The 57,228-nt window shown below is 73.7% G+C and carries 48 protein-coding genes and 1 pseudogene (2 of these 49 cut by a window edge); 18 read left to right on the top strand and 31 right to left on the bottom strand.

Annotated features, from left to right (window positions below):
• The 3 genes and pseudogenes from ACLQ2V_RS13550 to ACLQ2V_RS13540 all read left to right on the top strand — a co-directional run.
• On the top strand, window positions 1-846 hold the 3' portion of the coding sequence (locus tag ACLQ2V_RS13550; RefSeq protein WP_425718781.1) for an FAD-binding protein. Its footprint begins 654 nt before the window's first position; 846 of the gene's 1,500 nt are visible here — the last part of the coding sequence; the start codon falls outside the window, past its left edge; its stop codon occupies window positions 844-846.
• Window positions 847-955: 109 nt separating this feature from the next.
• A pseudogene (locus ACLQ2V_RS13545) lies at window positions 956-1,470 on the top strand (DsbA family protein).
• Window positions 1,471-1,679: 209 nt separating this feature from the next.
• Entirely contained in the window at window positions 1,680-1,955 is a 276-nt protein-coding gene (locus ACLQ2V_RS13540; protein WP_425718780.1) for a hypothetical protein, read from the top strand.
• A 61-nt stretch (window positions 1,956-2,016) separates the two neighbouring features.
• Here ACLQ2V_RS13540 and ACLQ2V_RS13535 read toward each other — a convergent pair whose 3' ends face one another.
• The 4 genes from ACLQ2V_RS13535 to ACLQ2V_RS13520 all read right to left on the bottom strand — a co-directional run bounded on the left by ACLQ2V_RS13535 (window position 2,017) and on the right by ACLQ2V_RS13520 (window position 7,029).
• A complete protein-coding gene (locus ACLQ2V_RS13535) occupies window positions 2,017-2,409 on the bottom strand; it encodes a DUF3224 domain-containing protein (RefSeq protein WP_425718779.1) in 393 nt (130 codons plus the stop codon).
• Window positions 2,410-2,970: 561 nt separating this feature from the next.
• A complete protein-coding gene (locus ACLQ2V_RS13530; RefSeq protein ID WP_425718778.1) occupies window positions 2,971-3,681 on the bottom strand; it encodes an HAD family hydrolase in 711 nt (236 codons plus the stop codon).
• A 230-nt stretch (window positions 3,682-3,911) separates the two neighbouring features.
• On the bottom strand, window positions 3,912-4,271 hold the full coding sequence (locus ACLQ2V_RS13525) for an AAA family ATPase (RefSeq protein ID WP_425718777.1): 360 nt from the start codon (window positions 4,269-4,271) through the stop codon (window positions 3,912-3,914).
• A 61-nt stretch (window positions 4,272-4,332) separates the two neighbouring features.
• Window positions 4,333-7,029, bottom strand: coding sequence for an MGH1-like glycoside hydrolase domain-containing protein (locus ACLQ2V_RS13520; RefSeq protein ID WP_425718842.1), 2,697 nt, complete (start codon window positions 7,027-7,029; stop codon window positions 4,333-4,335).
• Between the two features lie 87 nt (window positions 7,030-7,116).
• Here ACLQ2V_RS13520 and ACLQ2V_RS13515 point away from each other — a divergent pair, with 87 nt between their 5' ends.
• From ACLQ2V_RS13515 to yicI, 4 genes are all read left to right on the top strand, one after another.
• A complete protein-coding gene (locus tag ACLQ2V_RS13515) occupies window positions 7,117-9,060 on the top strand; it encodes an amylo-alpha-1,6-glucosidase (RefSeq protein WP_425718776.1) in 1,944 nt (647 codons plus the stop codon).
• A 204-nt stretch (window positions 9,061-9,264) separates the two neighbouring features.
• A complete protein-coding gene (locus ACLQ2V_RS13510; protein WP_425718775.1) occupies window positions 9,265-10,599 on the top strand; it encodes a glycosyltransferase family 4 protein in 1,335 nt (444 codons plus the stop codon).
• A gap of 186 nt (window positions 10,600-10,785) precedes the next feature.
• Complete coding sequence (locus tag ACLQ2V_RS13505; protein ID WP_425718774.1) at window positions 10,786-11,595, top strand: metal-dependent hydrolase; 810 nt, start codon at window positions 10,786-10,788, stop codon at window positions 11,593-11,595.
• A gap of 309 nt (window positions 11,596-11,904) precedes the next feature.
• Window positions 11,905-14,142, top strand: a complete 2,238-nt coding sequence (yicI, locus tag ACLQ2V_RS13500; RefSeq protein ID WP_425718773.1) for an alpha-xylosidase — start codon at window positions 11,905-11,907, stop codon at window positions 14,140-14,142.
• A gap of 59 nt (window positions 14,143-14,201) precedes the next feature.
• Here the strand turns inward: yicI and ACLQ2V_RS13495 are convergent, their stop codons facing one another.
• The 8 genes from ACLQ2V_RS13495 to ACLQ2V_RS13460 form a co-directional block, all read right to left on the bottom strand.
• Window positions 14,202-15,962 (bottom strand): carbamoyltransferase family protein, encoded by a 1,761-nt coding sequence (locus tag ACLQ2V_RS13495; protein ID WP_425718772.1) that lies wholly within the window; start codon window positions 15,960-15,962, stop codon window positions 14,202-14,204.
• A 203-nt stretch (window positions 15,963-16,165) separates the two neighbouring features.
• On the bottom strand, window positions 16,166-16,759 hold the full coding sequence (locus tag ACLQ2V_RS13490) for a nucleotidyltransferase family protein (RefSeq protein WP_425718841.1): 594 nt from the start codon (window positions 16,757-16,759) through the stop codon (window positions 16,166-16,168).
• A gap of 112 nt (window positions 16,760-16,871) precedes the next feature.
• Window positions 16,872-18,554: a bifunctional 3'-5' exonuclease/DNA polymerase gene (locus tag ACLQ2V_RS13485; protein WP_425718771.1), complete on the bottom strand. Its 1,683-nt coding sequence runs from the start codon at window positions 18,552-18,554 to the stop codon at window positions 16,872-16,874.
• 118 nt (window positions 18,555-18,672) lie between these two features.
• Entirely contained in the window at window positions 18,673-19,593 is a 921-nt protein-coding gene (locus ACLQ2V_RS13480) for a carbohydrate ABC transporter permease (RefSeq protein WP_425718770.1), read from the bottom strand.
• Between the two features lie 2 nt (window positions 19,594-19,595).
• Window positions 19,596-20,504, bottom strand: a complete 909-nt coding sequence (locus ACLQ2V_RS13475; protein WP_425718769.1) for a carbohydrate ABC transporter permease — start codon at window positions 20,502-20,504, stop codon at window positions 19,596-19,598.
• A gap of 13 nt (window positions 20,505-20,517) precedes the next feature.
• Entirely contained in the window at window positions 20,518-21,954 is a 1,437-nt protein-coding gene (gene ngcE, locus ACLQ2V_RS13470) for an N-acetylglucosamine/diacetylchitobiose ABC transporter substrate-binding protein (RefSeq protein ID WP_425718768.1), read from the bottom strand.
• Window positions 21,955-21,979: 25 nt separating this feature from the next.
• Window positions 21,980-22,291 (bottom strand): hypothetical protein, encoded by a 312-nt coding sequence (locus ACLQ2V_RS13465; protein ID WP_425718767.1) that lies wholly within the window; start codon window positions 22,289-22,291, stop codon window positions 21,980-21,982.
• The gene (locus tag ACLQ2V_RS13460; RefSeq protein ID WP_425718766.1) at window positions 22,288-23,223 is read right to left on the bottom strand and encodes a MurR/RpiR family transcriptional regulator; all 936 of its coding nucleotides are present in this window, start codon (window positions 23,221-23,223) and stop codon (window positions 22,288-22,290) included. Before ACLQ2V_RS13460 ends, ACLQ2V_RS13465 begins: the two co-directional genes overlap by 4 nt.
• A gap of 198 nt (window positions 23,224-23,421) precedes the next feature.
• Here ACLQ2V_RS13460 and ACLQ2V_RS13455 point away from each other — a divergent pair, with 198 nt between their 5' ends.
• Window positions 23,422-24,429 (top strand): N-acetylglucosamine kinase, encoded by a 1,008-nt coding sequence (locus ACLQ2V_RS13455; protein WP_425718765.1) that lies wholly within the window; start codon window positions 23,422-23,424, stop codon window positions 24,427-24,429.
• Here ACLQ2V_RS13455 and ACLQ2V_RS13450 read toward each other — a convergent pair.
• From ACLQ2V_RS13450 to ngcE (ACLQ2V_RS13440), 3 genes are read right to left on the bottom strand one after another with little or no spacing between them, the layout of a single operon-like run.
• Window positions 24,422-25,318, bottom strand: coding sequence for a carbohydrate ABC transporter permease (locus tag ACLQ2V_RS13450; RefSeq protein ID WP_425718764.1), 897 nt, complete (start codon window positions 25,316-25,318; stop codon window positions 24,422-24,424). The genes ACLQ2V_RS13455 and ACLQ2V_RS13450 overlap by 8 nt on opposite strands.
• Window positions 25,315-26,223: a carbohydrate ABC transporter permease gene (locus tag ACLQ2V_RS13445; RefSeq protein ID WP_425718763.1), complete on the bottom strand. Its 909-nt coding sequence runs from the start codon at window positions 26,221-26,223 to the stop codon at window positions 25,315-25,317. The genes ACLQ2V_RS13450 and ACLQ2V_RS13445 overlap by 4 nt, the downstream gene beginning before the upstream one ends.
• Window positions 26,220-27,632, bottom strand: coding sequence for an N-acetylglucosamine/diacetylchitobiose ABC transporter substrate-binding protein (gene ngcE / locus ACLQ2V_RS13440; protein ID WP_425718762.1), 1,413 nt, complete (start codon window positions 27,630-27,632; stop codon window positions 26,220-26,222). The genes ACLQ2V_RS13445 and ngcE (ACLQ2V_RS13440) overlap by 4 nt, the downstream gene beginning before the upstream one ends.
• A gap of 230 nt (window positions 27,633-27,862) precedes the next feature.
• Between ngcE (ACLQ2V_RS13440) and ACLQ2V_RS13435 the strand changes: the two genes are divergently transcribed.
• Complete coding sequence (locus ACLQ2V_RS13435; RefSeq protein ID WP_425718761.1) at window positions 27,863-28,843, top strand: hypothetical protein; 981 nt, start codon at window positions 27,863-27,865, stop codon at window positions 28,841-28,843.
• Window positions 28,844-28,901: 58 nt separating this feature from the next.
• On the opposite strand, the gene ACLQ2V_RS13430 is transcribed toward ACLQ2V_RS13435, so the two are convergent.
• On the bottom strand, window positions 28,902-29,561 hold the full coding sequence (locus tag ACLQ2V_RS13430; RefSeq protein ID WP_425718760.1) for a Tat pathway signal sequence domain protein: 660 nt from the start codon (window positions 29,559-29,561) through the stop codon (window positions 28,902-28,904).
• 473 nt (window positions 29,562-30,034) lie between these two features.
• Here ACLQ2V_RS13430 and ACLQ2V_RS13425 point away from each other — a divergent pair, with 473 nt between their 5' ends.
• The 3 genes from ACLQ2V_RS13425 to ACLQ2V_RS13415 all read left to right on the top strand — a co-directional run bounded on the left by ACLQ2V_RS13425 (window position 30,035) and on the right by ACLQ2V_RS13415 (window position 32,471).
• Window positions 30,035-30,817 (top strand): TetR/AcrR family transcriptional regulator, encoded by a 783-nt coding sequence (locus ACLQ2V_RS13425; RefSeq protein WP_425718759.1) that lies wholly within the window; start codon window positions 30,035-30,037, stop codon window positions 30,815-30,817.
• Between the two features lie 222 nt (window positions 30,818-31,039).
• A complete protein-coding gene (locus tag ACLQ2V_RS13420) occupies window positions 31,040-31,669 on the top strand; it encodes a DUF6230 family protein (protein ID WP_425718758.1) in 630 nt (209 codons plus the stop codon).
• A gap of 1 nt (window position 31,670) precedes the next feature.
• A complete protein-coding gene (locus ACLQ2V_RS13415; RefSeq protein ID WP_425718757.1) occupies window positions 31,671-32,471 on the top strand; it encodes a DUF6114 domain-containing protein in 801 nt (266 codons plus the stop codon).
• Between the two features lie 76 nt (window positions 32,472-32,547).
• Here ACLQ2V_RS13415 and murD read toward each other — a convergent pair whose 3' ends face one another.
• On the bottom strand, window positions 32,548-33,894 hold the full coding sequence (gene murD, locus ACLQ2V_RS13410; protein ID WP_425718756.1) for a UDP-N-acetylmuramoyl-L-alanine--D-glutamate ligase: 1,347 nt from the start codon (window positions 33,892-33,894) through the stop codon (window positions 32,548-32,550).
• Between the two features lie 87 nt (window positions 33,895-33,981).
• On the opposite strand from murD, the gene ACLQ2V_RS13405 reads away from it, so the two are divergent.
• Window positions 33,982-35,331 carry a hypothetical protein gene (locus tag ACLQ2V_RS13405; RefSeq protein WP_425718755.1) on the top strand — a complete coding sequence of 450 codons (1,350 nt, stop codon included), beginning with the start codon at window positions 33,982-33,984 and terminating at the stop codon, window positions 35,329-35,331.
• Between the two features lie 12 nt (window positions 35,332-35,343).
• Here ACLQ2V_RS13405 and ACLQ2V_RS13400 read toward each other — a convergent pair whose 3' ends face one another.
• Window positions 35,344-37,164, bottom strand: coding sequence for a PucR family transcriptional regulator (locus ACLQ2V_RS13400; protein WP_425718754.1), 1,821 nt, complete (start codon window positions 37,162-37,164; stop codon window positions 35,344-35,346).
• Window positions 37,165-37,271: 107 nt separating this feature from the next.
• Window positions 37,272-38,186 (bottom strand): oxidoreductase, encoded by a 915-nt coding sequence (locus tag ACLQ2V_RS13395; RefSeq protein WP_425718753.1) that lies wholly within the window; start codon window positions 38,184-38,186, stop codon window positions 37,272-37,274.
• Between the two features lie 63 nt (window positions 38,187-38,249).
• Between ACLQ2V_RS13395 and ACLQ2V_RS13390 the strand changes: the two genes are divergently transcribed.
• Together ACLQ2V_RS13390 and helR are read left to right on the top strand one after the other, a co-directional pair.
• Window positions 38,250-38,831, top strand: a complete 582-nt coding sequence (locus ACLQ2V_RS13390) for a TetR/AcrR family transcriptional regulator (protein WP_425718752.1) — start codon at window positions 38,250-38,252, stop codon at window positions 38,829-38,831.
• A gap of 390 nt (window positions 38,832-39,221) precedes the next feature.
• Window positions 39,222-41,384: an RNA polymerase recycling motor ATPase HelR gene (gene helR, locus ACLQ2V_RS13385; protein ID WP_425718751.1), complete on the top strand. Its 2,163-nt coding sequence runs from the start codon at window positions 39,222-39,224 to the stop codon at window positions 41,382-41,384.
• A 36-nt stretch (window positions 41,385-41,420) separates the two neighbouring features.
• Here the strand turns inward: helR and ACLQ2V_RS13380 are convergent, their stop codons facing one another.
• Complete coding sequence (locus ACLQ2V_RS13380) at window positions 41,421-42,230, bottom strand: TrmH family RNA methyltransferase (protein WP_425718750.1); 810 nt, start codon at window positions 42,228-42,230, stop codon at window positions 41,421-41,423.
• A 50-nt stretch (window positions 42,231-42,280) separates the two neighbouring features.
• Between ACLQ2V_RS13380 and ACLQ2V_RS13375 the strand changes: the two genes are divergently transcribed.
• Complete coding sequence (locus ACLQ2V_RS13375) at window positions 42,281-42,931, top strand: dTMP kinase (RefSeq protein WP_425718749.1); 651 nt, start codon at window positions 42,281-42,283, stop codon at window positions 42,929-42,931.
• On the opposite strand, the gene ACLQ2V_RS13370 is transcribed toward ACLQ2V_RS13375, so the two are convergent.
• The 7 genes from ACLQ2V_RS13370 to ACLQ2V_RS13340 form a co-directional block, all read right to left on the bottom strand.
• Window positions 42,921-43,568, bottom strand: a complete 648-nt coding sequence (locus ACLQ2V_RS13370; protein ID WP_425718748.1) for a response regulator — start codon at window positions 43,566-43,568, stop codon at window positions 42,921-42,923. The two genes, ACLQ2V_RS13375 and ACLQ2V_RS13370, sit on opposite strands and share 11 nt — an antisense overlap.
• A gap of 5 nt (window positions 43,569-43,573) precedes the next feature.
• Complete coding sequence (locus ACLQ2V_RS13365) at window positions 43,574-45,658, bottom strand: histidine kinase (RefSeq protein WP_425718747.1); 2,085 nt, start codon at window positions 45,656-45,658, stop codon at window positions 43,574-43,576.
• On the bottom strand, window positions 45,655-46,113 hold the full coding sequence (locus ACLQ2V_RS13360) for a hypothetical protein (protein ID WP_425718746.1): 459 nt from the start codon (window positions 46,111-46,113) through the stop codon (window positions 45,655-45,657). The genes ACLQ2V_RS13365 and ACLQ2V_RS13360 overlap by 4 nt, the downstream gene beginning before the upstream one ends.
• A 133-nt stretch (window positions 46,114-46,246) precedes the next feature.
• Window positions 46,247-48,538, bottom strand: a complete 2,292-nt coding sequence (locus tag ACLQ2V_RS13355) for a transglycosylase domain-containing protein (RefSeq protein ID WP_425718745.1) — start codon at window positions 48,536-48,538, stop codon at window positions 46,247-46,249.
• 141 nt (window positions 48,539-48,679) lie between these two features.
• Window positions 48,680-49,498 (bottom strand): hypothetical protein, encoded by an 819-nt coding sequence (locus ACLQ2V_RS13350; protein WP_425718744.1) that lies wholly within the window; start codon window positions 49,496-49,498, stop codon window positions 48,680-48,682.
• A gap of 158 nt (window positions 49,499-49,656) precedes the next feature.
• Window positions 49,657-50,760, bottom strand: coding sequence for an SPFH domain-containing protein (locus ACLQ2V_RS13345; protein WP_425718743.1), 1,104 nt, complete (start codon window positions 50,758-50,760; stop codon window positions 49,657-49,659).
• 5 nt (window positions 50,761-50,765) lie between these two features.
• Window positions 50,766-51,236, bottom strand: coding sequence for an NfeD family protein (locus tag ACLQ2V_RS13340; RefSeq protein WP_425718742.1), 471 nt, complete (start codon window positions 51,234-51,236; stop codon window positions 50,766-50,768).
• Window positions 51,237-51,348: 112 nt separating this feature from the next.
• On the opposite strand from ACLQ2V_RS13340, the gene ACLQ2V_RS13335 reads away from it, so the two are divergent.
• Window positions 51,349-52,665, top strand: a complete 1,317-nt coding sequence (locus ACLQ2V_RS13335) for a serine hydrolase domain-containing protein (RefSeq protein ID WP_425718741.1) — start codon at window positions 51,349-51,351, stop codon at window positions 52,663-52,665.
• A 120-nt stretch (window positions 52,666-52,785) separates the two neighbouring features.
• Here the strand turns inward: ACLQ2V_RS13335 and ACLQ2V_RS13330 are convergent, their stop codons facing one another.
• The gene (locus ACLQ2V_RS13330) at window positions 52,786-53,601 is read right to left on the bottom strand and encodes a DUF3097 domain-containing protein (protein WP_425718740.1); all 816 of its coding nucleotides are present in this window, start codon (window positions 53,599-53,601) and stop codon (window positions 52,786-52,788) included.
• Between the two features lie 204 nt (window positions 53,602-53,805).
• Between ACLQ2V_RS13330 and ACLQ2V_RS13325 the strand changes: the two genes are divergently transcribed.
• Complete coding sequence (locus ACLQ2V_RS13325; RefSeq protein WP_425718739.1) at window positions 53,806-54,600, top strand: hypothetical protein; 795 nt, start codon at window positions 53,806-53,808, stop codon at window positions 54,598-54,600.
• A gap of 10 nt (window positions 54,601-54,610) precedes the next feature.
• On the opposite strand, the gene ACLQ2V_RS13320 is transcribed toward ACLQ2V_RS13325, so the two are convergent.
• From ACLQ2V_RS13320 to fabI, 3 genes are all read right to left on the bottom strand, one after another.
• Complete coding sequence (locus tag ACLQ2V_RS13320; RefSeq protein WP_425718738.1) at window positions 54,611-55,390, bottom strand: HAD-IIA family hydrolase; 780 nt, start codon at window positions 55,388-55,390, stop codon at window positions 54,611-54,613.
• Between the two features lie 81 nt (window positions 55,391-55,471).
• Window positions 55,472-56,500, bottom strand: coding sequence for a ferrochelatase (locus ACLQ2V_RS13315; RefSeq protein ID WP_425718737.1), 1,029 nt, complete (start codon window positions 56,498-56,500; stop codon window positions 55,472-55,474).
• A 170-nt stretch (window positions 56,501-56,670) separates the two neighbouring features.
• Window positions 56,671-57,228, bottom strand: partial view of an enoyl-ACP reductase FabI gene (fabI, locus tag ACLQ2V_RS13310; protein ID WP_425718736.1) — the 3' portion only. The gene runs 216 nt beyond the window's last position; 558 of the gene's 774 nt are visible here — the last part of the coding sequence; the start codon falls outside the window, past its right edge — the gene reads right to left on this strand; its stop codon occupies window positions 56,671-56,673.

Raw genomic sequence — 57,228 nt, 5'->3', positions numbered from 1 at the left:
CCCTGGAACCACGCCGACCTGCTCTGGGCGCTGCGGGGCGCCGGAAACGGCAACTTCGGGATCGTCACGTCGATGACCTTCCGGGCGGCCCCGCTGAGCGGCGTCGCCTACCTTCAGGCGACCTGGGACGGCCTCGACGACCTGCACACGATCTTCGACACCTGGCAGCGCACCGCGCCGTTCGCCGACTACCGCCTCGGCACCCAGGTCGAGATCCACCCGACCCAGATCCTGCTCTTCGCGGTGGTCGCGGAAGGCACCGAGGCGCAGGCGAGGGAGCTGCTGCACCCACTGCTGTCGATCGGCGACCCGGAGGTCACCGTGCAGACCGGAGGCTGGGGCGAGACCTACGCCGGCTTCCAGATCCCGACCGAGCAGGAGCCGGCCAACTGGAAGTTCTTCTCCCAGTTCACCAAGCGGCCGTTCCCTGACGAGGCGATCCGGGTGATCCGCGAGTTCATGGAGAACGCCCCCGCCGAGGACAGCAACTTCTTCACCCAGGCCTTCGGCACCGGAGCGCACGCGCACGAGCCCTTCGGCGGCACCGCGTTTCCGCACCGCGACGCGCTGTTCTACTCCGAGCCCGGCGTCGGCTGGGGCACCCGTGGCGAGCCGGGCAGCGGCGACGAGGTCACCCCGCTGGCCCAGACCTGGATCGCCGAGTTCAGCCAGGCGCTGCGCCCCTACGTCGACGGCGCGTACGTCAACGTGCCGAACATCGGGATGTCGGAGTGGGAGACCGCCTACTGGGGGCCCAACGTCGAGCAGCTGCGCCGGGTCAAGGCCACCTACGACCCCCGCAACGTCTTCCAGTACGAGCAGAGCATCCCGCCCGCGTCCTGCTGACCCGCGCCGGCTTCGCTGCGGTCGGGCCGGCCGCGTCGTACGCCCGCCGGACGTCACCTTCTTCTTCGACCCCGCCTGCCCGTGGACCTGGCGCACCTCGCGCTGGCTGGTGGCCGTCGCCGACGCCCATGGGCTGACCATCGAGTGGCGGTCGTTCAGCCTGGCGCTGCTCGACGAGGGCGAGACGCCGTCGCAGTTCAACGAGGTGCTGGCCGCCTCCAGCCGGGCGCTGCGGCTGGTGGAGGCGCTGCGGGCCGAGGGCCGGGGCGACGACGTCGCACGCTTCTACACCGAGCTGGGCGAGCGCACCCACGACAGCGACGGTCCGCTCTCCGGCGAGCTGGTGCAGGCGGCCGTCGAGGCGGTCGGCCTCGGTGACGCCGCGCCGGCCCTCGACGACGAGCGCTGGGACGACGCGGTACGCGAGTCGCACGCCCTGGCGTACGCCTCGGCGGCCCGGACATCGGCTCGCCGGTGCTGACGGTGCCCGGCGCGGAGCGCGGCATCCACGGCCCGATCCTGACCGAGGTCCCCGGCACCGACGACGCGCTGGTCCGCTGGGACTCGCTGCTGCCGCTGGTGCGGATGCCGGCCTTCCACGAGATCAAGCGCGGCCGCCGCTGACGGGGATCTCCGCATGCCCCGATCGGTGGGCGATCGCGCGAATCTCCGCTGTCGCGCCGCCGGTTGGGCAGAATCGTTGGCGGTGGGACGGTGCCGCCGCAGCAACCGGCGGGGACGTTCTCCCAGCTGTCACGGGTGGCCGCCACGCCGGCCGTGGTTTGGCCCCGGAGCACGACGGGGTACTGCGGACGCCGACGAAGGGAGTGTCGATGTCGGAGCCACATGTCACGCTGGACCCCAGCGGGCTGGACCCGGTGCAGCAGAAGCTCCGGGGCCCGCTGGAGGACCAGCTGACCTCGGCTTTGCAGGCCGCCACCGACCGGGTCAGCGCCAGCTACGCCGGCGAGCCGGTCGAGCAGATCTGCCAGCGGCTGCTGGACGAGACCCGCTCGGGGCTGCACCCCGACATCGCGGCCGGGTTCAACCCCGACATGGACGAGTTCTGCCGGGTGGCGGTGGCGATCGTCCGCCGCGAGGTCTCCTGAGGCACGCGCCCCGGGCGTGGGCCCTACAGAATCGTCAGCCCCTGAACCGCCACCGGCGTCATCAGACGTCGTATTCGATCGAGTATTCGGCGGTCGTGCTGTCCACCGACTTCACCGTGCCGGCACCCGTGATGCCGCTGAGCCCGCCGGTCCCGGACCCCTCGACGATCACCCAGTTCTCGGCAGCGGCCTTGGTGAAGGTGCCCTCGATACGGGCGACGAAGGTGCCCTCCCGGTCGCCGACATGCCCCTCGAAACGCTGGAGCCCGACGTAGGTCGCCGATCCGTCCGGGCCGTAGACCATGAGGTATTCGAGAAGCCCTTCGCCCTCGAGCCCTCCCACGAAGGAATTGACGACGCTCGCACGGGTCAGAGTCGCCGAACCATCCGCCTTGTGGTAAGGGTTCTCATCCCATGACTTGGTGGTGTAGGTGCCGGTTGCTCGGGTGGACATCCGCTGGCATTTCCTCTCACTCAACACTCGGCCGTGTTCACAGCCCTGCGCGGAGAGCATGACATACCGTAGTGACGGCATGACCGCCGCCGCACCACAGCGCGAAATCATGGCTCAACCGCGGGGATCCGCATTGCCGAGTGTCCGCGGAGCAGGAACCGGCCAGTGAGGTGATCGGGTCAGGACCGGGTCCGCAACTCCCCGGCCCTGACCCGCCGGCCGCCCGGCGACGCAGCGGAGTTCCGCCTCGACGAGCGCATGGGCGCGGGACCCGCCCACGCCGGCTCGACGCGGCGAGTCAACCCGCCTGCACTCAGCTCCACGGTGCTCCACCGCCGGGCTCCGGCGCGTTCCCGACCTACCCCCGTCAAGCCGCGAACGTCGGCCCAGGCTAGGCCCGTAGCCGCAGGCCAGACAAGGTTCATCCCGAGTCGACGATGGTGATTGATGTCAATGTCGCCGGACGGCGTGTCGCGGTAACACGACGATGCGGACCGGCGCTGTTGGGCATCGGAGGCAGCGCGTGGGCTCATTCGGTGCAGGCGGTGTGGCCACGCCGGCTCAGAAGTGCCGCAGCAGGTCCGGGAAGGCGGCCAGCCGCAGCACCCCGGGATCGGTGGGGTCCAGGTCGTCGTGCTCCAACACCCAGGTGTTCTCGTTCGGGATGAAGACCGCCCGCATGCCGGCCTCCCGCGCGGGCAGGATGTCCGACTTCGGGGAGTTGCCGATCATCCAGGCGGCGGCCGGGGCGAAGCCGTGCTCCCGGGCCAGCCACCGGTAGGTCTCGGCGTTCTTCTCCGGCACGATGTGCGCGGCGTGGAAGTGGTGCAGCAGCCCGCAGGCGTCCAGCTTGCGCTGCTGCTCCTCCCGATCGCCCTTGGTCAGCAGCAGCAGCCGGTACCGCCCGGCCAGCGCGTCGAGCGTCTCGGCGACCCCGGGCATCAGCTCGACCCGGTGGTTGACCAGCGCCTCGGCCAGCGTGTCGATCTCCCGGCGCTCGGCGTCGGTGGCGGGCCGCTCGCGCAGCCGCTCCAGGCACTCGCCGAGGCTGTGCAGGAAGACCTTGCTGCCGTACCCGTGGACGACCGCGTTGGCCCGCTCGATGTCGTCGAGGATGGCCCGGATCTCGGCCCGGTCCAGGGTGGGATGGTCCAGCCAGCCCAGGAAGTCGTCGATCACCCGCTCGAAGACCACGTTGTTCTCCCACAGCGTGTCGTCGGCGTCGAAGATCAGCACCTCCGCGTCCCCGTGCCGCCCCGTGGCGTGTTCCATCGACTCTCCCCTCCGCAGGCGACCCCGCCCGCCTCCGGCCCGGTCGGGACACCGGCTGTCCCCCCGCGCGATCGGGACACCGTACTGCGGGCCCCCGCCCCGAGCACGCCGATTTATCGCGAGCGCACATCGGATAGATCTTGGAAGATTTGGGCCCCTGGCGGGGCCGTTCGCTTCCAAGATCTCCGCGCCAAAGTTGATCACAACGCGCTCCGGTCAGGGATCCTGGCTTACGGTGTGAGCCTTTCGATGGCGGTGAGCAGTGCGTGCAGGCCGGACGAGGAACCGGCGAACTCCGCCAGGGCGCCGAGCCGGGTGGCGCCGTGTCGAAGGGAAGGGCCTCCTGCGCCGTCCGGTGGACCAGCCGCACCCTGAGCCGCTTCAGCGCGCGGTAGGACGCCCTCCGAAGGGCGCTGCGGCCCGCCGGAGAACGCGAAGCGCTCGACGGGAATGCGGTCCTCCCAGAACCGCAGCGAGTCGGCGACCGCGCCACGCAGCCACGTCAGCGCGGCGATGACGTTGGACTTGCCCGAGGCGTTCGGGCCGAAGACGGCCGCGACGGGCAGGAGACTCTCGCCGAGGTTGGGCACGGCCCGCGCCTCGACCCGCGAAGCAGGGCCGCTGTCGACGTGGCGGCGACAGGCACAGGCGTCAGCGGCGCAGGGTGAGGATCAGGTCGGCGACCAGGGCCGTCCAGCCGGTCTGGTGCCACGCGCCGAGCCCCGCGCCGTTGTCGCCGTGGAAATATTCCGGGAAGCAGATCAGGTCCCGCCAGTCCGGGTGGGTCTGGAAGAGCTGGGCCGCACCGTAGATCGGCCGGCGGCCCCAGTCGTCGCGGGTGAACAGCGAGATCAGCCGGGCGGAGAGGTCGTCGGCGATCTCGTCGAGCGTCCGCTTCACCCCCGACCGGGTCGGATACTCCACCTGCAGGTCCTCGCCGAAGAACGCGGCGTAGTCGCGCAGCGCGCTGATCAGCAGGAAGTTCGTCGGCATCCAGATCGGGCCGCGCCAGTTGGAGTTGCCGCCGAAGAGCCCGCTGGTCGACTCGGCGGGCTCGTAGCCGACGCTGAACTCCTGCCCGCCGAGGGTGACGGTGAACGGCTTGTCCAGGTGGGCGCGGCTGAGCGTGCGCAGGCCGTACTCGGAGAGGAACTCGTCGCTGTCCAGCATTCGGGCCAGCAGCCGGACCACCTGCTCCGGGCCGACCATGGAGAGCAGCCGCTGCCCCCGGCCGTCCGGGCCGATCCGGCGGCCCCCGATCACGTGGGCGTACTCGGGGCGGTGGGTGAGGAACCAGCGCAGCCGGTCGTGCAGCTCGGGCAGCCGGCGCAGGGTCCGCGCGGTGAGCCGGGTGGTGGCCGCCAGCGGCAGCAGCCCGACCACGGAGCGGACCTTCAGCGGCACCTGGCTGCCGTCGGCCAGCCGCAGCACGTCGTAGAAGAAGGCGTCCTCGTCGTCCCAGAGCCCCTGGTCGTACGCGGCGGCGGCGATGTAGGTGAAGTGCTCGAAGAACTTCGTGGCGGTGTCGGCCCAGGTGTGGTCGTGCTCGGCCAGCACGACGGCGATGTCGAGCAGGTTGAGCGCGTACATGGCCATCCAGCCGGTGCCGTCGGACTGCTCCAGCGTCCCGGCCACCGGCAGCGCCGCCGAGCGGTCGAACGGGCCGACGTTGTCCAGCCCGAGGAAGCCGCCCTCGAAGACGTTGTTGCCGCCGGTGTCCTTGCGGTTGACCCACCAGGTGAAGTTGAGCAGCAGCTTGTGCATCACCCGGGCCAGGAACTCGTGGTCGCGGGAGCCGTCGATCTCGAAGACCTTCAGCGCCGCCCAGGCGTGCACCGGCGGGTTCACGTCGCCGAAGGCCCACTCGTACGCGGGGATCTGGCCGTTGGGGTGCAGGTACCACTCGCGCAGCAGGAGCAGCAGTTGCGACTTGGCGAAGCCGGGGTCGACGCGGGCGATGCTCACGCAGTGGAAGGCCAGGTCCCAGGCCGCGTACCAGGGGTATTCCCACGGGTCCGGCATGGAGATCACGTCGAAGCTGGTCATGTGCCACCAGTGGCTGTTGCGCCCGTGCCGGCGGCCGGCCGGCGGGGGCGCGGAGCCGGGGTCGCCGGTCAGCCAGCGCTTGACGTCGAAGTGGTAGAACTGCTTGCCCCACATCAGCCCGGCGATGGCCTGCCGGGCGACCAGCGCCTCGTCCGGCGTCGCGGCGGCCGGGATGATCCCGTCGAAGAAGCGGTTCGCCTCGGCGCGGCGGGCCCAGACCACCGCGTCGAAGCCGTCGCGCAGGTCGGCGGCCGGCGGCGGCGTCGCGGCGGGCGGCCCGGCGGTACGGGTCAGCCGCAGCCGGATCTGCCGGCGGCCGCCGGGCGGCACGTCGAAGACGTAGTGCAGCGCCCCCTTGGTGCCCTCCCGGGCCGGGTTGACCGTCGCCGCGCCATCGACGACGTGGTCGTTGATCCCGTCCTTCGGGTACGCCGAGCGGCCGGGCAGCCCCCAGAGCCGCGCGGCGTTGGTGTCGTTGTCGCAGAGCAGCGGGACCGGGTCGCCGTCGCCCTCGAGCAGGATCTGCCCGAGCACCCAGTGCTCGCCGACCAGCCGGGCCCCGGCGTGCGGGCCGCCCGGGGTGCCGCCGGCCGGGGCGCCGACGATCGTGGGCACCCGGTCGCCGCCGGGCAGCCCCCACGCCCAGGTGTTGCGGAACCACAGCGAGGGCAGCACGTGCAGCCGCTCGGCGGTGTCGCCCCGGTTGGCGACGGTCACCAGGATGCACATGTCGGTCGGGGAGGCCTTGGCGTAGTCGACGGTCACCGCCCAGTACCGGTCGTCGTCGAAGATGCCGGTGTCGACCAGCTCGTACTCGGTGTCGTCGCGGCGGCGCAGCGCGTTGACGGCGACCAGCTCGTCGTACGGGAAGGCGGCCTGGGGGTAGTGGTAGCGCCAGCGCATCCAGGAGTGGGTGGGCGTGGAGTCCAGGTACCACCAGTATTCCTTGGCGTCCTCGCCGTGGTTGCCGCCGTCGCCGCCGAGGCCGAACATGCGTTCCTTGAGGATCGGGTCCCGGCCGTTCCACAGGGCGAGACCGAAGCAGAACGTCTGCCGGTCGTCGCAGACGCCCGCCATCGCGTCCTCGTTCCAGCGGTAGGCTCTGGACCGCGCATGGTCGTGCGGGAAGTAGTCCCACGCCGTGCCGTGCTCGCTGTAGTCCTCTCGTACCGTCCCCCACGCCCGCTCGGAGAGATAGGGACCCCATGCGCGCCAGTCCTGTTCGCCCGAGTCGGCCTGGGCCAACCGGAGGCGTTCGGCATCGGGCGCGGACCCGGAGGAGGGGGGTACGTCGGTGATCACCTGCTTATCTTTAACGCCGCCGGGGTATTTCACCACAGCGGCCTTCTTCGTCGTGGCATGTCACACCACGATGCTGCTGGAGGAAAGTTGATCGACATTCGTTTCGGCCCGCAGGTCTGCGGCGAACTGACCGGCGGGGCCAGCAGGGAATGGCTGGTCCCCGACGGTCTGGGCGGGTACGCGATGGGCACCGTCAGCGGGCTGCGCACCCGCCGGTACCACGGCCTGCTGGCGGTCCCCGGCCCGACACCGGCGTCCCGCGACCTGGGACTGGCCAGTCTCGACCCGGAGGTCGTGCTCCCCTCCGGGGCCCGGGTGCGCCTCGGCGCGCACGAGTGGTCCTCCGGCGACGTCGACCCGCGCGGCTTCGAGCTGCTGGAGCGCTTCGACCTGACCGACGGGCTGCCGCGCTGGCGGTGGCGCGTCGGCGACCTGGTCATCGAGCGCGAGATCGCCATGGCGTACGGGCGCACCTGCGTGGCGGTGGTGCACCGGCTGGTCTCCGGCGGCCCGGTCCGCCTGGAGCTGTCGGCGGCCTGCACCTGGCGCGACGCGCACGGCGAGCGGCGTGCCGACGGCCCGGCCCCGCGCGTCGAGCCGGTCGACGGCGGCGCGGTGATCGAGGGGGCGTACCGCCTCGCCGGGCCCGGCTGGGCCCCCGAGGGGCAGTGGTGGCTCGGCGTGCACCACCGCGAGGAGGCCGCCCGGGGGCTGCCCCCGAACGAGGACCTCTGGTGCGCCGGGCGCTTCTCCGGCACCCTGGAGCGCCCCGGCGACACGGTGTCGGTGCTGGCCTGGGCCGGTGACCTGGCCGACCCGCCGCCCCCGGCGGGGGAGGTCGTCGCGGCGGCCCGGCGACGCAACCGGCGGGTGGCGGCCCAGGCCCGCCCGGCCGACGCGGTGGAGGCCACCCTGGCGCTGGCCGCCGACGCGTTCGTGGTCCGCACCGCCGCCGGCCCGGACGTGATCGCCGGCTACCCGTGGTTCGGCGCGTGGTCGCGGGACACCATGATCTCGTACGAGGGGTTGTTCCTGAGCACCAACCGGGCCGACGAGGGCCGGGAGCTGCTGCGGTCGTACGCGGCGACGCTCTCGGAGGGGATGCTGGCCAACACCGCCGACACCGGTCGGGTGGAGTACAACACGGTCGACGCGACGCTGTGGTTCCTGCACGCGGTGAGCCGGCACGTCACCGTGACCGGCGACACCGACCTCGGTGACGAGCTGCTGCCCGCGCTGCGCGGGGTCGTTGACGGGCACCTGGCCGGCACCCGGTACGGCATCGCCGTCGACCCGGCCGACGCCCTGCTCACCCAGGGCGGCACCCCGGGCACGGCGCTGACCTGGATGGACGCCCGGGTGGACGGGGTGCCGATCACGCCCCGCGTCGGCAAGCCGGTGGAGGTCAACGCGCTCTGGGTCAACGGGCTGGCGGGGCTGGCCGAGCTGACCGAGCTGGCCGGGGCCGACGCGGGCGAGCTGTGGCGGCTGCACGACCGGGCCGGCACCTCGTTCGCCGCCCGGTTCCCCTTCCCGGCCGGCTGGCTGCACGACGTGGTGGACGCGCCCGCACCGGCGTACCCGCTGGGGGGTGCGCCCTTCCACGACGACGACCTGCTGCGGCCCAACCAGCTGCTGGCCTGGTCGCTGCCGTACGCGCCGCTGGAGCCCGACGAGCCGACGCTGCGCCGGATCGCCGCGGCGCTGCTGACCCCGCTCGGGCCGCGCACCCTCGCCCCCGACTCCCCCGGCTACGTGGCCCGGCACCGGGGCGGCCCGGCGCAGCGCGACGCCGGCTACCACCAGGGCACGGTCTGGCCGTGGCTGCTCGGGCCGTTCGCCGACGCCGCCCGGCGGGCCAAGATGGACGTCGACGGGCTCTTCGTGGGCGTCGACGCGCACCTGGCCGAGTACGGCCTGGGCTCGGTCAGCGAGACCGCCGACGGCGCCGCCCCGCACGGCGCGACCGGCTGCCCGTTCCAGGCGTGGTCGGTGGCCGAGGTGCTGCGGGCCCGGCGGGTGCGCCGCTGACGCGTCACCGCCGGTGACGGCGCGGGTGCGCCGGTGACGTTGCCCGGCGGGTGCGCGGGTGACGCGTTACCTGCCGGCAACGGCGGCGTCTCCGGCGGTTATCGCGGCGGGGGCAGGATGGGCCCCATCCACCGGCGCGTCGGCGGCACCCGCTTCTCGCGGGTGCGGCCGGTGCGCGCCGCAGAGAACTGCAAGGGGGCCCGCATGTCACCCGCCGCCGAAGTGATCGACATGGACCCGGCCCGCCGCCGACGGGTGCTGATGCTCTCCTGGGAGTACCCGCCGGTGCTCGTCGGCGGCCTCGGCCGCCACGTGCACGCCCTCTCCGTCGCCCTCGCCGCCGCCGGCCACGAGGTCACCGTCGTCACCCGCCACACCGACGGCGCACCCCTCGAGGAATACGCCGACGGCGTACGCATCCTCCGCGCCGCCGAAGACCCCGTCACCTTCCCCCTCGCCACCAGCAGCCTCCTCGCCTGGACCATGGCCTTCAACCACACCCTCACCCGCGCCGCCCTGCGCGCCTGCGAATCCGGCACCTACGACGTCGTCCACGCCCACGACTGGCTCGTCGCCCACACCGCCATCACCCTCGCCGAGCACCTGGATCTGCCGCTGGTCACCACCATCCACGCCACCGAGGCGGGCCGGCACCAGGGCTGGCTGCCCGAGGAGATGAACCGCACCATCCACGGCGTCGAACACTGGCTCAGCGCCGAGTCGACCCGGGTGATCGCCTGCTCGGGCTACATGCGCGAGCAGGTGGGTCGGCTCTTCGACGTGCCGGCGGCGCGGGTCGAGGTGGTGCCCAACGGCGTCGACGACCGGGCCTGGCGGGCCCGGCCCCGGGCGGTGGCGTCGGCGCGGGCCCGGTTCGCCGGCACCGGCCCCCTGGTCGGGTACGCCGGGCGGCTGGTCTACGAGAAGGGCGTGCAGCACCTGCTGCACGCCGTGCCGTACCTGCGCGAGCGGCACCCCGGGCTGCGGGTGGTGCTCGCGGGCGACGGGCCGTACCGGGAGGAGCTGGTGGAGCAGGCCCGCCGGCTGCACCTCGGTGACACCGTCCGGTTCGCCGGTTTCCTGGACAACACCCAGCTCCCGGCCATGCTGGCCGCCACCGACGCGACCGTGGTGCCCAGCCTCTACGAGCCGTTCGGCATGGTGGCCCTGGAGGCCGCGGCGGCCGGGGCGCCCCTGGCCGTCGCCGCGACCGGCGGGCTCGCCGAGATCGTCGAGCCGGGCGTCACCGGGGTCACCTTTGCCCACAGCGACCCGGGGGCGCTCGCCGGGGCGGTCGACCGGCTCCTCGGCGACGAGGTCTTCGCCCGCCGGGTGGCCCGCCGGGCCCGGACCATGGTCGGCGAGCGGTACGGCTGGGCGACGATCGCCGCGCGGACCGCGTCCTGCTACGCCTCGGCCGGCCGCGAGCACGGCGCGTTCCAGGCCCGCCGGGCGGCGAGCCGGCTGGGCACCGGGCGGGCGCGGGTCGCCATTCCGCAGGGGAACCTGCTGGCCGTCGGGTCCGTCGCGGCGGGCTGAGCGCCGCCGCCACCCGCGCGGTGCGCGTGACTGTCGGATCCCCCCCGCTACGGTACGAGGACGGGTGCGACGCCGGCGAGCCCGACGCGATCCACAGTGGACCGGTCGGGTGATTGCCCGGCGTCGCCGGTTCTGCCACAGTGGCGTAGTTTTGTGGATCAAGATCCCTGGGGAGGGCGAGACGTCATGATGGGACCGTCCCACGCGCTGTCGGGCGCGGCGGTGTGGCTGACCGGGTCCTGGGCGCTCGACCAGTTCGCCGACTACGAGCAGTCGCCGCTGGCGCTGGCGGTCGGCACCGCGGTCTGCGCCGGCGGCGCGCTCTTCCCCGACCTCGACCTCTCCGGCAAGGTCACCCGCAACCAGGGCGGCGCCACGGTGGCCCGCACGTTCGGCGTGGTCAGCCTCTTCGTCGCCGAGGTGATGGAGAAGATCTCCCTCGGCGTCTACTACGCCACCAAGCTGAGCAAGGACCCGCGCCGCAACAACGGCCACCGCACGCTGACCCACACCCTGCCGTTCACCGCGCTGGTCGGCTGGGGCACCACGGCGCTCTGCACCGCGTACGGCAAGTGGGCCGTGGTCGGCATCCTGTTCTTCATGTTCGGCCTGGCCCTGCGCGGGCTCTTCGACCGCTGGGCGGAGCGGGCGGGCTGGGTCATCGTGACCCTGACCTCGGCCGCCGCCGCGTGGTTCACCTTCGCCAACCTGCCCGGCGACCGGGGTTATCCGCTGATCGGGCTGGCCGTCGGGGTGGGCTGCTTCGTGCACATCCTCGGCGACATGATCACCCGGGCCGGGGTGCCGATCCTCTGGCCGATCCCGATCAAGCGCCGGATGTGGACGCCGATCGGGCTGCCGAACAGCATCGCCCTGCGCACCGGCAGCAAGACCGAGGTGATCGTGCTGCGCGGGGTGCTGACCGGGCTCTCCGTGCTGGCCACGCTTGGCCTGGTGGCCCCCTCGGTGCTGCGCCGCTTCGGCATCGAGATCTGACCCCCGCCCCGCCCGTCCGCCCCGGCCCTCGCCTCCGAGGGCCGGGCGGGCGGGCCGGCAGGCGGCCGGGCGGGCGGGCCGGCAGGCGGCCGGGCGGGCACCGCTGCCGGGACGCCGGATTCCCCGTCGGCTGTTGACGCATTCGTGACGGATGTCCTACGGTCTGTCGAACGCTGAGTCGAAGCGTTTCGACGACTCCGGCGGCCACCGTGGACCGGGGGCCGGCGACACACCTCGTCGTGCGCGCCGTCGCGTGAGCCGCCCGGGGCGCGCGCGACGAGCCACGGCAGCACGGCGGGAGTGCGGGACGTGAAGTTCACCGACGGGTACTGGCAACTGCGACCGGGCGTCACCCTGCTGCGCCCCCGCACCGTCGAATCGGTGCAGCCCGACGAGCGCGGCTTCACCGTCTTCGCGCCGACCGGTCGGCTCGCCACCCGGGGCGACACCCTCAACATGCCGGTGGTCACCGTCCGGTTCTTCTCCCCCGCGCCGGGCGTCGTCGGGGTGAGCATCGGCCACCACCTCGGCGGGCCGCCCCGGCTGCCCCGCTTCGCGCTGCGCACCGGCGACGACCACCCGGTCACCGTGACCGTCACCCCGCAGTACGCCTCGCTGACCACCGGCGAGCTGACCGCCCGGGTCGCCCGCACCGGCGGCTGGCGGGTCGACTTCCTGCGCGGCGACCGGCTGGTCACCGCCTCGACCGAGCGCAGCGTCGGCGTGGTCACCGACGACGCGGGGCGCAGCTTCGTCCACGAGCGACTGGCGCTGGGCGTCGGCGAGACCGTGTACGGCCTCGGCGAGCGCTTCGGCCCGTTCGTCAAGAACGGTCAGGCCGTCGACATCTGGCACGCCGACGGCGGCACCGCCACCGAGCAGGCGTACAAGAACGTGCCGTTCTATCTCAGCAGCGCCGGCTACGGCGTCCTGGTCGACCACCCGGAGCACGTGTCGTTCGAGGTCGCCTCGGAGGTGGTGGCGCAGACCCAGTTCAGCGTCGAGGGGCAGTCGCTGACCTACCTCGTGATCGACGGCCCCACCCCGAAGGACGTGCTGCGGCGCTACACCGCGCTGACCGGCCGCCCCGCCCGCGTCCCCGCGTGGTCGTACGGGCTGTGGCTGTCGACGTCGTTCACCACCTCGTACGACGAGGCGACCGTCACCGGGTTCATCGACGGGATGGCCGAGCGGGACCTGCCGCTGTCGGTGTTCCACTTCGACTGCTTCTGGATGCGGCAGTTCCACTGGGTCGACTTCGTCTGGGACCCGGCGACCTTCCCCGATCCGCCAGCGATGCTACGCCGGCTGCGCGAGCGCGGGCTGAAGGTCTGCGTCTGGATCAACCCGTACGTCGCCCAGCGCTCCCACCTGTTCGAGGAGGGCCGCCGGGCCGGGTACCTGGTGCGCCGGGCCGACGGCTCGGTGTGGCAGTGCGACAAGTGGCAGGCCGGCATGGCGCTGGTCGACTTCACCAACCCCGACGCGACGGCCTGGTTCTGCGGCAAGCTCAGGGCCCTGCTCGACATGGGCGTGGACTGCTTCAAGACCGACTTCGGCGAGCGGATCCCCACCGACGTGGTCTGGCACGACGGGTCGGACCCGCAGCGGATGCACAACTACTACACCCAGCTCTACAACCAGGCGGTCTTCGGGCTGCTGGAGGCCGAGCGCGGGGCCGGCGAGGCGATCGTCTTCGCCCGCTCGGCCACCGTGGGCGGCCAACGCCTGCCGGTGCACTGGGGCGGCGACTGCGAGTCCACCTTCGCGTCGATGGCCGAGTCGCTGCGCGGCGGGCTGTCGCTGTCGGCGTCCGGATTCGGCTACTGGAGCCACGACATCGGCGGCTTCGAGGGCACCCCGGACCCGGCGGTGTTCAAGCGGTGGATCGCGTTCGGGCTGCTGTCGTCGCACTCGCGGCTGCACGGCTCCGACTCGTACCGGGTGCCGTGGGCCTTCGACGAGGAGGCCGTCGAGGTGCTGCGCCACTTCACCCGGCTCAAGCTGCGCCTGATGCCGTACCTCGCGGCGACCGCCGAGCAGACCCACCGCGAGGGCCTGCCGACGATGCGCCCGATGATCGTGGAGTTCCCCGACGACCCGGCCTCGGCGTACCTGGACCGGCAGTACATGCTCGGCCCCGACGTGCTCGTCGCGCCGGTGTTCAGCGCCGACGGCGAGGTGACGTTCTGGGTGCCGGCCGGCACCTGGACGCACCTGGTCACCGGCCGGCAGCTCACCGGGCCGGCGTGGGTGACCGAGAAGCACGGCTTCGACAGCCTGCCGGTGCTGGCCCGGCCCGGCGCGGTGATCCCGTTCGGGTCCACCGGCGACCGGCCGGACTACGAGTGGGCCGACGGCGTACGGCTGCGGCTCTTCGCCCCCGCGCCGGGGCAGCGGACGCGGGTGCGGGTGCCCTCGCCCGGCGACGGCCCGGGGGCGGAGTTCGACGTCTCGTACGTCGACGGCACGGCCACGGTCGAGCTGGTGGCCGGCGCGTCGACGGGGTACGACTGCGACGTGGTCGGGGCGGGCCCGGCGACCTGAGACCGCTGGGGGCCTCGGTCCGGGCCACCGGTGGGGGTGACCCGGCCGCCGCCGTGCCCTCAGCGCTGGGCCGGCTGGCCGGCCCGGTCCTTGCGCACGACGAAGTCACCGACGGCCAGCACGTCCAGCCCGGTGGCGAAGAACGTCCGCAGCGCGTCCTCCGTGGTGGAGACCACCGGCTCGCCGCGCACGTTGAGCGAGGTGTTGAGCACCACGGGGACGCCGGTGAGCTCGCCGAAGCGCTCGATGAGCCGGTGGTAGCGGGGGGTCGCCGAGGCGTGCACGATCTGCACCCGGGAGCTGCCGTCGGTGTGCACGATCGCCGGCGCGTCGCGGCACAGCGCCTCGCTGGCCGGGAAGGCCATGGTCATGTACCGCGAGTCGGTGTGCCGGGTGAAGTAGCGTTCCGCCGCCGACGCGATCATCGACGGGCCGAACGGACGCCACAGCTCGCGCTGCTTGACCGCCGCGTTGACCCGGTCCCGGACCTCGACGCTGCGCGGATCGGCGAGGATGCTGCGCTGCCCGAGGGCGCGCGGGCCCGCCTCCAGCCGCCCCTGGCACCAGGCCACGAGCCGGCCGGCGACCAGCTCCGCGGCGATCGTCTCGCAGATGTCGTCGCTGCGGGTGTAGGCGACGCCGGCGTTGCTCAGCACCGCCTCGATCTCCGCGTTGTCCTGCTCGGGGCCCCAGGCGAGGGAGGTCAGCGGCGGTGGCAGCGCCCCGGTCTCCCGGTGGCAGGTGACCAGCGCGGCGCCCGCCGCCTGGCCGCTGTCGGCGCAGAGCGGGTGGGCGAAGACGTCGGTGACCTCGGGCAGCGCGAAGATCCGCGAGTTCATCTTCACGTTCAGCCCGACCCCGCCGCCGATGCACACCTCGGAGACGCCGGTCTGCGCGACGCCCCACCGGATCAGCCGGCAGGCCGCGTCCTCCAGCGCCTGCTGCACCGCGAAGGCCAGGTCGATGTGCCACTCGTCGACCGGGTCGCGGGGCAGCCGCGGCGGGGCGCCGAGCAGCTTGACGAGCTTGTCGGTGAACCGCCGCGAGTACGAGTGCTCCCCGTAGTGGATGTAGGACGGGTCGAGCCGGAACTCGACGCCGTCGGACGCCGGCAGCAGCACCTGCCCGACGAGCTCCGCCAGGGCCGGGTCGGGCTTTCCGTGCGCGGCCAGCCCCATCACCTTGTACTCGCCGTCGTAGGCGTCGAACCCGAGGTACTCGGTGAACGCGGCGTAGAACCAGCCGAGGGAGTGCGGCATGCGCACCTCGCGCAGCGCCGTGAGCTCCGCGCCCCGCTTGAGCCACAGCACGGTGGTGTGCTCGTCGCCGGAGCCGTCCAGGGTCAGCACGACGGCCGACTCGAACGGCGACTCCATCGCCGACTGGAACGCGTGGGTGTAGTGGTGCGGCGCGAAGCGGATCGGCGGGAAGGCGATGTCGCCGAACTGCCGCCGCCAGTGGAGGTGGTGCTTGGCCGTCTGCCCGGGAATGCTCATCGAGTTCAGGGCGCCGCGCTGCCAGCTCAGGGTGGCCGGGTCCAGCGGCCACTCCTGCGCCATGCCGTCGAAGAAGCGCCGCATCCGGCCGTCGGTGTAGGCGGCCAGGTCGAAACCGACGGTGACCGACGCGACCTCGTCCAGGCTCACCCCGGCGGTCTCCAGGCAGTAGCGCAGCGCCCGGTCCGGGTAGCGGCCCGGCGCATGCTTGGTGCGCAGGAACCGTTCCTCCTCGGCGTACGCGACGACGCGACCGTTGACGACCGCCGCCACCGCCGGATCGATCTCGGTGGTGGATATACCGAGGTACACCTGGTCAGGCATGGTCGAGGCTCCTCATCCGTGGGGTGGGTCAGAGGGCCTGCGCGACGGCGTCCACCCGGGCCTGGACCCGGCGGATCGCCGCGCAGATCCTTGCCCCAATCGTCGGTCATCACGCTGTCAAGTGATACCGCGAAAACCCCTGGACATGGGCCCGCCGCAGCCCACCGGGGCCGGCGGGCCGCGCTGCTACGACCGGCGGGCGGTCACGCGCCGACCCGCTGGGGCGGGACGGTCAGCCCGTAGAGGGCCATCAGCTCCGGGGTGTCGACGCGGCTGCCGTCGGCCACCGTGTCGCAGGCGATGTCCACGATCTGGTCCTTGTGCGCCATCAGGTACGGCCGGGCGCCGACGTCGGCGCTGGCCAGGGTGGCGATGCCGGACCAGTGCCGGCGGCCGAAGAGCATCGGGTAGCCGCGCAGCCCGTCGTAGGTCGCGCAGGCCAGCGCGTCCGGGTACGGCAGCGCGGCCACCCGCCGTACCGCCGCCGAGGTGAGCCCCGGCATGTCGACCGGCACCACCACGACCGCCTCGATCGTCTCGTCGGTCAGCGCGGCGAGGCCCGCCCGGATCGACGAGCCCACCCCGGTCCCCCACGCGCGGTTGACCACCACGGTGGCGCGGGACAGGTCGGCGGTCTGCCGGACCTGGTCGGCCGCCGCGCCCAGCACCACCACGATCTGCTGGCAGCCGGCCTCGGTCATGGTGTCGACCATCCGGTCCACGAGGGGCCGCTCGCCCTGGTGCAGCAGCGCCTCGGGGCCGCCGAGGCGCCGTCCCCCGCCCGCCGCGATGATCATTCCTGCGATACGCACACCGGGTGCAACGAGCACCGGATGGATGAGTGTCGGGGCGAAAAGGATATTTGCCGCAGGGGGCGACGCGATGCGGGGCGGCGGCCGGCACCGGCGGTCAATCGGCGTCGGCGTAGCAGTCCACCACCGACACGTCCAGCGGGAACCGGACCGGGGTGGCACCGAAGAGCAGGGCCGTGGCCCGGTCGCCGCTGGCGCGCACCGCCCGCGCCACCGCGTCGGTCTGCCCGGCCGGGCAGTGCACCACCACCTCGTCGTGCTGGAAGAAGACCAGCTCGGCGCCCGTGCCGGCCAGCTCCGCCCGCAGGGTGGCCAGCAGGGTGGACGCCCACTCGGCGGCGGTGGCCTGGATGACGAAGTTGCGGGTGAACCGGCCCCGCGAGCGGGCCGCCCGCGCCCGGGGGCCCTGCGGGTCGGCCGCACCGACCGGGTCGGCCCCCGCCTCGTCGCCGTCGGTGACGCCGACCGCGCCGGGCGGGCAGGTGCGCCCCAGCCAGGACCGGACCAGGCCGCCGGCCTCCCCAGTGCGGGCCGCCGCCTCGACGTACGCGAACGCGGTCGGGTAGTTGCGCCGCAGCACCGCCAGGGCGGGGACGGCCGCCCCGCCGGTCTGCCCGTACATGGCCCCGAGCAGGGCCACCTTGGCGCGGGCCCGGTCGCCGCCGAAGGAGTCCCGGGCCAGCGCGGCGTAGAGGTCGCCCGCCCCGCCGGCGGCGGCCAGCCGGGCGTCGCCGGAGACCGCGGCCAGCACCCTCGGCTCCAGCTGGCCGGCGTCGGCGACGACGAAGCGCCACCCCGGATCGGCCACCACCGCGCGCCGGATCACCTTGGGGATCTGCAGCGCGCCGCCGCCCCGGGTGGCCCACCGGCCGGAGACCACCCCGGCCGGAATGTACTCCGGGTGGAACCGGCCGCCGCGCACCCAGGTGTCGAGCCAGGCCCAGCCGTGCGCCGTCCAGATCCGGTAGAGCTCCTTGTGCTCCAGCAGCAGCGGCACCGCCGGGTGGTCGACCGCGCGCAGCACCCAGGCCCGGGTGTTGGGCACCTCCACCCCGGCGCGGGCGAACGCCCGCAGCAGCTCGGCCGGGGAGTCGACGTGCAGCTGGCGCACCCCGAACGCCGCGGCGATCCGGGCGGCCAGCTCGGCCAGCCGGCGGGGCGGGCCGCCGACCGGAGAGGGCTCGCCCAGCAGCTCGGCGAGGATCTCGCCGTGCACCTCGACCCGCCAGGGCAGCCCGACCGCGCCCATCTCGGTGGCGATCAGCGCGCCGGCCGACTCGGCGGCCACCAGCAGCCGGAACCGGCCGGGGCGCGCGGTCGCGGCGATCCGGGCGAGTTGGTCGGCGTACACCCGGGTCAGGGCCTCGATGCCCGGCCCCGGCGGGCCGCTCGGCGGGTCGAAGAGCGCGCCCTGCCCGTGGCCCGGCGGCTCGGCGGGGCGGGCCGGCGGGTCCGGCGGCACCGGCGCGCCGGTCAGCCGGGCCCAGGCGGCGGCGACCGAGCGCGGCTCGCCCCACCGGCCGGCGTGCCCGAGCAGCAGCGACTCGGTCAGCTCGACGTCGTGGCAGCGCTCGAGGCGGACCCCGGCGCGCAGCAGCGCCGGGTAGACCGTGGCCCCGGCGCCCCAGACCCAGCGCGGGTGCCCGGTGGCCTCCCGGGCGGCCACCGCGGCGGCGAGGTCGGCCACCGGCTCGGGTGGGCCGGCGGGCCCACCGGCGGGATCGAGGGGTTGCAGCACTCCCCCGCCCCGCTCGCCCGCCACCACCGCCACCGCCGCCACGTCCGCGAGTCTGCCTCACGGGTGTGACACCGCGCGGCGCCCGGGACGCCGAAGAGCGGCCGTTCCGGGTGGAAACGGCCGCTCTCCTGCGGGTACGCGGGCGGTCGGGTGCGCGTCGTCACTTCCCCACGCCGGCGGTGAGGCCGGACTGGATCTGCCGCTGGAAGATGGCGTAGACGATGATCATCGGCAGGATGGCGATGGTCAGGGCGGCGAAGAGCCCGGACCAGTCCGCCTCGTAGCCGGCGTTGACGGAGATGTCGGCGATGCCCTGGGTGAGCACCCACTTCTCCTTGGCGTTGGAGAGCAGCACCAGCGGCAGTTGGTACTGCGCCCACTGGCCGATCACGTTGAAGATCGCCACGCTGATCAGGCCGGGCTTGGCCATCGGCACCATCACCTGGAAGAACAGCCGGGTGTGCGAGCAGCCGTCGATCAGCCCGGCCTCGGCCACCGAGTTCGGCAGCGACCGGAAGAACGCCGCGAGGAAGAAGACGGTGAACGGCAGCGAGTACGCGGTGTAGACCAGGATCACCCCGGTGTGGGTGTCCAGCAGGCCCAGGTTCTTCACCACGAAGAAGAGCGGCACCAGGGCCAGGAAGACCGGGAACGCCAGCCCGGAGACGAACAGGTAGTAGATCGCGCGGTTGCCCCAGAACTTGTAGCGCGACAGCACGTACGCGGCCATCGAGCCGAGCAGCATGGTGAGGAAGGTGCTGCACCCGACCACGACGACGCTGTTGACGAAGTACCGGCCGACGTGCGCCTTGGTCCACGCCCGACCGAAGTTCTCCCAGCGCAGCTCCGCCGGGAGCGTCCAGGGGCTGCTGAAGATCTCGCTGGTGTTCTTGAACGCCGCGAGGAACGTCCAGAGGATCGGCACGATGACGATCACCGCCCAGACGGCGAGCGCGACGTGGCCGAGGCGGGCGAAGACCCGCACCTCCGAGTGGCGGGCCTTGTCCTGCGGGCCGGCCGCGCCGGGCCGGCCGGCCGGCGGTGTCGACGCCGGCGGCGTCGAGGGCAACGTGGTCTTCATCGTCAGTACTCCACGCTTTCCCGCTTGGTCAGCCGCAGCGTCAACGCCGCGAACGTGAGGGTGAGGAAGAACAGGGCCACACCCATCGCCGAGGCGTAGCCGTACTTCGAGTAGACGAAGGCGTTGCGGTAGATCTCCATCGCCAGCACCGTGGTCGCGCCGTCGGGGCCGCCGCTGTCGACCGAGAGCACCGCGACGATCGCGAACGCGTCGAACGCGGCGATGCCGAGGTAGACCCAGGCCACCTGGAGGGTGTCCCAGAGCAGCGGCAGGGTGATGCGGAAGAAGAGCGTGACCCGACTGGCCCCGTCGACCTCGGCGGCCTCGTAGATCTCGCCGGGGATGGAGGCCATCCCCGCCGAGAAGAGCACCACGTAGAAGCCGACGGCCTGCCACACCAGCACCGCGATGATCGACCAGAGCGCCAGGTTCGGCCGGATCAGGAAGAGCACCGGATCGAAGCCGATCTTCATGAGCACGCCGTTGATCAGGCCGGCCTCGTTGGGCCGGTAGACCATCTGGAACAGCACCGCGATGATCGCCACGGCCAGCACCTGGGGGAAGAAGAACACCACCCGGTAGAACCCCGACCCCCGGACCCCGCGCCGCTGGCCGCCGACGCTGCGCCCGCCCACGTTGAGCAGGAAGGCGAAGAGCAGCGCGATGGCGATCGTGATCAGCGGCAGGGCAAGCAGCAGTACGCCGTGGTGCTGGACCGCCTTCCAGAAGCTGCCGTCGTCCAGCAGCCTGCGGTAGTTGTCGAAGCCCACCCACTGGGGAGCCGACAGGCCCCGCCAGTTGGTCATCGAGATCTGGAACGCCTGGGCGTACGGTGCGATGACGAAGACGACGTACAGCGTGACCGGGGCGAAGAGGAACCCGATCACGAACGGATACTTGCCGTGCCGCATGATCCCGCTCCGATCAGCGCTTGAACTTGGTGACGGAGCTGTCCTTCTTGATCGAGTCGGCGCGCTTCTGCACCCGCTCCACGAAGGCGTCCGCCTTGATCCGACCGAACATCAGCTCGTTGGTGGCGGCGCGGGCCTCGGTGTCGAGCTCCTTGTACCAACCGTCGAAGTAGATGTTGAAGACGTCCTGGCCGGCGGCCTTGAGCGCGGCCTGCGAGCTGGCCACGCCGGGCGGGAAGGCGTAGCCCTCCGAGCCGGCGGTGACCACGGTCGGGGCCTTGACCACCTCGGTGAAGCCCTTCGCGCCGGCGGTGGAGAGCATCTGGCGCATGTACTCCAGCCCGCCGCGCGGGTTCTTGCTCTTGGCCGAGACGAAGTACCCCTCGCCGGCGGTGGCGCGCAGCGCCGTGGCCGGCATCTTGTCCGACGCCGACAGGCTCGGCACCGGCATGAGCTGGTACTCGAAGCCGGCCGGGGTGTCCTTCTTCTGCTCGCCCTCCAGCCAGTCGCCGCTGGGGTAGAAGCCCAGCTTGTACTGGTTCTGCCGCAGCTGCACGTCGGTGTGCTTGAGCCCCTCGAAGCTCTTGTCGACGTACTTCGCGCCGACCTCGGCCCACGCCGCGGCGGCCTGCTTCACGGCGTCCTGCTGCCAGGCGCCGTCCTCCAGGTTGTCGATGTTCTTCAGCACGTCCGGGCCGCCGATCTTGGCGGCGTGGGTCAGGATCACGTTCCACTGGTAGTACGCGGCGTTCGCCCCGGCGTAGCCGTACGGGGTGATGCCGGCGGCCTTGATCTTGTCGAGCAGGGCGATGAACTCGGTCCAGTCCTTTGCCGGGGCCCAGCCCTTGTCCTTGAACAGCTTGCCCGAGTACCACAGGCCGAAGACGGTGGAGACGTAGTAGAGCACGTACGGCTTGCCGTTGAACGAGCCCGCCTCGACGGTGCCGGGGACGACGGTGTCGCGGACCTTCTTGCTCGGGTCGTCGACCGAGGGGGCGTCCCAGAGCTCGGTGAGGTCCTGGAGCTGGCCGTCGGCGACCAGCGAGCCGAAGTCGATCAGCTTCTCGCCGGAGTTGTTGACGAACTCGGGCGGGTTGCCGGAGGCGAAGCGGGGCTGCAGCACGGTGGAGACCGCCTGGGTCGCCTGGTGCTTGACCTCCGCCTTCGGGAACGCCTTTTTGTAGAGCGGCTCGTGCACGTCGGTGGCGTACTTCTCGCCGTAGCCGCCGTTGAAGATGACCACCTCCAGCAGGGCGTCCTCCTTGACGCCGAACGGGTTGGTGGCGCTCTTGGTGCCGGTCTCGGCCTTGGTGTTCTCCTCGTCGGAGCCGCTGGTCGCGCAGGCGCTGAGCAGGCCGGCGGCCGGGGTGACGAGCAGGCCGGCCGCGGCGGCGCGGCCCAGCACGGTGCGCCGGCTCAGCTCGGTCAACTTCTCGGGGGTAACGGACATCGTCGTCTCTCCTTGAGGTGTCGAATCAGGCGGTGCGCCGGAGACGCCCGGCGTACCGCGACTCGAGGGCGAGGTGGTGCGCGTCCCCACCGGGGACGTTGGCCAAGAGGTGAACAGGGGGAACCTCTCCGGCCTGGTGGAACCGTCGTACGACCTCGGCGGTCAGCACCTGCGCCAGCGGCGCCGTGGTGACCGGGGAGACCGCACAGACCGCGCCGCCGCCCTCGAGCGGCAGCAGTGCGTCGCCGTACGGCGCGCCGTGCTCCGGCACGGCGTCGGCGCGCCTTTGGGCGCTGAGCGTGCGATGGCCCCCGTCGTGCTCCTCGGCCCGGCTCACGCGGTCGCCTGCTTCGCGGCCTTGTGTCCGTCGACGGCCTGGGCGGTGCGCAGGAAGGCCGCGTGGGCGCGGTCGTGGGTGCGCTGCGCCACGGCGATGTAGAGCAGGTCGAGCACGACGAGCTGCGGATGCCGGGCGGAGAGCGCGTCCGGGCGGAAGGTGGTGGCCTGGCTGGCGGTGAGCAGCACGACGTCGGCCAGCTCGGCCAGCGGCGAGCGGGGGAAGCCGGTGACGGCGACGGTGGTCGCGCCCCGGCTGCCGGCCTCGGCGAGCATCTCGATGGTCTCCCGGGTCTGCCCGGTGTGCGACACGCCCAGCGCCACGTCGCCGGGGCCGAGCAGCGCGGCGCTGGCCAGCCCCTCGTGCACGTCGCTCCACACCCAGGCGGCCACCCCGATGCGGTGCAGGCTGAACTGCATCTCCGCGCCGACCAGGGCGCTGCCGGAGGCGCCGAAGATGTCGACCCGGCTGGCGCGGGCGATGGCCACCGCCGCCCGCTCCACCTCGGCCAGGTCGAGCAGCGCCGCGGTGTCGTGCATGGCCCGGGTGTCGGCGGCCATGATCTGACCGAGCACCCGTTCCAGGGGGTCGCCGGGCTGGATCTCCCGGCCGATGTCGACGGTCCAGCCGGCGGAGCGGGCCCGGCCGGTCTCGGCGGCGATGCCGAGGCGCAGGTCCGCGTACCCCTCGAAGCCCATCGCCCGGCAGAACCGGGTGATGGTGGCCGGGGAGGTGCCGCTGCGCTCCGCCAGCTCCACGATGGTCGACCGGGCGGCGGCCTCGGGGTCGCTGAGCACGTGCTCGGCGACCCGGCGCAGCGCGCCCGTCAGCTCGCCCGTGCCGGCCCGGACCCGGGCCAGCACGCCCCGGCGGTCGGCGGCGTCGACGTCGACCACGGCGGCCCCGACGGGGACGTGCACCTCGTGATCCATGCGACGCCTTTCGAGAAAGAGTATTAACTGTTAGTGGTAAAAGTTCTTACTAGAGGGCACTTCCTGTCAAGACCGTGGTCGAAGTTTTCAAACTGTTACCTGGTGCACCGTGGTCGATCCGCGGTCCACCCTTGCCCTCCACACCCGCTTCGACCAGCATGAATCGGCAGATCGGCGCGGCACAGGGAGGCCCAACGCATGTCCGACACCGTCGTGGTCGGTCTCGACGTCGGGGGTACGTCCACCCGGGCCGTCGCCCTCGCCCTGACCGGGGAACGCCTCGGCACCGGCCGGGCCGGCGGGGGCAACCCCACCAGCCACGGCGCCGAACGGGCCGCCGACGAGCTTCGCGCGGCCCTGCGCGGGGCACTGTCCGGCGTGGACCCGGACCGGGTGCGGGCCGGCACGATCGGGCTGGCCGGGGCGGGGCGGCTGCTGGCCGACCCGGCCGGGCGCGCGGCGTTCGACCGGGCCTGGCGCGACGCCGGCCTGCGCTGCCCGTACGCGGTGCACGGCGACGCCCTCGTCGCGTACGCCTCGGGCACCGCCGGCCCGCACGGCACCGTGCTCATCGCCGGCACCGGGGCCATCGCCGCGCAGGTGCGCGACCTGCGGCTGGACCGGGTCGCCGACGGGCACGGCTGGCTGCTCGGCGACGCCGGCTCCGGGTTCTGGCTGGGCCGCGAGGCGGTCCGCCGGCTGCTGGCCGACCTGGACGCCGCCCGCGCGCCGGGGCCGCTGGGCCGCCGGGTCCTCGTCGAACTGCTCGGCGACGACCGGGTGGCCCCCCGCCCCCGGGACACCGTGGACGCGCTGATCCAGGCCGTCACCCGCCGCCCGCCGGTGGAGCTGGCCCGGCTCGCGCCGCTGGTGGTCAGCGCCGCCGCGGAGGCCGAGCCGGTCGCCGCCGCGCTGATCGCCGAGGCCGCCGTCCTGCTGGCCGACGGTGCCGCCCGGATCCGCCCGGCCGGCGACGGGGACCCGGTGGTCCTCGGCGGCGGCCTGCTCACCGGCGGGACCCCACTGGCCGCCGCCGTCCGGGCGGAACTGGCCCGGCGCTGGCCGGACGCGCCGCTGCGCACCGCCGGCGACGGGGCCGCCGCGGCGGCCTGGCTCGCCGCCCGCGACCTGCCCGAGGTCACCGACCCGGCGGCCCTGCACGCGCTGCTGGTCCCGCCCCCGACCCGACCGGGCGGGGCTACTTGAGCTGGCCGGCGGTGAGGCCGGACTGGACCTGACGCTGGAAGATCACGTAGACCAGCAGCACCGGCACCACCGCCATGGTGAGGCCCGCGAAGAGCTGGGCGTAGTCGCCGGCGTAGCCCTGGTTGACCGAGAGCGCGGCGAGGCCCTGGGCGAGCATCCACTTGCTCTCGTCGCCCTGCAACAGCACCTGGGGCAGCAGGAACTGGTTCCAGTGGGTGAGGAAGTTGAAGATCGCGACGCTGATCAGACCCGGACGGGCCATCGGCAGCATCACCCGGAAGAAGAGCCGGAAGTGGCCGCAGCCGTCGACCAGCGCCGCCTCCCCGATCGAGCTCGGCAGGGTGCGGAAGAACGCGGTCAGGAAGAAGACCGTGAATGGCAGGGAGTACGCGGAGTAGACCAGGACCAGCCCGGTCCAGGTGCCGAAGAGGCCGGCGCTGCGGACCACGAAGAAGAGCGGCACCAGGGCCAGGAAGACCGGGAACATCAGCCCGCCGACGAAGAGGTAGTAGGCGAGCTGCCGGCCCCGGAACTCGTACCGCGCGAAGACGTACGCGGCGGCGGCCCCCATCACCATGGTGAGGGCGACCGAGCCGGTCACCACCACCGTGCTGTTGAGGAAGTACCGGCCCAGGTGCGCCTGGCTCCAGGCCCGCGCCCAGTTGTCCAGGTGCAGCGCGCCGGGCAGCCCCCACGGGTCGGCGATGATCTCGGCGTTGGTCTTGAACGAGCTCAGCGCCATCCAGAGCAGCGGCAGCACGGTCAGCGCGCCCCAGAAGACCAGGAACCCGTGCGACAGCACGTTGGCCACGCCCCGGTCCTCGCGCATTCCGGCGGGCCGGTCGGTGGTGCCGACCGGCCCGGCCACCGGCTGATCGATAACGGTCATGACAGCTCGATCCGTTCCCGCCGGCTGGCACGCATCGCCAGCACGGCCATCGACAGCGTAAGGAAGAACATCACCACGCCGATCGCCGAGGCGTAGCCGAACTTGGTCTCGCTGCCGAACGCGGTGTCGTAGAGCCGCACGCCGATCACGTCGGTGGAGAAGTTCGGGCCGCCGTTGGTCATCAGCTGCACCAGGATGAAGCCGTCCAGCGCGGCGATGGCCAGGTAGATCCAGGCGACCTGCACGGTGTCCCAGAGCAGCGGAATGGTGATCCGGCGCAGGGTCACCCACCGCGACGCGCCGTCGAGCAGCACCGCCTCGTAGATCTCCTTCGGGATCGACGACATGGCCGCGCCGAAGAGGACCACGTAGAACCCGACGTTGGCCCAGACCATCACCGCCAGCACGCACCAGAACGCCGTACGCGGGTCGCCCAGCCAGGCCGGCGTGGGCAGCCCCACCGCGCCCACGATGCCGTTGAGCAGCCCGCTGCTGGGGTGGTAGACCTCCTTCCAGAGGGCCGCGATGATCACCACCGAGAGCACCTGCGGGAAGAAGTAGACGGTGCGGTAGAACGCGCCGCCGCGTACCCCGGTGACCCCGGCCCGGCCCCGCCGCCCGCCCATGCTGAGCATGGTGGCGAAGAACAACCCGAGCACGATGGTGACCACCGGCACCAGGGCGAGCAGGATCGCGTTGTTCTTGAGCGCGTTCCACACGTAGTCGTCGTGCCACAGCGCCTTGAAGTTGGCCAGTCCCACCGGGTTGGCCTCGGCGGAGTACCCCAGCCAGTCGGTGGTCGCGATCTGGAACGTCTGCAGGTACGGCGACACGACGAACACCACGTAGAGCAGCAGCGGCGGGACCAGGAACGTGATGATCAGGGGGTAGCGGCCGTGCTTCATGCCGACCGCTTGTACTTCTTGATCGAGGTGTCGGCGGCGATCGAGTCGGCGCCCTTCTGGCACTGGTCGAGGAACTCCGCCGGCCCGATCCGGCCGCTGAAGAACTCGCCGCACGCGGCGTCGACGAGGTTGCGCTCCAGCTTGCGGTAGTAGTTGTTGTAGACCCAGTTGAAGCCGTTGTCGCCGGAGGCCTCCAGGGCCTTGACCACGCTGGTCAGCCCGAACGGCAGCTCGACGCCCTCGGTGGCCCCGGCGATCACCGGGAGGCTGGCGACCTTCTTCGTGAAGTCCTGCGCGCCCTTCTTCGACAGCATGGTGCGGAAGTACTCCAGGCCACCGGCGACGTTGCGGGCCTTCGCCGGCACCATGAACGGCTCGCCGGCGGTGCCCCGGACCGCCTCGAAGGGCAGCTTGTCGCCGCCCAGGCTCGGCGTCGGCGCGACGGTCATGTTGAACCCGGCCGGCAGGACCGACTTCTGCTCGTTCTCCAGCCAGGAGCCGCAGGAGATGAAGGCCGCCTTGCCCTGGCACCACGCGGTCTGCGACTGCACGTGGTCCAGGCCGGGCGAGCCGTCCAGGATGAACTTGTCCTTGACGATCTGGTGCCAGGCGTCGGCCGCGGTCCTCATCGCCTCGGACTTCCAGGCGTTCGGCTCCAGGTTGTCGATCGCGAGGGCGACCGAGGGGCCGCCGAACTTGATCGCCGTGGAGATCACCGGCCAGCTCATGTAGCGGGGGTGCTTGCCGGCGTACGTCCAGGGGGCGATGCCCGCGGCCTTGATCTTCTTGCACAGGGCGATGTGGTCGTCCCAGGTCTTCGCGTAGTCCCAGCCCCGGTCGGCGAAGAGCTTGGTGGAGTGCCAGATGCCGTAGACGGTGTAGGTGTAGTTCATCACCAGGAACTTGCCGTCGTACGAGCCGACCTCGACCGTGCCCGGCAGCAGGGTCTCCTTGACGGTCTTGCCGGGGATGTCGAGGCTCGGGGCGGCCAGCAGCTCACCCAGGTCGGCCAGGGCGTTCTGGGAGACCAGGCCGTTGAAGTCGATCTGGCCGGCGCCGGAGTTGTTGACCACGTCCGGCGGGGTGCCGTCGACGAAGCGCGGCTGGAGGGTCTTGCTGATCTCCGCCGTGGCCGAGTGCTTGATCTTCGCCTTGGGGTGGTTGGCGGTGTACATCGCCTCGTGGGCCTTGGCGTAGTCCTCGCCGAAGCCGCCGTTGAAGATCACCACCTCCAGGGGCGCGTCCTCGGCCACCCCGAGCGGGTTCTGCGCGGACTTGGTGCCCTGGTACTTCTTGGTGTCCCCGGAGTCACCGCCCCCGCCGGTGGCGCAGCCGGCCAGCAGGCCGGCGGCGGGGGTGGCCAGCAGGCCGGCGGCGGCGCTGCGCTGAAGGATGTCACGCCTGTTCATGGTGTCTCCTCGGGTCGTGACGGGCGGCCGCCGATGAGGGATGACGGCCCCCGGGCGAGGCATGCTGTCAGTTGTCTTCAGGTATCTAAATATTTCTGAAGAATTTCTACGACAGCGGGGCCGGGACTTCAACCCTCTGCGCCGAACCGTTATCCGTCGCCGTCCGCGCGGCACGCCGGCCCGCGCGCCGGCACCGCCACCGCGACCGCGCCGCCGGTACGATCCGCCGGATGCGGATCCTCCCCGACGTGCCGCTGCCCAGCGGCGAGCCGGGCGTCACCCCGGCGCAGCTCGTCGACGGCATACGTTCCTGGGTGACCTCGGCCCCGCTGCGCGAGCTGGTCGGGCACTTCGGCGGCGAGTGGCCGGCCGGTGACCTGGCGGCGATGCTCGCCGCGCTGGACGACTTCTCCGCCCGGCACTGGGACTTCCGGGGCGGCCGGGAACGCCCGGAGGCCCGGGAGCCGGCCCTCGACGCGGCGACCGCGCGGCTGGTCCTCGCCGGCTCGGCCGCGCTGGGCCTGGTCCGCCCCGTCGCGCCGGCCCGCCCGGCGTACGCGCACCTGGTCGTCCTCGGCGGGTTGGCGCACGCCTGCCTGCGCCGGGTCGCCTACGCCGCGCACCTGCTCCGCGCCGGCCCGGCGGTGACCGGGGAGGTGGCCGTGCTGGGCAGCTTCCGGCCGCTGTCGCCGGCCGAGCTGCGGACGCTGGCCGCCGCGGGGGGCGCCGGCGGCGACACCGAGGTCGACGCCCTCGACGCGGCGGTCCGGCTGGCGTTCGGGGTGGCCGAGCCGGTCGACTCCGACGGGGCCGACGCCGGGCACCCGCACCACTGCTGGTCCTGGCGGACCTACCGGCCGGCGGGGCTGCCCCCGGTGCGGGTGCTCGCCGCCCCGTCCAGCGAGCCGGACCGCCGCCGGGCCCACACCGCCGACACCCAGCGGTTCTGGGCCGAGCACGTGCGCCTCTCCCCCGGCGACGCGGTGCTGACGGTGACCGCCCCGCTCTACGTGCCGTTCCAGCACTGCGACGCGCTGCGCACGCTCGCCGTGCCGTACCGCTGTGGGATCGAGACCGTCGGCGTCGACCCGGCGGTGGCGGACCTGGCCCGGCTGCCCGAGCCGACGCTCACTCCCGGCCGGCACCTGCAGGAGATCCGCTCCGCCCTGCGCTCGATGCGCGCCCTGCACGCCGTGCTCGACGCCGGCTGACGGGCGCACGCGGGCCGGCGCCCGACGGGAGGTCGGACGCCGGCCGTGGGATGCGCGGTCAGCTCACGAAGACGGCCGCACCGCCCTGGGTGGTGTCCTTGACCGGGGCGTACGTCGCGCTGAAGTACGCCGTGCTGAAGCAGGTGCCCGGCCCGGAGGACTTGGTGAGGGTCTGGTTGGTGAAGGTGAGCGAGTTGTTGGTGTTGGACGCCCGACCGGTGAGGCTGCTGGCCCGGTAGACGCAGGTGATGTTGCCGAGCAGGGTGCGCAGCGAGACGGTGCTCTGGATCGACCCGCTGAGGGTGGCCACGCCGGCGCTGGTGACGGAGACGGCGTACGGCAGGTTGTTGACGACCACGCTGTTCACCCCGAGCGTGCCGAGCACGTTCGTGGTGCAGTTGGTGAAGGTCTGCCCGGTCAGGCTCTCGGTGGCCGTCCCCGGCCGGAGCGGGTTGGTCAGCGTCTTGGCGGTGAAGCTGGACGTGCTGCACTTCACGCCGCTGGTGCCGGTGGCCGAGGAGTAGAAGGTGGCGGAGGTGCCGCTCTGCAGGCTGGCCTGCAGCGTGTCCCCGACCGCGACGGCGGCGCCGCTGGTGCTACCGGTGGTGAGGACGTTGGTGGCCAGCGACGGGTCGGCGGCGGCCGGAGTCGCCCCGACGAGGGAGCCGAGCAGGGCGACGGCGGCGAGGCCGACGGCGGCGCGTCCGTACTTGGGCATGGTGGATCCTTTCGATGGTGGTGGAACGGCGATCGACCGGCGGTTCACCACGTCCGGCATCGGGCCGGGCGCGGCCGGGCGACCGCTCACGGGCAGCCTCGGGCGACGCCCTCGGCCGGTTTCCCGCTGCCGGGACGGCCGGCGACGGGTGGGTGCCGCCCGAACCGGGCGACGGTGTGTGGCTCGCAGGTGCGGGCCGGCGGATCGGCGGCGCGAACGCGACACGCCCTCCGACGGCCCCGACCGGTCAGCGACCGGGGCCGGCTGGTGCACTGCGGCGTAGCCGCGTCACCTGCTTCTTTCCGGCCTTGGGGGCGCGCTCGCCGTCAGCGATAATGACGACCATCGAGCCCTCCCTCGAGCTGCGCGGCGCGGCCATCCAGCAAAGATGACCATGGGTTATCTTGCGAGAACTGAACGTGATTGAAGTTATAAACCCCCGAGAGTCCTAAAGTCAACATTCAGGAAGGTCGATGGGAATGTGGATCGCTCCGCACCTGGCGTCCGACCCGACGCCGCTGCCGGGAGCCCGCCTCGGGCGCGATCCCGAGCGGGCGATCAAGCGCGGCCCGCGCCGGCTGTCGGCCGAGGCGGTCGCGGCGACCCAGCGCGACCGGCTCTTCGACGGGCTCGTCCACGAGGTCGCGGCCCACGGCTACGACAATGCGCGGGTCACCGACATCTGCCGCGCGGCCGGGGTGACCCGCCCCGCCTTCTACGCCCTCTTCGCCGGCAAGGAGGACGCCTTCCTGGCCACCTACCGGCACGGCACCGCCGTGCTGCTCCGGCTCATGGACGAGGCGTACCAGCAGGCGGGGCCGGAGTGGACCGACGCCGCGCGGGCCGCCCTGCGGACGCTGCTGGAGGTGCTGGCCAGCGTGCCCGGCTTCGCCCGGATGGCGCTGGTCGAGATCGACGCCGCCGGCCCGGCCGCGCGGCGCGAGCGCGATCTGCTGCTCGCGGAGTTCCACCGGTTCTTCCCGCCGACCCGACGCCGCGCACCGCTCTCCGACGCCGACGAGGAACTGCTGGTCACGGCGGTGGTCGGCGGGATACACACCACCGTGCGGCAGCGGGTCGCCCAGGGCCGCGCCACCGAGCTGCCCCAGCTCCTGCCGGTCCTGACGTACGCCATCACGGCCCCGTTCCTCGGCCCGGCCGCCGCCGGGCGGGCCGCCCACACCGTCGAGGCCGACGCCACCCCCGGCGTGACCGCGCCCTGCGCGGCCGACCCGGTGCTCCCACCCCGGCCCTGAGTCGCGCCGAGGCGATCAAAAACCGCCGCGGTTTTTCACTATAGGCAACAATTCGCAGATCGACCGGATTCGCTGGTGTTCGGAGTTGACCCGGCCTTTACCCGGCGGTAACTTCGCGGTGCACCGGCCCCATGACGCCCTGTGCGGGAACATCCGATCCTGCCGCGGTCCGCGGCGCTGCTCGCATAGTCGCGGATGACTCGATCTCGAAGAGGAGACATCATGTCCGACGACACCATATCCACCGAGCCGACCCCGCCCCGCAGTGGTGTGCGCTGGCGGCGCTTCGCGGCCAGCTTCGCGGCCGTCGGGGCCGGCGCCGCCGCAATGGTGGCGCTGACCGCCCAGGGCGTGCTCGGCGTGCAGTTCGCGATCTCCGGAATGCCCTTCGTGATCACCGCCGACAAGCTCGACGGGACCGGCTTCGAGCAGTTCGCCACGCTCGACAACATGATCGAGGACAGCCCCAACGCGGGCGAGACGGGCGGCCAGGTGGTCGTGATCGTCTCGGCGATCGACAAGGCCGAGCTGACCAATCTCTGCCAGAGCATCAACCTCGGCGGCATGTACATGAAGCTCACCGCCGGCAGCGGCGGCAAGCCGGTGGCGGCCCGCACCCTGATCGTGGACTCGGACGAGATCGCCGGTAACGCCTCGTTCAAGAACATCGACATCGGCCAGGACGCCAGCACCCTGGACAAGGTCCCCGGCGTCGCGGGCAACCCCGGCGTCTTCGGCCAGCAGGCGGACACGGTGGTCATCAACAACCTGCGGCAGAACAACTACGCGACCACGGCGGCGGTCTTCACCCTGCCGAACCTGCGGATGCGGTTCACCGACGAAGGGTGCTGAGATGACCGACGCTGGCACGGCGCGCCCGGCCGCCGTGGACGGCACCGCACCGACCATCGGCGCGGCGGGCACGGCCGGCGACGGCTTGGCTCGCCGGGCCGACGCGGACGGCACGGCCCGCCCGGCCGACGCGGACGGCACGGCGCGCAGTGGTCGGGCCGGTGGGCGGTGGCGGGCCTGGCGGCGCAGCCGCCCCTTCTGGGGCGGGCTCCTGGTCGTCCTCGGCGCCGTGGAGATGCTCGTGACGCTGCGCGCCCCGCTGCCGGTGATCCTGCACGTCGGGCCGCAGGGGTTGGCCGGGTACCTGGTGCCGGTGATCCTGCTGCTCTGCGGGGTGCTGCTGGTGGCCCAGCCGGCCCAGCGGGTCTTCTACGCGTTGATCTCCCTGGTGCTCGCCCTGGCCTCCTGGCTGACCTCGAACATGGGCGGGTTCGTCGTCGGGATGCTGCTCGCCCTGGTGGGCGGCTGCCTGGCGTTCGCCTGGACCCCGGTCAAGCCGCCCCGCACCGCTCGGCAGGCGGCAACCGACCCCGCGACCGACGCGGACGCCGGCCCGGTTCCCGACACGGACGCCGGCCCGGCCCCCGGCGCGGTCGTCGGCACCGCGCCGGGGAACGACGCCACCGCCGAGCAGAACCCGTATTCGAGGTCGGCCCCGCAGGCGGACTGGGTGGCCTCCTCCCAGCCGTCGCACCTGGGCACCACCCGCCACCCCACCAGCACCGCCCCGCACCACGGCACGACGCCCACCCCATACACCGACGAGGACGGTCGCCACCGGCGACTGACCGACCAGACCTAGCCAACCCGCAACGGGAGATCTTGGAAGCGACCGGCCCCTCCAGGGGCCAGAATCTTCCAAGATCTCCCCCGGGGGCCTAGCGGGCGGTGTCCCGGATCGCGTCGGCGTACACCTCGGAGCGGTGTTCGAAGTTGCGGAACCGGCCGTAGCTCGGCGCGGCCGGCGAGAGCAGCACCACCCCGCCGGCCGGGGTGACCTCGCGGGCCCGGCGCACCGCCGCGACCAGGTCCTCCACCACCTCGGTACGCACCTTCGGCAGCCCGTCCAGCGCCGCGACGATCCGCTCCCCGCTGTCGGGCACCCCGAGCACCGTCAGCTCCCGCTCGGCCAGGTGCGCGCGCAGCGGCGTGTAGTCCAGCCCCCGGTCCGCGCCCCCGACGATCACCGTCAACGGCCGCCCCTCGTACGCGTCGATCGCGTGCATCGCCGCGTACGGGCTGGTGGCCAGGGTGTCGTCGACGAAGGTCAGGCCGGACGGGTCGGCGATCTCGGTGAGCCGGTGGGCCAGCCCCTGGAACTCGGCGACCGCCACGGCGAGGGTGTCCCGGCGGGCCACCACGTCCACGCCGAGGGCGTCGAGCACGGCGAGGGCGACGCAGAGGTTGCCCTCGTTGTGCCGCCCGACCAGGGGCAGCACCGCGCGGGGGAAGAGCGGCCGGTCGCCGAGGTGGAACCAGGGCATGCCGTCCGGGCCGGCGGCCACCACGGTCGTGTCGGGGGTGCCGGCGCGCACGACCGGCCGGTCGCCCAGCTCGGCGGCGAGCCTCGGGTCGGCCCCGTTGACCACGATCGTCTGCGGCCCGTGCGCCAGCAGGTTGAGCTTGTCGCGGTAGTACTCCCGCTCGCCGCCGTGGGCGTCCAGGTGCTCGGGGAAGAGCGAGGTCACCACCGCCACCCGGGGCGAGACGGTCAGGTCGGAGCACTGGTAGCTGGAGAGTTCCAGCACGTACAGCTCGGCCTCCGGCAGGTCCAGCAGCGGCACCCCGATGTTGCCGCCGAAGACGTTGGGCCGCTCGACGGCGGCCAGCAGGTGGCTGATCAGGCTGGACGTGGTCGACTTGCCCTTGCTGCCGGTCACCCCGACGGTGCGCGCCGCGTGGTCGGCCATCCACAGCGCGCTGCCCTGGGTGACGGTGACGCCCCGGCGGCGCAGCTCGACCATCCACGGGTGGGTGTTCGGCACCCCGGGCGAGCGGACCACCACGTCGGCGGCGGCCAACCGGGCGAAGCCCTCCGCCCCGGTGACCAGCGGGGCCGCCTCGGCCAGCGGCCCCTCCCAGGCCAGGGCCAGGTGGTTGGCGCTGTCGTCGACGGCGACCAGGTCGGCCGGGCCGTGCGCGGCGACGGCGGTCACCGCCGCCCGGCCCTCCCGGCCGGTACCCCAGACGGCGACGGAACGTCCGCGCAGGTCAGACAGGCGCACAGCTGATCTCCTCCAGGGTGGGGCCGGGCGGCGGGCCGGTGCGACACAGCCGGACACGGCCGGACGAACCAGGGCCTAGTATGGCGTGTGCCCAACGATCAGCTCCGGCGGATGGACGCCTTCACCTTCCCGTCCTACTCGTTCGACCTCGCCACCGGCGAGGCGTTGTTCGACTACGCCCTCACCGGGCCCGACGGCGAGCAGCGCTTCACCGAGGTGATCACCCTGCCGCTGCCGGCCGAGCCGCCGTCGGACGCCACGGTCGCCACCCTGGGCCGGGTCCTGGAGCTGCTGCACGTCGTCGCCGGGGTCAGCTACTACAAGGCCGCCGCCCCGCCCCGGCTGGTGCTGCCGGCGCCGCTGGGCCCGGCCGCCGCCGAGCTGGTCACCGCCGTCTACACCTTGGGCCTCGCCGAGTACGCCTACCGCAACCAGCTCCCGCACGTGCTGGAGCTGACCCCGCAGCTCCCCGCCGGCACGGTCACCCCCGCCCGCGAGTACGACAACTCTCACCTGCGGCCCCTGTCGGCCGTCGGCGGCGGCAAGGACTCCATCGTCAGCCTGGAGGCGCTGCGCCGCGCCGGCCTCGACCCGGTGCCCTTCTCGGTGAACCCGAACCACGTCATCGTCTCGGTCAACGAGGCCTCCGGGCTGGCCCCGCTGGCCGCCCGGCGGCGGATCGACCCGGTGCTGTTCGACCTCAACGCCGCAGGGGCGCGCAACGGCCACATCCCGGTCACCGCGATCAACTCGCTGATCGCGGTCGCCACGGCGGTGCTCAACGGGCTCGGCCCGGTGGTGATGTCCAACGAGCGCTCCGCGTCCGACCCGAACCTGCTCTGGAACGGCCACGAGATCAACCACCAGTGGTCCAAGGGGGTGGAGGCGGAGGGGCTGCTGCGGGCGGCGCTGGCCGAGCACGCGGGGCTGACCGAGCCGTACTTCTCGTTGCTGCGCTCGCTGTCGGAGCTGCACATCGCCCGGCTCTTCGCCGCCTTCGACCGCTACGACGACGTGGTGACCAGCTGCAACGCCGCGTTCAAGCTGCGCGACGCCAGCGCCCGGTGGTGCCGGGACTGCCCCAAGTGCCGCTTCGTCTTCCTGGCCATGGCCCCGTTCATGCCCCGCGAGCGGGTCACCCACATCTTCGGCGGCGACCTGCTGGCCGACGAGTCGCAGATCCCCGGCTACCGGGAGCTGCTCGGCGTGGACGGGCACAAGCCGTTCGAGTGCGTCGGCGAGGTCGAGGAGTCGGTGGTGGCGCTCAGCCTGCTGGCCGAGCAGGAGCAGTGGCGCGACGCCCCGGTGGTGCGCGCCCTGGTCGACGCGGTCCCGCAGAGCGCCTGGTCGGCGGCGGCGTCCTCGGACGTCTTCACCCCGGGCGGCCCCCACCACGTCCCCGCCCCGTACGCCAAGGCGCTGGCCGCGCTGGGCTGAGCCGGGCGCCGGTCAGGGGGTCCGCACGGCGTCCAGCGCCAGCAGGGCCACGTGCAGGGAGAGGCACGCCTCCACCGAGTCGAGGTCGGCGTCGAGGATGCGGGCGATGCGGGCCAGCCGCTCGTAGAAGGCGGGCCGGGACAGGTGCGCCGCAGCGGCCCCCGCCGACTTGTTGCGGCCCTGCTCCAGGTACGCCCGCAGGGTGCCGAGCAGCTGGTCGCGGGGGTGCCGGGCCTCGTACGACAGCAGTGCGCCCAGCTCGCGCTCGACGAACGTCTGCAACCGTGGCTCGTCGCGCAGCAGGTGCAGCAGGCCGGCCAGCCCGACGTGCGGCAGCCGGAAGATCGGCAGGTCCCGGCGGTCCCGGCGGGCCGCCTCGGCGACCTGCCGCGCCTCGATCAGCGAGCGGCGGGCCTCCCGCAGGGTGCCCACCCCGCAGCCGGCCGCGACGATCACCGCACCGGGCGCAACGGCCCGGGGCAGCGCGGGCGCGGCCGTCGCACCGGGGCCACCGGCTCCGGCGGCGCCGCCGTAGGCGCTCGGCCGGGCGGGGACGGCGGCGGGCGGGCGCGGCGGCAGGGCGTCCAGCCGGTCGCGGCGCAGCGCGGTGGCGAACCCGGTCAACGCCCGCTCCTCGGCCGCCGGGTCGGGCAGGGCCAGCAGCACGCCGACGGCCTGATCGTCGACGACGCTGCTCAGCCCGGTCAGCTTCGCCTCGCGCAGGGCCTGCCCGACCGCCTCGGCAAGGTCCCGCAGCCGGGCCGGGCCGGCCTCCGGGTCGACCGGGCCCGACTCCCCCGGCCCGCCCCCGTCGTCGGCCCGGTAGCGCACCACCACGCCGACCAGGTGCCGCCGTTCCAGTGCCACGCCGAGCGCCCGAGCCCGCAGGGCCACCTCGTCCACCGGGCGGGAGTGGTCCAGCAGGGCGGTGAGCAGGGTCCGGTGGATCTGCCGTTCCAGCCCCTCCGCGTCGCGCCGGATCAGCCGGCCCAGCGCGAGCGTGGACGCGGCCCGCTCGATCAGGATGGTCAGCCGGGTCGGTGGCCCGCCCGGCGCGGCGTGGGCCGACGCCGACCCCCGGCCGGGGGCGGCCAGCTCCCCGGCCGCCGGCCAGCGCAGCAGCAGCCGCCCCCAGTCCTGCCCCCGGGCCCCGACCGTGGTCACCAACCAGCCGCTGCCCGGGTCGTACGCGGTCCGCCCGGCCGGGTTGATCCGCCGCGAGTGCTGTTCCCAGCCGTCCAGCAGCAGCTCCGCGCTCTCGCCCGCCGGGTCGTACGCGAGCACCTGCCGGGACAGGTTCTCCAGCACCAGCGGGCATCCGGCCAGCTCGGCGGCCTGCCGGATTACCTCCGCCGGGCCGGCGTCCTCGACCGAGAGGTCGGTGAAGCGCTGGTGGATCTCCTCGGTCGCCCGCAGCTCGGTGAGCTGGGCGTCGACGATGAGCGCGTGCACGGCCTCGGTGACCCGCACGAACGGGGTGGCCCGGCGCAGCTCGGCCAGCGGCAGACCGCGCCGCTCGGCGGCGGCGGCCATCACCCGGGGCACCTCGCTGTCGTACCGGCGGCCCAGCTCCACCACCAGCCCGGAGACCCCGACGTCGGCCAGCGCGCCGATGAAGGCCCGCAGGCCGGCGTCGTCGCCGGGCAGGCCGATGCCGGTGGTGAGCACCAGCTCGCCCCCGCGCAGCAGGGTGGCGATGTCCGGCACCTCGGCCACGTGCACCCAGCGCACCGGACGGTCCAGGCCGGACTTCCCGGCGACCAGGCGGGGCGCGCCGTGGCGGACCGGAGCGAGGGCGAGAACCTCACGGACGGTAGGGAACACGGGCGACACGCTACCGTCCGTGACCTGAAAGCTGAATGGCCGATCGTGTAGTCGCGCGATCGCGCCCGGTCGATGCAGCGCCCGGCAGGCTCTGCCAAGGTTGCCGCTGTTCCCGGCTACGAGCCGGAGTGCTCCTGGGGCGCCGCGGGGCGGATCGGGAAGGTCGCGCCGGTGAGCTGCTCGGAGACCGTCCACAGGCGGCGGGCCACCGCACCGTCGCGGGCCGCCGCCGACCGGCCGACGAGCTTCGGCGCGCCGCGCCCCTCCAGGAATCCGCCCGGGCCGGCGTAGCTGTTGCCCGGGATGTCGGCCACGGCCGCGTACAGGGTGGGGAGTGCGCCGTCCTCGTCGCTCTGCGCGAGCAGGGTCACGAAGCGGCGCGGGATCGCCGCGGCCACCGACCGGCGGTCCTGCGGCCGCAGAATGTTCGTGGCGGCCATCCCCGGGTGCGCGGCGGTCGCCAGCACCGGCGAGCCGACCTCGGTGAGCCGGCGTTGCAGCTCGGCGGTGAAGAGCAGGTTGGCGAGCTTGGACTGCGCGTAGGCCGGCATCCTCCGGTGGCGGCGGCGCTCCCAGTTGAGGTCGTCGAAGTCGATCGAGCCGATCCGGTGGGCCGAGGACGAGACGGTGACCACGCGTCCCCGGATCCGGGGCAGCAGCAGGTTGGTCAGCGCGAAGTGGCCCAGGTGGTTGGTGCCGAACTGCAGCTCGAAGCCGTCGACGGTGCGGCCGGGCGGCGTCATCATCACGCCCGCGTTGTTGATCAGCAGGTCCACCGGCTCGTCCAGGGCGGCGGCGAACTCGCGGACCGAGGAGAGGTCGGCGAGGTCGAGCCGGCGGACCTGGGTGTCGCCGGTCATCGTGGCGGCGGCCGCGCGGCCCCGGTCGAGGTCGCGGACGGCCAGCACGGTCCGCGCGCCCCGGGCGGCGACCGTGCGGGCGGTGACGCGGCCGAGGCCGCTGTTGGCACCGGTGACGACGACGGTACGCCCGGTGAGGTCCGGCACGTCGGCGAACGTGAATGTAGGCATGGGCAACAATGTAGCCGCCGCAAACAATGTGGTCAACGCCGACCGCCCGTTACGATCCGGACCGTGCCCTACCACCACGGACAGCTCCGTGCGGCCCTGCTCGCCGCCGCCGAGCGCAGCCTGCGCGAGCAGGGCGCCGACCAGCTCTCCCTGCGCGAGCTGGCCCGCCAGCTCGGCGTCAGCCACGCCGCGCCGCGCCGCCACTTCCCGGACCGGCAGGCGCTGCTCGACGCCCTGGCCGAGGCCGGCTTCGCTCGCCTCGACGCGGAACTGCGGGCGGCGTACGACGACGCGGGCGACGCCTTCCTGCCGCGCCTGCGGGCCACCGTGGCGGCGTACCTCCGCTTCGCCACCGAGGACGCGGCGCTGCTCGAGCTGATGTTCAGCGGCAAGCACCGCCCCGGCGCCGACCACCTGATGGCGGCGGCCCGCCCGACGTTCGAGTTCCTGCACCAGCTGATCCTCGAGGGGCAGGCGGCGGGGGCGCTCACCGCCGGGGACCCCGAACGGGTGGGAATCATCCTCTTCGCCACCATGCAGGGCATCGCCACCCTGATAAATGGCGACATCGTCCGGGGCGACCTGCTCGACGGCCTCGTGGAGAGCGCGGTGGAGCAGTTCGTCCGGGGGGCCCGCCCCGCGTAGCGATTCCCGCCAGGGGCGCGACGGGCGGGCGGGCATGGCGCGAGTGGGCGGGCATCGGCGCGAGTCGGCGGCCCAAAAGGGGAGAACAAGCTCCTGCCCTTTCTAACGTATATCGCACCCGGGGTCTTGCGGCAAGGCCCCGGTCGTGCCGCAGAATCGCTGGCCGAGGCCAGGAACTGCGAAAACGGGAGCCGTGCAAATGCGAGATCTCTTGTCGGCATACGACTCGCCCGGGGACGTCGAATCGCTTCCCGTGCGCGCGCGCCGCGCCGGACGAGACGTACGCGAAACGGGCCGCCGACGACGGCGCACCGGTCGGCCGCCCGGCACCCGCCCCGAGGACGGCAACGGGCCGCTGGTCGTACGCGATCTGTGGGCGGAGCCGCGGCCGTGACCGCCCCGACCACCGGCGTCTTCGACCTGCCCGAACGGCTCGCCCCCAAGGCCGACCCGGCGCTGATCGCCCGCGACGAGGAGCACTTCGCGGCCATCGCGGCGAGCCTCGCGCAGGCCGGCGCCGACCTGACCGACCGCCTCGACGCCGCGCGCCGGGCGCCCGGCGGCAAGGGCCGGCAGGCGGTGGACCGCGACGAGGAGGTACGCCGGCTGAGCGCTCGCCTGCGCGCGCTGAGCCGCTTCGGGGTGGATCTCTGCATCGGGCGGATGGTCGGCGCGGACGACCCCGAGCCCGTCTACGTCGGGCGACGCGGCCTCGCCGACAGCGCGGGTCGCCGGCTGTTGCTCGACTGGCGCTCCCCCGCCGCCGAGCCGTTCTTCGGTGCGACCCACGCCAACCCGATGGGGCTGGCCAGCCGCCGCAGGTACCGCTGGACGTTGGGCCGGATCAGCGACTATTGGGACGAGGTCTTCGCCGCCGACGGCTTCGAGGGGCATGCCGCGCTCGACGACCAGTCCGCCTTCGTCGCCAGCCTGGGCGGCAGCCGTTCGGGGCGGATGCGCGACGTGCTCGGCACGATCCAGGCCGACCAGGACGCCATCATCCGGGCGGGGTCGCGCGGCGCGCTCGTCGTCGACGGCGGTCCGGGCACGGGCAAGACCGTCGTCGCCCTGCACCGCACCGCCTACCTGCTCTACTCCGACCCGCGCCTGGACCAGCGCCGGGGCGGGGTGCTCTTCGTCGGCCCGCACCAGCCCTACCTGGCGTACGTCGCCGACGTGCTGCCCAGCCTCGGCGAGGACGAGGTGCAGACGTGCACCCTGCGGGACCTCGTCGCCGAGGGGGCGGCGGCGGGTGCCGAGGCCGACCCGGAGGTGGCCCGGCTGAAGTCCGCCGCGCGCCTGGTGCAGGCGGTCGAGGCGGCCGTCCGCTTCTACGAGGAGCCGCCGGCCACGGCGCTGACGGTCGCCACCGACGAGGCCGACATCCGGGTGGGCGTCGACGACTGGGCCGAGGCGTTCGCGGCGGCGGAGCCGGGCACCCCACACAACGAGGCGCGCGACCAGGTCTGGGCGGAACTGCTCACCATCCTGCTGGAGAAGTACGACGGCGACGAGCCGGAGGACTCGGTGCGCCGGTCGCTGCTGCGCAACCGGGAGCTGCGTACGGCCTTCAACCGGGCGTGGCCGCTGCTGGAGGCGGCCGACCTGGTGGGCGACCTCTGGTCGGTCCCCGCCTACCTGCGCCGGTGCGCGCCCTGGCTGAGCCGGGACGAGGTGCGCCGGCTACAGCGCGCCGACGCCCAGGCGTGGACGGTCTCCGACCTGCCGTTCCTCGACGCGGCCCGGCAGCGCCTCGGCGATCCGGAGGCGGCGGGGCGGCGGCGTCGGCAGGAGGCCGTCGCGGTCACCGAGCGGGCGCGGATGGCCACGGTCCTCGACGAGCTGATCGAGGCCAACGCCTACGACGACGGCGAGGGGCTGCTGACGATGCTGCGCCAGCAGGACCTGCGCGACGTGCTGGTCGACCAGTCGGTGCTGCCCGACGCCGGCCCGGACCTGCTGGCCGGCCCGTTCGCGCACGTCGTGGTGGACGAGGCGCAGGAGCTGACCGACGCGCAGTGGCAGATGCTGCTGCTGCGCTGCCCGTCGCGGAGCTTCACGATCGTCGGGGACCGCGCCCAGGCCCGGCACGGGTTCACCGAGTCGTGGCGGGAGCGGCTGGAGCGCGTCGGGCTCGACCGGATCGAGCTGGCGTCGCTGAGCATCAACTACCGCACCCCGGAGGAGGTCATGGCCGAGGCCGAGCCGGTGATCCGGGCGGCGCTCCCCGACGCCAACGTGCCGACCTCGATCCGCCGCGGCGGGGTACCCGTCCGGCACGGATCGGCGGCGGAGCTGGGGTCGATCCTCGACGGCTGGCTCGCCGCGCACGCCGAGGGGACGGCCTGCGTCATCGGCGACCCCACGTTCCGGGCTACGGCGCGGGTCCGGTCGCTGACCCCGGAGCTGGCGAAGGGGCTGGAGTTCGACCTGGTCGTCCTCGTCGACCCGGAGCGCTTCGGCACGGGCATCCAGGGCGCGGTGGACCGCTACGTCGCGATGACCCGCGCGACCGGGCAACTCGTCGTCCTCACCGGCGGCCCGGACGCCTGACCGTGGCTCAGGCCGGGTCGTCGCGGCCCACCCGGCTCAGGCCGGGTCGTCGCGGCCCAGTTCCCAGCAGGCGACGGCGGTGGCGGCGGCCACGTTGAGCGAGTCCACGCCGCGCCGCATCGGGATCACCACCCGTACGTCGCTGGCGGCCATCGCCGCGCGGGTCAGCCCGGCCCCCTCCGCGCCGAGCAGCAGCGCCGAGCGGGCCCGCGCGGCGGCGTCGAGGCGCTGGATGGGCACCGCGTCGGGGGCCGGGGTCAGCGCCAGCACCGCGAACCCGGCCTGCCGGACCTCGGCGAGCGCGTCCGGCCAGGGCGCCAACCGGGCGTACGGGACGGCGAAGACCTCCCCCATGCTGACCCGGACGCTGCGCCGGTACAGCGGGTCGGCGCAGGACGGCGAGAGCAGCACGGCGTCGACCCCGAGCGCGGCCACGGCCCGGAAGATCGCCCCGAGGTTGGTGTGGTTGTTGACGTCCTCCAGGATCACCACCCGCCGGGCGTCGGCGAGCACCTCGGCGGCGGTCGGCAGCGGCTTGCGGTGGAACGAGGCGAGGACCCCCCGGTGCACGTGGAAGCCGGTGGCCCGTTCCAGCACGTCGGGGGTGGCCGCGTAGACGGGGGCGTCGCCGGTGTCGAGGTCGGCGAGCTGGTCGGCCCGCTTGGCGTCGACCAGGAACGACCGGGCCGGGTAGCCGGCCCGCAGCGCCCGGCGCAGCACCAGCTCGCCCTCGGCGATGAAGAGGCCGTGCGGCGGCTCCCACCGGGTACGCAGTTCCACGTCGGTCAGGGCGCGGTAGTCGGCGATCCGGTCGTCGTCGGGGTCGGTGATCTGGTGGACGGGCACCCGGCGATTCTGCCCGAGCCGACCGGCCGCGCGAGAAGTAGGGTGTGGGCGTGCGGCCTCCCCTGCTGATCGCGCTCGTCGGCGTCGACGGGTCCGGCAAGACCACCCAGGCTCGGGCGCTGGCACGACGGCTGACCGCGCGGGGTGTCCCGGCCACGTACTTCGAGAACGCCGGCGGTCGGCCGCTGTGGAACAAGTTGGCCCTGGCGCTCGGACGGCCGGACGGGACGGCGCTGTTCGGTCGTACCCTCTACCCGGTCGTCGAGGCGACGGTGCGCGCGGCCGCGATGACCCGCACGGTGCTCTGGGCGTGGGCGACCGGGCGGGCGGCGGTGCTGGACCGCTGGACGTACTGCCAGTACGTGATCATGCGGGCCCGGGGCGACCGGAGCGGGCGGGCCACGCGCGCGGCGTACCGGATCTTTCCCGCGCCGACGCTGGTCTGCTTCCTGGCCGTCGCGCCCGAGGTGGCGCAGCGGCGGGTCCTCGCCCGGGGGATCGACACCGAGGAGCTGGCCCACCTGCGCGCCCTGGACGCCGCCTACCGGGCGCTGCCGGAGTTCCCCGGGTTCGTCGTGCTGCCCGGCGACGGCGACCCCGACGAGGTGTCCGCCGCGCTGGACGAGGCGGTCGCGCCGCTGCTGGCTGCGGGGGTTCGGCGCGCGGGCCCGGCCGACGGCGGGGGTTCGTTCAGGCGGTGAGGCCGGCGTCGCGGGCCAGCAGGGCGGCCTGCACCCGGTCGCTCACCCCGAGCTTGGCGAAGACCGCGGAGAGCTGGTTGCGTACCGTCTTCTCGCTGAGCCCGAAGCGGCGGGCGATCCGGGCGTTGGTCTCGCCGGTGGCCAGGTGCCGCAGGATGTCCCGCTCGCGCGGGGTGAGCCGGTCGAACGGCGGCGGCAGCTCGACGGGCTGGCGTTGCAGGGTGGTGAGCACCTGCGGGCCGACCCGGGGGCCGAGGACGAGCCCGCCGCCGGCCACCGTGCGCAGCGCGTCGACGACCACGTCCGGGTCGGTGTCCTTCAGCACGTAGCCCCGGGCGCCGGCGCGCAGCGAGCGGTTCACCACGTCCTCGTCGTCGGCCATGGTCAGCATGAGCACCCGGGTCTCCGGCCGGGACCGCAGGATCTGCCGGGTCGCCTCCACCCCGTCGCCGTCGGGGAGCGCCACGTCCATCGCGATCACCCCCGGCTGCTCGGTGACCGCGACGGTGATCGCCTCGGCGCAGGTGGCCGCCTCGATGATGCCCTCGACCCAGCTCTCCCCCTCGAGCATCATCCGCAGACCCCGCCGGACCACCGGATGGTCGTCCACGATCAGCACCCGCACCCGCTCGGCCACCGCCGTCACCTCGCCTTCTGCACCGTCGGCCCGGCCGGGGCGGGCGCGGCCTCGGGTACGGGGTGGAAGGGTAGCCGCACCCGGATCAGGGTGCCCCGGGGTTCCCGGCCGACGATCTCGCACTCGCCGCCCAGCTCGGCGGCGCGTTCCCGCATCGAGTCCAGCCCCACCCCGCCCGGCCGGGGGGCGGCGAAGCCCACCCCGTCGTCGCTGACCTCGACCACCAGCCCTCTTTCCCGCCGCACCGCCACCTCGCACGTCTCGGCCCGCGCGTGCCGGGCCACGTTGGCCAGCGCCTCCGCCACGATCCGGTACGCCGCCACCTCCACGGCGGCCGGCAGCCCGTGCAGGGGGTCCGCCAGCAGCAGCCGCACCGTCAGGGTGGGCCCGTCGAAGCGTTGGCACTCGGCGCGCAGCGCCGACTCCAGCCCCCGGTCCAGGGCGGGCGGGCGGAGCTGGTCGACGAGTTGACGCACCTCCCCGGTGCAGGCGCGCAGGTCCTCGGCGAGGGAGTCGAGGATCCGTTCCAGCCGCTCCCCGTCGGCGCCGGCGAGCTTGCGGGCCGCGCGTACCTGCATGGCCATGCCGGCGAAGGCCGGCCCCAGCCCGTCGTGCAGGTCGCGGCGCAGGCGTCGCCGTTCCTCCTCGCGGGCCATGACCAGCCGCTCCCGGGACTCCCGCAGGTCACGGATCAGCCGGGCGGACGCCGCCGCCACCGAGGCGTGCAGCGCGACGTCGTTGAGCAGCCGGCGCTCGACCGGGGTGAAGCGCACGCCGGCCGCCCGGTTGGCCACCACCAGCCGCCCCACCCGTTCGCCGTGGGTCACCATGTCGAACCGCTCGACCGAGGTGGTCGCCCGGCCGTGCTCGGCGTGCGGCGGCCCCGGCCGGCCGGCGTCGTCGCCGCCGAGCTCCACCGCCACGTACGGCACCTGAAGCGAGCGGGCGATCGTGCCGGTGAGCAGCGGCAGCACCGCCTGCGGTTCCACCGTGCGCTCCAGCAGGTCACCGAGGCGGGCGAGGACGGCGTACGGCTCGTCGCGGTCGCCGTAGAGCAGCCGGTTGACCCCGCGCTGCACCCGGTGCCGCAGCGGCTCGAAGGTCACCGCGATGAGGCCGGTCGCCGCCAGCGACGCGTTGGAGGTGTCGCCGCGCAGCACCAGGTCACGCAGCAGCGCCACGGTGGACACGAAGGCGACGATCACCAACAGGCTCAGCACCAGCCAGACCAGGGTCCGGTTGATGACCTGTTCCAGCCCGTAGAGGCGGTACCGGAGCACCGCCAGGGTCAGCGCACCGGGCACGGCGACCACCATCAGCATCCAGGCGCCGGCGAGGTTGAGCCAGTCCAGCAGGAAGCCCAGCAGGAAGAGCGCGCCGGCCGCCAGCAGGCAGGCGAGCTGCTGGCGGGCCTCCCCGGTGGCCCGCCGCCAGCGCCCGACCAGGGACACCAGCACGGCGACCACCAGCAGCACCTCGACGGCGATGGCCAGCAGGGCGACCCGGACCAGCAGCCGCGCCGTCGGGGTCGCGGCCGGCTCGGCGGAGGTGAGCAGCCCGGTGGGGTCGACGGCGGCGGCGACGGCCAAGGCGACGGCCGCCAGCGCGGTGACGCCGACGAGCCCGGCGGCGAACGGCCGCCAGCGCCGGCCGGGCAGCCGCCCGTCGGGGAAGACCAGCAGGGCCAGGAAGATCAGCCCGTACGGCGGCCACCAGAGCCACTGGCTCAGCCAGGCCACCGCGGCCAGGTGCGGCCAGCTCAACGCCAGCACCGCCACGGCCGAGGTGAGGCCGGCGGCCACCATCAGCCGGCCGACGCGGTGGCCGGGCACCCCGGCGAGGACCAGCCCGCCGAGGGCGGTGAAGGCGACCGCCATCGCGCCGGTCAGCGCCACCAGGCCGACCGTCGCCGCGTCGTGCAGCCGCCACTGCCCGATCAGGACGAGCACGGCGACGCCCAGCCCCGCGACGGCCAGCACCCGCCGGGTGGCGGGCGGCGGACCGGCCGTGGGGTCGGCGGGCGGCGGACCGGCCGTGGGCTCGGCGGGCTGCGGGCCGGGCACCGGGTCGGCGGGGTCGGCGTGGCTCACGCCCAGCCGGCCGCGTGCATGGCGTTGTGCAGCCAGTTGCCGCTGTCGTGTTCCAGGTGGTCCGGCAGGACGTCGAAGTCGTGGGCGAGGTCCGGGCCGTCGAGGTCGGGCAGTTGGGCGAGGGCCTGGTCGAGGGAGATCCGGAACCGGGTGAGCACCTCGGGATGGGCGGTGACGTACTGCGCCAGGTGGTTGACGACCGCCTTGAGCCGCTGCCGCACCGCCGCCGGGTCCGCCGGGTCGGTGCCGGTCTGCAGGCCCTCCAGCCGCCAGTCTGCGGTGAAGACGGGGTGCAGCCGGTGGCCGGTGACGTCGAAGAACTCGACGCCGCCGCCGAGCTTCTCGCCGTCGGGGCCGACGGTGAGCAGCTCGGCGGGGTTGGTGTAGACGTGGCAGAAGGTGTCGTTGGCGGCGATCAGCAGGATCCGGCGATCGGTGCCGGCAGCAAGGGTCATCGGGGCTCCTCGGGCGACGTGACGTGCACTCATCGTCGCGCCGGCCGCGTCCCGCCGGATCGGGCGGATGTCCCGAATCGCCGGGGAGTACGCCCGCCCCCGCCGACCGGACGGCTCGCCGGGGTCGGCCCGCTCAGCCTCGGGCGCGGTCCAGCCGGCGGGAGACCTCCGGTGGGAGGGTCCGCTCCGGCTGCGGCGGCACGGTCCGCTCCGGCGACCGGGGTCGCTCGGTGGGGCTGGGCTGCGGCGGGGCCGGGCGGCGCACCTCGCCGGCCAGTTCCCGGCTGGGCGGGGTGAACGCCCGCACCGGCTCGCCGGCGACGCCCGCGCGGATCGTCCGGGCCACCGCGGCGATCACCTTCGCCTGCACGGCCGAGCCGACCGAGTCACCCGGGTCGTCGGGGTTCGCCGCGATGCCGGCGACGGCGATCTGCGGGGTGAAGCCGACGAACGTCTCCGTCGAGTTCCGCTCCGAGCTGCCGGTCTTGCCGGCGACGGGCCGGCCGACGATCCGGTCCACGGCGGTGGCGGTGCCGCCGTCGCAGTGGCCGAAGGCGCTCTGCTGGCCGACGGGGCAGCGGGCGGCGTCGGTGGCGGCGCGGGCCACGTCGGTGTCGAGCACCTTCCGGCAGGACGGCTCGCCGACCGGCACGGGGTCGCCGTCGGCGGCGGTCACCGAGACCACCGGCAGCGGCGCGCAGTACGTCCCCTCGGCGGCCACCGTCGCGTACGCGCCCGCCAGGTCCAGCGGGGTGGTGGCGGAGACGCCCAGGGTGAACGCCCCCCAGTCGGCGGCGTCGTGCGCCGCGAAGGCGGCGTCGGCGTCGGCCCGGAAGGTGATGCCGAGGCGCTGGGCCATCTCCACCACCTTCGCCGGGCCGACCTGCTCGGCCAGCCAGACGAAGTACGTGTTGACGGAGCGGCCGAAGCCGTCCCACATGGTGCGGTAACCGTCCATCCACTCGGGGTTGGCGTTCGCCGGGCACCAGACGTCGGCGCAGCTCGCCTCGCCCTCGGCGGCGTACCGGGTGGGCAGCCGGCTGGGCGCGTCGAAGCCGGTGGCGAGCTGCTTGCCGCTCTCCAGGGCGGCGAGCATGGTGAAGAGCTTGAACGTCGAGCCGGCCTGGTAGCCGTCGACGCCGCCGCCGCCGGAGATCAGCGGGTTGACGGTGTTGGGGTGGTTGGGCTGGCCGGCGGGGTTGGCGTCGAGGCTGTAGTGCCGGTTGACCGCCATCGCCAGGACCCGGCCGGTGCCGGGCTGCACCGCCGCGATCGGCAGGGCGCGCTTGTTGTCGTACCCGTAGACGGCGGTGGCCTGCTGCTGCGCGGTGGCCTGGAGCTTCGGGTCCAGCGAGGTGACCACGGTGTAGCCGCCCCGGCGCAGCGCCTGCTCGCGTTCGGCGACGGTCTCGCCGAACGCGGGCTGGGTCAGCCACCACTGCCGCAGGTAGTCGCAGAAGAAGCCCCAGTCGGCGTGGCCGGCGGGCGTCGCGGTGCAGCCGTTGGGCTGCGCGGTGGGGCGCAGCGCCAGCTTCGCCGCCTTCGCCGCCTCGGCCTGCCCGGCGGTGATCGCACCGGTGGCGGCCATCGCGTCCAGGACGTACCCGCGCCGGGCCAGGGCCGCGTCGGCGTCGCCGTCGATCGGGCTGTACGCCTCCGGCGACTGGACCAGGCCGGCGAGCAGGGCCGCCTCGGGCAGGGTCAGCTCGGCCGGGGCCTTGGCGAAGTAGCGCTGGCTGGCCGCCGCGATGCCGTACGCGCCGGAGCCGAAGTAGGCGATGTTGAGGTAGCGGTTGAGGATCTCGTCCTTGCTGAGCTGCTGCTCCAGCGCCAGGGCGTACCGGATCTCCTGGAGCTTGCGCCCGACGGTCTGCTCGGTGGCCGCCTGCCGCTCCTCGGCGCTGCGGCCCGGGTCGGTCTTGAGCACGTTGCGGACGTACTGCATGGTCAGCGTGGAGCCGCCCTGGGTGGTGCCGCCGCCGGTGACGTTGGCGACCAGGGCGCGGGCGATGCCGCGCAGGTCGGTGCCGCCGTGCGAGTAGAACCGCCGGTCCTCGGCCGCCACGATGGCCGCGCGCAGCACCGGGGCGATCTCGGCCAGCGGCACGTCGGTGCGGTTGACGTCGTAGAACGTGGTGATCAGCGTGGTGCCGTCGTTGGCGTAGAGGTAGGACCGCTGCGGGGTGACCGGCGTGCGCAGCGCCTCCGGCAGCGCGGCGAGGGACCCGGCGGCCGACTTCGCGACGTGGCCGAGCAGCAGGTTGGCCGGCAGCGCCGCCACCGCCAGGACGAGTCCGGCGAGCAGTCCGGCGAGCAGCACGGTGAGCAGCCGCGACAGGGGCGGCCGGAGTTGCGGCATGGGGGCAAGGATTGCCGCGAAAGCCGTGATTCGGCCACCCTGGCGAGTGATTGTCAGCCAATTCACCGCCCCCGGCCAGGCACTTCCCCGCCACTGCGTCCATTGCGGCACGAACCTCGCAACCGGCGCGCACCGTCAGCCGTCGTCAGCCGGCGGCGCGCGGGCGATGGTCCGGCCCGCCGCTGCAAATCGGCCGCCGGCCTCGGGTCAGCCGGCGGCGAGGGGGCCGCCGCCGGGGCCGGGGGTCGCGCCGGGGCCTGGCAGCGGGGCGTTGGCGGTGGCGACGCTGGCGGTGGCCGCGTCCCGGGCGATCGTGGCGGGGACCAGGCGACCGGAGCGGTACCCGATGCCGATTCCGGCGATCAGCACGAAGATCGCCCCGAAGGTCTGCAGCGAACCGATGAGCGCGCCGCCGATGCCGAGCAGCGGCGCGGCGATCATCAGCATCGTGCCGTCGCCCATGCTGAACGTCCCGGAGCGGGCCACCGCCCAGCCGGTGAGCAGCCAACCGGCGGTGTAGCAGGTGGCACCGAGCAGCACCAGGGTGCGGGCCGTGGTGCCGAAGACCGGGGCCTGCGCGGTCAGCCCGGCGAAGGGCAGCATGAGCACGATGCCGGCGATGCTGGCCAGCAGCCCGGCGGCGGCCGTGCGGCGGCTGCGGGTGGCGGCCAGCAGGCCGGTCAGGGCCAGCAGGGCGAGCAGCCCGAGCCAGACGGCGGCGACCCAGCCCACCAGGTAGAGCTGCCCCCCGTCGGCCGGGTACGGGGCGTTGCCCAGCCCGCCGTCGCTGGCCCACGACACCAGCCCGTAGAGCACCGCGTACGCGGGCAGCAGCCAGACGGCGGCGCGGCCGAAGCGGCGCAGCGACCAGGCCCAGGTGGCGTTGGTGGCCGGCGCGGGCAGCGGCTCGGTGATGAACGGCAGCACCCCGAAGCCGCCCCCGGTACGCCGGGTGCCCAGCGGCCCGGCCGGGTCGTGCGCGCCGGGCACGGCGGTGGAGCGGTTCCTCTTCGCGGGTTCCTTCATGCGTCACCTCGCTGCGCTGCTCGGCGGGGCCGGACGCGCCGCGGCGCCCCGGCTCCCGATCACCACCCGTTCCTCAGAACCGATGGTGTCAGGTGCCGGAGCGCCACATGAGGACTATTCACATTCCCGGCCGGCCCCTCGGCCGGCCGGCGCGACCGTCAGGCGCGCTCGCGCCGGTCGGGCTCGTTGAGCAGGCTCCCCGGGGAGACCGGCTCCGGGGCCGGCAGCCCCTGCGGGGTGTTGCCGCCGGTGGCCTGGGCCTCGGCGACGCGTACCTCGTCGTTGATCTGCTGGGCGGCGGCGGCCGCGGCCTGGGCGGCCTCGGCGGCCTCCCGCTCGACGGCGCTCGCGTGGCCGGCCGCCTCCGGGGCCGGCTGGTCGCCGACCATCTGGCTCAGCCCGCCCAGCGCGCCGCCCATGCCCTCCAGGGCCTTGGTCAGCTCGGCCGGGACGATCCAGACCTTGTTGGCCGTGCCGTTGGCGATCTGCGGCAGCGCCTGAAGGTATTGGTAGGCGAGCACCTTCTGGCTCGGGTTGGCCTGGTGGATGGCGTCGAAGACCGTCCGGATCGCCTTCGCCTGCCCCTCGGCCTGGAGGATGCGGGCCTGCCGGTCACCGTCGGCGCGCAGCACCGCGGACTGCTTGTCGCCCTCGGCGGTGAGGATCTGCGACTGCTTGTGCCCCTCGGCGGTCAGGATCGCCGCCCGGCGGTCCCGCTCGGCGCGCATCTGCTTCTCCATCGAGTCGCGGATGCTGGCCGGCGGCTCGATCGCCTTGATCTCCACCCGGGTGACCTTGATGCCCCACCGGCCGGTGGTCTCGTCCAGCACGCCCGAAAGGTGCCGGTTGATCTCCTCCCGGCTGGTCAGCGCCCGCTCCAGGTCCAGCGAGCCGATCACGTTACGCAACGTGGTGACGGTGAGCTGCTCGATGGCCTGGAGGAAGTTAGAGATCTCGTACGTCGCCCGGGCCGCGTCGATGACCTTGAAGTAGAGCACCGTGTCGATCGACACCACCAGGTTGTCCGAGGTGATCACCGGCTGCGGCGGGAAGCTGACCACCTGCTCGCGCATGTCGACCTTGGTGCGTACCGCATCGACGAAGGGGACCAGCAGGTTCAGCCCCGGGTTGAGGGTGCGCTTGTACTTACCCAGCCGCTCCACCACGTCCTGGCGCTGCTGCGGCACGATCCGCACCGCCTTGAACAGGGTCACCACCACGATCAACGCCACGGCGACCAACAGCACCGTCAGGATTTCCATACCCCTCACCCTCTCGCTTCGGGCAGCTCGCCCGGCGTGGAAACGTCGTCGTCCCAGACCAGGGCGGTCGCGCCCTGAACCTTTATCACCCGCACCCGCCGGCCGGGGGTGAAACTCTGCGTCACGTCGTAGGACCGGGCGCTCCACAGCTCACCGTCGATCTTGACCAGGCCGCGGTCCGCGTCGACGTGCTCCAGCACCAACGCGGTGGAGCCCTCGATCGCCGCCACCCCGTACGGCTGCTCGTCGGCGACCCCGGAGTCGGAGTGGCGGCGCAGCGCCGGCCGGGCCACCAGCACGGTCAGCGCCGAGACCACGGCGAAGACCGCCGCCTGCCCGGCGGTCGGCGCACCGAGGGCCGCCGCACCGGCGGCGGCGAACGCGCCGACCGCGAACATGATCAGGAAGAGCGTCGTCGTGAAGATCTCGGCGACCGCCAACACCACACCCAGCACGATCCAGAACACCGCGTTCACCCCTCAAGAGTGCCACGTCGCAGCACGTCCGGCCCGTGCACAAGATCAGTAGGCTCGGTGGCAGCCGCCCGCGAAGGGCCGCCAGGCCCACCCAGCGACTCAAGGAGGAGCCGTGTCCCTGCCCCCCGACACCGCCCGAGAGGTCGACGCCGCCGTCGCCCGCGCGCAGTCCGCCGGTCGTACGCCGTCGCTCGTGCTCGGCGTGGTGCGAGATGGTGAGCTCGCCCACGTCGCCGCCGCCGGCGAGCATCCCCGCCCGGATTCCGACCGGCAGTACCGAATCGGCTCGATCACGAAGACCATGACCGCAGTGCTGATCATGCAGCAGCGCGACGCGGGCGCGCTGGCCCTGGACGACCGCCTCGACGCCCACCTGCCCGGCACCGGCGTCGGCGCGCTCACCCTGCGCCAGCTCCTCGGCCACGCCAGCGGCCTGCAACGCGAGCCCGACGGCCCCTGGTGGGAGCGCACCGAGGTCGGCGACCTGGAATCCGTGCTGGCCGGCGTGGGCGAACACAAGATCGCCTACCCGCCGCACCGGGTCTACCACTACTCCAACCTGGCGTACGGGTTGCTCGGCGGGGTGCTGGCGGCGGTCACCGGGACGGGCTGGTACGACCTGCTCCGGCAGCGGATCCTGGAGCCGCTGGGCATGACGCGCACCACCTACCAGGCCACCGAGCCCTTCGCCCGGGGGTACGTGGTGCACCCCTGGCACGACACGCTGCGCGAGGAGCCGCGCCCCGACAGCGGGGCGATGGCCCCGGCCGGGCAGCTCTGGTCGACGATCACCGACCTCGGCCGCTGGGCGACGTTCCTGGCCGACCCCGACCCGGCCGTGCTCGACCCGGCGACGCTCACCGAGATGTGCGTGCCGGTGGCGATCAGCGACCTCGACTCGTGGAGCGGCGGGCACGGCCTCGGCATCGAGCTGTACCGGGTCGGCGAGCGGGTCTACGTCGGCCACGGCGGGTCGATGCCCGGGTACGTCGCCGCGCTGGCCGTGCACCGCCGCACCCGCACCGCCGTGGTCGGCTACGCCAACTCGTACGGCCTGCGGGTCGGCCACCTCGGCGGCCTCGGCCGGGAGGTGCTCACCGGGGTCCTGGACGCGCTCGGCGACCCGGTCGCGCCGTGGCGCCCGGCCGACGCCCCGCCCCCGGCCGAGCTGGCCGAGCTGACCGGCCGCTGGTGGTGGATGGGCGCGGAGTTCGAGTTCCGGGCCGACGCCGCCACCGGCGAGCTGCGGGCCGGGCGGGTCGGCAACCCGGAGATGCGCTTCACCCGGGAGGGCCCGGACCGCTGGCGGGGCCGCTCCGGCCCGCAGGACGGCGAGATCATCACCGTGCTGCGGGATGCGCAGGGCACCCCGGTCGCCCTCGACATGGCCACCTTCGTCCTCACCCGCACCCCGGACGAGGAGCCCTGACCCCGCGCCGGTGCAGTCTCCCCGGCCGGGCCGCCGCCCGGCCCGGTCGGGGTGGGGCTCAGCCCGGTCGGGGTGGGGCTCAGCCGGTCGGGGTGGGGCTCAGCCCGGTCAGGGTGGGACTCAGCCGGGCGGCTCGGTGACGAAGTCGATCAGCCGTTCCATCGCGTTGATCAGTGGGGTCTCCACGTCGGCGAAGCTGTCCACCCGAGAGAGGATGAGCCGCCACATGTCCGCCGGCTCGGCCACCCCGAGGGCCGCGCAGACCCCCTCCTTCCACGGCCGCCCCGGCGGCACCACCGGCCACGCCGCGATGCCCAGCGCGGCCGGCTTCACGGCCTGCCACACGTCGACGTACGGGTGGCCGGTGACCAGCACGTGCGGGGAGGTCACCCGCGCGACGATCCGGCTCTCCTTCGAGCCGGGCACCAGGTGGTCGACCAGCACGCCGAGGCGCCGGGACGGGCCGGGGCCGAAGTCGCGCACCTGCGCGGCGAGCTCGTCGATGCCGTCCAGCGGCTCGACCACCACGCCCTCGACGCGCAGGTCGTCGCCCCAGATCCGCTCGACCAGGGCGGCATCGTGGATGCCCTCCACCCAGATCCGGCTGGCCTTGGCGACCTGGGCGCGCACGTCGGCGACGGCGATCGAGCCGGAGGCGGTGCGCCGGCGGGCCGCCGGCACGGGCGCGGCACGGGGTCGGCGCAGCGTCACCGGCCGCCCGTCGAGCAGGAACGCCGCCGGCAGCAGCGGGAAGTTGCGCCGCCGCCCGTGCCGGTCCTCCAGCACCACCGCCCCGGCCTCGAAGCCGACCACCGCGCCGCAGAACCCGGAGTCGGCGTCCTCGACGACGAGATCGACCTCGGCGTCCACCTCGGGTGTGACCTTGCGCCGCCGCCAGTCCCCCGCCAACACGTCCTCGCCATACCGCCCCACCATCCCCCCACGCTAAACCCAACCCCCCGAACCCCGTGAACCCCACGCCGCCCCACCCCGCAGCCCCGTCGATCATGGAGTCGTGGTGCCTCGCGAAAGGCGCAGATGTGGAGCGACCGGCCACCACGATTCCATGATCGCGGCGATGGCGGGCGGGGCGGGCGGCAGTCGAGACACGGGCGGGGCGTAGCACGTACCCTCTTCTGCATGTCCTCCCCCGCAACGGGCGCGGTCACGATCGCGCCGCGCCGGTCGAGCCGGTTCGTGGCCTGGGTGCGCGCCTGGCGTGCCGGGCTCGTGCCGTACGACGAGGTCGCCGAGGAGATCGCCGGCGACGAGGAGCACCTCGTCGCGGACGCCCCCGGCACCTGGACCGACGTCCCGCTGCGCGACGCGCTGCCCACCCTGGCCAAGCTCTCCCCGGACGAGATCCGGCTGGTGCTCCCCGCGCCCGGCGACCCCCGGGGGCTGCCCGGTCCGGGCGACTTCGCCGGCACCGCGCTGGTCGTCGGCGAGGCGGTGGTGGCCGGTGGCCTCGGGCTCATCCCGCACGTGCGCTCGCACACCTCCGGCTCGGGGATGACCTGGGAGACGGTGCTCTGGCGGTGCTACCCGCTGCCCGCGAACGCCCCGGCCGCCTCGCTGGGCTCGCCCGGCGCGGCCGAGGCGGAGGCCGAGCTGGCCAGCGCCCTGGCCGAGACCACGGCGGCGCTGACCCGGCTCGACGTGGCCCAGTGGCGGCCGGAGCTGGCCGGCGCGCTGGCCGCGCTGCGCCGACCCGACGGCACCACCGACCTGCCGCCGGGCTTCGACCCCCGGTCGCGGCGGCTCTTCGCCCGCGCCGCCGTGCTCGACCGGGTGCTCGCGCTGGCCGGGCACGGCGCACCGGGCGGGGCGATCAACAACTACGAGGCCCAGCAGCGCGACGCCGCGCTGCGCCCGCTCACCACCGCCTGCCGGCAGGCCCTGGTCGCCGCCTGCAACGCACCGCTCCGCCCCTGACCGGCGGGACTCACACCTCGTCCAGCAGGTCGGCGATCGAGTCGATGACCCGTGACGGACGGTACGGGTAGCGCTCGGCCTCGGCCCTGGTGCTGATCCCGGTCAGCACCAGGATCGTCTCCAATCCGGCCTCCAGGCCGCAGAGGATGTCGGTGTCCATCCGGTCGCCGATCATGGCGGTCGTCTCGGAGTGCGCGTCGATGGTGTTCAGCGCCGAGCGCATCATCATCGGGTTGGGCTTGCCGACGAAGTACGGCTGCACGCCGGTCGCCTTCGAGATCATCGCCGCGACCGAGCCGGCCGCCGGCAGCGCGCCCTCGACCGACGGGCCGGTCACGTCGGGGTTGGTGCAGATGAACCGGGCCCCCTCGTTGATCAGCCGGACCGCCTTGGTGATCGCCTCGAAGCTGTAGGTCCGGGTCTCCCCGAGCACCACGTAGTCGGGGGCGAAGTCGGTGAGCACGTACCCGGCCGCGTGCAGGGCCGTGGTCAGCCCGGCCTCCCCGATCGCGTACGCGGTGCCGCCCGGCCGCTGGTCGGCGAGGAACTGGGCGGTGGCCAGCGCGGAGGTCCAGATGGCCTGCTCGGGCACCTCGAAGCCCATCCGCAGCAGCCGGGCCCGCAGGTCGCGCGGGGTGTAGATGGAGTTGTTGGTCAGCACCAGGAACGGCGTGCCGGAGGAGCGCAGCCGGTTGATGAACTCGGGCGCGCCGGGCACCGGCTGCCCCTCGTGCACCAGCACGCCGTCCATGTCGGTCAGCCAGCTCTGCACCGGCTTGCGCTCACGCATTCGTGTTCCCAGGGGTGGCGGGTCGGCGGGCGGTGGCCGCAGAGGGGCGGGCGGGACCGGCAGCGCGGCGCGTGGGGTCGGTCACGGGCGGCGGGCCGGCACGCAGCAGACCGTCGGGCAGGTGTCCCACAGCGGCAGCTCGCCGAGGCGGCGGCGCAGCCGCTCCCCGCCCGGCTCGGTGCGCTCGGCGACCAACTCCCGCACCATCGCCACGAAGCGCGGGTCGGTGCCCGGGGTGGCGGCGCGGGCGAAGTCCAACCCGACCCGCCCGGCCGTCTCGCGCGCCTCGGTGTCGAGGTCCCACACCACCTCGAGGTGGTCGGAGACGAAGCCGATCGGGCTGACCACCACGGCGGTGGTGCCGGCCTCGGCGACGGCGGCCAGGTGGTCGTTGACGTCCGGTTCCAGCCACGGCACCTGCGGCGGGCCGGACCGGCTCTGCCACACCAGGTCGTACGGGAGGTCGGGGGCGGCCGCGGCGTGCACCAGCCGGGCGACCTCCGCCAGCTGGGCGGTGTACCGGCCGCCGTGCGGGCCGGCGGCCGCCGCCGCCGAGAGGGGCACCGAGTGGGCGGTGAAGACCAACCGGGTGGTGGCCCGCTGGGCCGGGTCGAGCCGGCCCAGTGCGGCCCGCACCGCGTCGGCGTGCGGCTCGACGAAGCCCGGATGGTCCCAGAACTGGCGCAGCTTCTCGATCACCGGCGCGTCCGGGCCGACCGCCGCGCGGGCCGCGGCGATGTCCTCCTGGTACTGCCGGCAGGAGGAGTAGCCGCCGTAGGCGCTGGTGACGAAGGCGAGGGCGGAGGTGATCCCGTCGTCGCGCATCCGGGCCACGGTGTCGGCGAGCATCGGATCCCAGTTGCGGTTGCCCCAGTAGATCGGCAGGTCGACGCCGTGGGCGGCGAAGTCGTCCTCGATCGCGGCGATCAAGTCCCGGCACTGCTGGTTGATCGGGGAGACCCCGCCGAAGTGCTGGTAGTGCTCGACCACCTCGGCCAGCCGCTCCGGGGGCACGCCCCGGCCCCGCGTCACGTTCTGCAGGAAGGGCAGCACGTCCTCGGGCCGCTCGGGCCCGCCGAAGGAGACCAGCACCAACGCGTCGTACACCATGGGGTCATTCTTCCCCGCCGGCCGGCCGGCGGGGGCAGGCCCCCCTGGTCCGGGTGGTCACCGGGGCCCCGGCCGCGCCCGAAGGCGGCGGCTCGGGGCCCTTGCGGTGCGCGCGACGGGCCCATGCGGTGCGCGCGACGGGCCCCTGCGGTGCGGCTCGGGGCCGGCGGTCAGCGGGAGGCGCCGACCGCGTGGTAGCCGCCGTCGACGTGGACGATCTCCCCGGTGGTGGCCGGGAACCAGTCCGACAGCAGGGCCAGGCAGGCGCGGGCGGCCGGCTCCTGGTCGGTCAGGCTCCACTTCAGCGGGGCCTGCTCGGCCCAGGCGGCCTCGAACTTCTCGAAGCCGGGGATCGACTTGGCGGCCATGGTGCGCAGCGGCCCGGCGGCGACCAGGTTGCTGCGGATGCCCCGCTCACCCAGGTGCATCGCCAGGTAGCGGGAGGTGGACTCCAGCCCGGCCTTCGCCACGCCCATCCAGTCGTACACCGGCCACGCCTGGGTGGCGTCGAAGGTGAGGCCGACCACCGCGCCACCCGGCGACATCAACGGCAGCGCCGCCATGGCCAGGGACTTGTAGGAGTACGTGGAGACGTGCAGCGCGGTGGCCACGTCCTCCCACGGCGCGTCGAGGAAGCCGCCGCCGAGGCAGCTCTTCGGGGCGAACCCGATCGAGTGCACCACCCCGTCGAGGCCGTCGACGTGCTCCCGGACCTTCTCGGCCAGCCC

The sequence above is a fragment of the Micromonospora sp. DT233 genome, from assembly GCF_049841815.1.
Classification (GTDB): Bacteria; Actinomycetota; Actinomycetes; order Mycobacteriales; family Micromonosporaceae; genus Micromonospora.
This window is presented reverse-complemented; position numbering and strand designations above follow the sequence as displayed.

Bases quoted from the DNA above. Each gene is read 5' to 3' on its own strand.
- ACLQ2V_RS13530 (WP_425718778.1), bottom strand. From the start codon at position 3,681: ATGGAACACGCCACGGGGCGGCACGGGGACGCGGAGGTGCTGATCTTC.
- ACLQ2V_RS13540 (WP_425718780.1), top strand. From the start codon at position 1,680: ATGTCGGAGCCACATGTCACGCTGGACCCCAGCGGGCTGGACCCGGTG.
- ACLQ2V_RS13325 (WP_425718739.1), top strand. From the start codon at position 53,806: ATGTCCTCCCCCGCAACGGGCGCGGTCACGATCGCGCCGCGCCGGTCG.
- ACLQ2V_RS13460 (WP_425718766.1), bottom strand. From the start codon at position 23,223: ATGGATCACGAGGTGCACGTCCCCGTCGGGGCCGCCGTGGTCGACGTC.
- ACLQ2V_RS13495 (WP_425718772.1), bottom strand. From the start codon at position 15,962: ATGCCTGACCAGGTGTACCTCGGTATATCCACCACCGAGATCGATCCG.
- ACLQ2V_RS13330 (WP_425718740.1), bottom strand. From the start codon at position 53,601: ATGGTGGGGCGGTATGGCGAGGACGTGTTGGCGGGGGACTGGCGGCGG.
- ACLQ2V_RS13360 (WP_425718746.1), bottom strand. From the start codon at position 46,113: ATGACCCTTGCTGCCGGCACCGATCGCCGGATCCTGCTGATCGCCGCC.
- ACLQ2V_RS13345 (WP_425718743.1), bottom strand. From the start codon at position 50,760: ATGGAAATCCTGACGGTGCTGTTGGTCGCCGTGGCGTTGATCGTGGTG.
- ACLQ2V_RS13430 (WP_425718760.1), bottom strand. From the start codon at position 29,561: ATGCCCAAGTACGGACGCGCCGCCGTCGGCCTCGCCGCCGTCGCCCTG.
- ACLQ2V_RS13490 (WP_425718841.1), bottom strand. From the start codon at position 16,759: ATGATCATCGCGGCGGGCGGGGGACGGCGCCTCGGCGGCCCCGAGGCG.
- ACLQ2V_RS13350 (WP_425718744.1), bottom strand. From the start codon at position 49,498: ATGAAGGAACCCGCGAAGAGGAACCGCTCCACCGCCGTGCCCGGCGCG.
- ACLQ2V_RS13445 (WP_425718763.1), bottom strand. From the start codon at position 26,223: ATGAAGCACGGCCGCTACCCCCTGATCATCACGTTCCTGGTCCCGCCG.
- ACLQ2V_RS13510 (WP_425718775.1), top strand. From the start codon at position 9,265: ATGTCACCCGCCGCCGAAGTGATCGACATGGACCCGGCCCGCCGCCGA.
- ACLQ2V_RS13320 (WP_425718738.1), bottom strand. From the start codon at position 55,390: ATGCGTGAGCGCAAGCCGGTGCAGAGCTGGCTGACCGACATGGACGGC.
- ACLQ2V_RS13505 (WP_425718774.1), top strand. From the start codon at position 10,786: ATGATGGGACCGTCCCACGCGCTGTCGGGCGCGGCGGTGTGGCTGACC.
- ACLQ2V_RS13480 (WP_425718770.1), bottom strand. From the start codon at position 19,593: ATGAAGACCACGTTGCCCTCGACGCCGCCGGCGTCGACACCGCCGGCC.
- ngcE (WP_425718762.1), bottom strand. From the start codon at position 27,632: ATGAACAGGCGTGACATCCTTCAGCGCAGCGCCGCCGCCGGCCTGCTG.
- ACLQ2V_RS13415 (WP_425718757.1), top strand. From the start codon at position 31,671: ATGACCGACGCTGGCACGGCGCGCCCGGCCGCCGTGGACGGCACCGCA.
- ACLQ2V_RS13450 (WP_425718764.1), bottom strand. From the start codon at position 25,318: ATGACCGTTATCGATCAGCCGGTGGCCGGGCCGGTCGGCACCACCGAC.
- ACLQ2V_RS13315 (WP_425718737.1), bottom strand. From the start codon at position 56,500: ATGGTGTACGACGCGTTGGTGCTGGTCTCCTTCGGCGGGCCCGAGCGG.
- ACLQ2V_RS13475 (WP_425718769.1), bottom strand. From the start codon at position 20,504: ATGCGGCACGGCAAGTATCCGTTCGTGATCGGGTTCCTCTTCGCCCCG.
- ACLQ2V_RS13425 (WP_425718759.1), top strand. From the start codon at position 30,035: ATGGGAATGTGGATCGCTCCGCACCTGGCGTCCGACCCGACGCCGCTG.
- ACLQ2V_RS13435 (WP_425718761.1), top strand. From the start codon at position 27,863: ATGCGGATCCTCCCCGACGTGCCGCTGCCCAGCGGCGAGCCGGGCGTC.
- ACLQ2V_RS13420 (WP_425718758.1), top strand. From the start codon at position 31,040: ATGTCCGACGACACCATATCCACCGAGCCGACCCCGCCCCGCAGTGGT.
- ngcE (WP_425718768.1), bottom strand. From the start codon at position 21,954: ATGTCCGTTACCCCCGAGAAGTTGACCGAGCTGAGCCGGCGCACCGTG.
- ACLQ2V_RS13395 (WP_425718753.1), bottom strand. From the start codon at position 38,186: ATGCCTACATTCACGTTCGCCGACGTGCCGGACCTCACCGGGCGTACC.
- ACLQ2V_RS13455 (WP_425718765.1), top strand. From the start codon at position 23,422: ATGTCCGACACCGTCGTGGTCGGTCTCGACGTCGGGGGTACGTCCACC.
- ACLQ2V_RS13535 (WP_425718779.1), bottom strand. From the start codon at position 2,409: ATGTCCACCCGAGCAACCGGCACCTACACCACCAAGTCATGGGATGAG.